The 55,819-nt window shown below is 75.0% G+C and carries 53 protein-coding genes and 2 tRNA genes (2 of these 55 cut by a window edge); 30 read left to right on the top strand and 25 right to left on the bottom strand.

What is annotated here, in order from left to right:
* A protein-coding gene (locus BXA05_RS14510) for an HAD family hydrolase (protein ID WP_076405688.1) crosses the window boundary here: on the top strand, positions 1-353 show its end. 436 nt of this gene lie to the left of the window's left edge; only the last 353 of its 789 coding nucleotides appear in the window; the start codon falls outside the window, past its left edge; it ends in the stop codon at positions 351-353.
* A 208-nt stretch (positions 354-561) separates the two neighbouring features.
* Here the strand turns inward: BXA05_RS14510 and BXA05_RS14505 are convergent, their stop codons facing one another.
* On the bottom strand, positions 562-1,812 hold the full coding sequence (locus tag BXA05_RS14505; protein ID WP_083711905.1) for a YeiH family protein: 1,251 nt from the start codon (positions 1,810-1,812) through the stop codon (positions 562-564).
* Between the two features lie 69 nt (positions 1,813-1,881).
* On the opposite strand from BXA05_RS14505, the gene BXA05_RS14500 reads away from it, so the two are divergent.
* Positions 1,882-2,805, top strand: coding sequence for a LysR family transcriptional regulator (locus BXA05_RS14500; protein ID WP_061266830.1), 924 nt, complete (start codon positions 1,882-1,884; stop codon positions 2,803-2,805).
* A 9-nt stretch (positions 2,806-2,814) separates the two neighbouring features.
* Here the strand turns inward: BXA05_RS14500 and BXA05_RS14495 are convergent, their stop codons facing one another.
* The gene (locus BXA05_RS14495) at positions 2,815-3,462 is read right to left on the bottom strand and encodes a hypothetical protein (RefSeq protein WP_076405825.1); all 648 of its coding nucleotides are present in this window, start codon (positions 3,460-3,462) and stop codon (positions 2,815-2,817) included.
* Positions 3,459-4,238, bottom strand: coding sequence for a class I SAM-dependent methyltransferase (locus BXA05_RS14490; RefSeq protein ID WP_076405683.1), 780 nt, complete (start codon positions 4,236-4,238; stop codon positions 3,459-3,461). The genes BXA05_RS14495 and BXA05_RS14490 overlap by 4 nt, the downstream gene beginning before the upstream one ends.
* A 202-nt stretch (positions 4,239-4,440) precedes the next feature.
* Between BXA05_RS14490 and BXA05_RS14485 the strand changes: the two genes are divergently transcribed.
* Both BXA05_RS14485 and BXA05_RS14480 read left to right on the top strand, forming a co-directional pair.
* Positions 4,441-4,512, top strand: a tRNA-Gln gene (locus BXA05_RS14485).
* A 100-nt stretch (positions 4,513-4,612) separates the two neighbouring features.
* Positions 4,613-4,685: transfer RNA gene (locus BXA05_RS14480), tRNA-Glu, on the top strand.
* Between the two features lie 187 nt (positions 4,686-4,872).
* On the opposite strand, the gene BXA05_RS20575 is transcribed toward BXA05_RS14480, so the two are convergent.
* The 3 genes from BXA05_RS20575 to BXA05_RS14470 all read right to left on the bottom strand — a co-directional run bounded on the left by BXA05_RS20575 (position 4,873) and on the right by BXA05_RS14470 (position 6,901).
* Positions 4,873-5,835, bottom strand: coding sequence for a PH domain-containing protein (locus BXA05_RS20575; RefSeq protein WP_076405681.1), 963 nt, complete (start codon positions 5,833-5,835; stop codon positions 4,873-4,875).
* Between the two features lie 2 nt (positions 5,836-5,837).
* Complete coding sequence (locus BXA05_RS20100; protein WP_163187158.1) at positions 5,838-6,005, bottom strand: hypothetical protein; 168 nt, start codon at positions 6,003-6,005, stop codon at positions 5,838-5,840.
* 176 nt (positions 6,006-6,181) lie between these two features.
* Complete coding sequence (locus BXA05_RS14470) at positions 6,182-6,901, bottom strand: IclR family transcriptional regulator (protein WP_034654517.1); 720 nt, start codon at positions 6,899-6,901, stop codon at positions 6,182-6,184.
* 161 nt (positions 6,902-7,062) lie between these two features.
* Here BXA05_RS14470 and leuC point away from each other — a divergent pair, with 161 nt between their 5' ends.
* Entirely contained in the window at positions 7,063-8,544 is a 1,482-nt protein-coding gene (gene leuC / locus BXA05_RS14465; protein WP_074809932.1) for a 3-isopropylmalate dehydratase large subunit, read from the top strand.
* Between the two features lie 57 nt (positions 8,545-8,601).
* Complete coding sequence (leuD, locus tag BXA05_RS14460) at positions 8,602-9,237, top strand: 3-isopropylmalate dehydratase small subunit (protein WP_076405679.1); 636 nt, start codon at positions 8,602-8,604, stop codon at positions 9,235-9,237.
* Positions 9,238-9,430: 193 nt separating this feature from the next.
* Here leuD and BXA05_RS14455 read toward each other — a convergent pair whose 3' ends face one another.
* The 4 genes from BXA05_RS14455 to BXA05_RS14440 form a co-directional block, all read right to left on the bottom strand.
* Positions 9,431-10,342 carry an LLM class flavin-dependent oxidoreductase gene (locus tag BXA05_RS14455; protein ID WP_244550477.1) on the bottom strand — a complete coding sequence of 304 codons (912 nt, stop codon included), beginning with the start codon at positions 10,340-10,342 and terminating at the stop codon, positions 9,431-9,433.
* A gap of 108 nt (positions 10,343-10,450) precedes the next feature.
* Positions 10,451-11,758 carry a hemolysin family protein gene (locus BXA05_RS14450; protein ID WP_076405677.1) on the bottom strand — a complete coding sequence of 436 codons (1,308 nt, stop codon included), beginning with the start codon at positions 11,756-11,758 and terminating at the stop codon, positions 10,451-10,453.
* 36 nt (positions 11,759-11,794) lie between these two features.
* Complete coding sequence (locus BXA05_RS14445) at positions 11,795-12,781, bottom strand: DUF808 domain-containing protein (RefSeq protein ID WP_076405820.1); 987 nt, start codon at positions 12,779-12,781, stop codon at positions 11,795-11,797.
* A gap of 195 nt (positions 12,782-12,976) precedes the next feature.
* The gene (locus BXA05_RS14440; RefSeq protein WP_076405675.1) at positions 12,977-15,481 is read right to left on the bottom strand and encodes a leucine--tRNA ligase; all 2,505 of its coding nucleotides are present in this window, start codon (positions 15,479-15,481) and stop codon (positions 12,977-12,979) included.
* A 379-nt stretch (positions 15,482-15,860) separates the two neighbouring features.
* Between BXA05_RS14440 and lpdA the strand changes: the two genes are divergently transcribed.
* Positions 15,861-17,267, top strand: coding sequence for a dihydrolipoyl dehydrogenase (gene lpdA / locus BXA05_RS14435; protein WP_034654525.1), 1,407 nt, complete (start codon positions 15,861-15,863; stop codon positions 17,265-17,267).
* 171 nt (positions 17,268-17,438) lie between these two features.
* On the opposite strand, the gene BXA05_RS14430 is transcribed toward lpdA, so the two are convergent.
* Together BXA05_RS14430 and BXA05_RS14425 are read right to left on the bottom strand one after the other, a co-directional pair.
* Entirely contained in the window at positions 17,439-17,882 is a 444-nt protein-coding gene (locus BXA05_RS14430; RefSeq protein ID WP_076405674.1) for a MarR family winged helix-turn-helix transcriptional regulator, read from the bottom strand.
* The gene (locus BXA05_RS14425; RefSeq protein WP_076405672.1) at positions 17,879-18,823 is read right to left on the bottom strand and encodes an alpha/beta hydrolase family protein; all 945 of its coding nucleotides are present in this window, start codon (positions 18,821-18,823) and stop codon (positions 17,879-17,881) included. The genes BXA05_RS14430 and BXA05_RS14425 overlap by 4 nt, the downstream gene beginning before the upstream one ends.
* 237 nt (positions 18,824-19,060) lie before the next feature.
* On the opposite strand from BXA05_RS14425, the gene BXA05_RS14420 reads away from it, so the two are divergent.
* From BXA05_RS14420 to BXA05_RS14390, 7 genes are all read left to right on the top strand, one after another.
* Positions 19,061-19,951: an SDR family oxidoreductase gene (locus BXA05_RS14420; RefSeq protein WP_061266821.1), complete on the top strand. Its 891-nt coding sequence runs from the start codon at positions 19,061-19,063 to the stop codon at positions 19,949-19,951.
* A 115-nt stretch (positions 19,952-20,066) separates the two neighbouring features.
* Entirely contained in the window at positions 20,067-21,107 is a 1,041-nt protein-coding gene (locus BXA05_RS14415) for an adenosine deaminase (protein WP_076405669.1), read from the top strand.
* Between the two features lie 351 nt (positions 21,108-21,458).
* Entirely contained in the window at positions 21,459-22,775 is a 1,317-nt protein-coding gene (murA, locus tag BXA05_RS14410; protein ID WP_061266819.1) for a UDP-N-acetylglucosamine 1-carboxyvinyltransferase, read from the top strand.
* An 81-nt stretch (positions 22,776-22,856) separates the two neighbouring features.
* Positions 22,857-24,137: a sensor histidine kinase gene (locus BXA05_RS14405; protein WP_083711904.1), complete on the top strand. Its 1,281-nt coding sequence runs from the start codon at positions 22,857-22,859 to the stop codon at positions 24,135-24,137.
* Complete coding sequence (locus BXA05_RS14400) at positions 24,134-24,739, top strand: response regulator transcription factor (RefSeq protein WP_061266816.1); 606 nt, start codon at positions 24,134-24,136, stop codon at positions 24,737-24,739. Before BXA05_RS14405 ends, BXA05_RS14400 begins: the two co-directional genes overlap by 4 nt.
* Before the next feature lie 31 nt (positions 24,740-24,770).
* Positions 24,771-25,496 (top strand): lysophospholipid acyltransferase family protein, encoded by a 726-nt coding sequence (locus BXA05_RS14395; protein WP_076405815.1) that lies wholly within the window; start codon positions 24,771-24,773, stop codon positions 25,494-25,496.
* Positions 25,493-26,518 carry an NAD(P)H-dependent glycerol-3-phosphate dehydrogenase gene (locus BXA05_RS14390; protein WP_244550475.1) on the top strand — a complete coding sequence of 342 codons (1,026 nt, stop codon included), beginning with the start codon at positions 25,493-25,495 and terminating at the stop codon, positions 26,516-26,518. The genes BXA05_RS14395 and BXA05_RS14390 overlap by 4 nt, the downstream gene beginning before the upstream one ends.
* Positions 26,519-26,544: 26 nt before the next feature.
* Here BXA05_RS14390 and BXA05_RS14385 read toward each other — a convergent pair whose 3' ends face one another.
* The gene (locus tag BXA05_RS14385; protein ID WP_206153646.1) at positions 26,545-27,264 is read right to left on the bottom strand and encodes an AMIN-like domain-containing (lipo)protein; all 720 of its coding nucleotides are present in this window, start codon (positions 27,262-27,264) and stop codon (positions 26,545-26,547) included.
* A gap of 133 nt (positions 27,265-27,397) precedes the next feature.
* On the opposite strand from BXA05_RS14385, the gene BXA05_RS14380 reads away from it, so the two are divergent.
* Positions 27,398-27,733 carry a DUF6191 domain-containing protein gene (locus BXA05_RS14380; RefSeq protein ID WP_061266815.1) on the top strand — a complete coding sequence of 112 codons (336 nt, stop codon included), beginning with the start codon at positions 27,398-27,400 and terminating at the stop codon, positions 27,731-27,733.
* A gap of 64 nt (positions 27,734-27,797) precedes the next feature.
* A complete protein-coding gene (locus tag BXA05_RS14375) occupies positions 27,798-28,268 on the top strand; it encodes a hypothetical protein (RefSeq protein ID WP_143311166.1) in 471 nt (156 codons plus the stop codon).
* A gap of 80 nt (positions 28,269-28,348) precedes the next feature.
* Here the strand turns inward: BXA05_RS14375 and BXA05_RS14370 are convergent, their stop codons facing one another.
* The 4 genes from BXA05_RS14370 to BXA05_RS14355 all read right to left on the bottom strand — a co-directional run bounded on the left by BXA05_RS14370 (position 28,349) and on the right by BXA05_RS14355 (position 33,403).
* Positions 28,349-29,500, bottom strand: coding sequence for a trans-sulfuration enzyme family protein (locus BXA05_RS14370; RefSeq protein ID WP_076405665.1), 1,152 nt, complete (start codon positions 29,498-29,500; stop codon positions 28,349-28,351).
* Between the two features lie 153 nt (positions 29,501-29,653).
* Entirely contained in the window at positions 29,654-30,838 is a 1,185-nt protein-coding gene (locus BXA05_RS14365; RefSeq protein WP_076405663.1) for an acyl-CoA dehydrogenase family protein, read from the bottom strand.
* A gap of 106 nt (positions 30,839-30,944) precedes the next feature.
* A complete protein-coding gene (locus tag BXA05_RS14360) occupies positions 30,945-31,976 on the bottom strand; it encodes a hemolysin family protein (protein WP_076405661.1) in 1,032 nt (343 codons plus the stop codon).
* Positions 31,973-33,403: a hemolysin family protein gene (locus BXA05_RS14355; RefSeq protein WP_082774222.1), complete on the bottom strand. Its 1,431-nt coding sequence runs from the start codon at positions 33,401-33,403 to the stop codon at positions 31,973-31,975. The genes BXA05_RS14360 and BXA05_RS14355 overlap by 4 nt, the downstream gene beginning before the upstream one ends.
* 230 nt (positions 33,404-33,633) lie before the next feature.
* Between BXA05_RS14355 and BXA05_RS14350 the strand changes: the two genes are divergently transcribed.
* A complete protein-coding gene (locus BXA05_RS14350) occupies positions 33,634-34,803 on the top strand; it encodes a D-alanine--D-alanine ligase family protein (protein WP_061266811.1) in 1,170 nt (389 codons plus the stop codon).
* Positions 34,804-34,848: 45 nt separating this feature from the next.
* On the opposite strand, the gene BXA05_RS14345 is transcribed toward BXA05_RS14350, so the two are convergent.
* Complete coding sequence (locus BXA05_RS14345; RefSeq protein WP_232322537.1) at positions 34,849-35,400, bottom strand: DUF3515 family protein; 552 nt, start codon at positions 35,398-35,400, stop codon at positions 34,849-34,851.
* Positions 35,401-35,464: 64 nt separating this feature from the next.
* On the opposite strand from BXA05_RS14345, the gene BXA05_RS14340 reads away from it, so the two are divergent.
* A complete protein-coding gene (locus BXA05_RS14340) occupies positions 35,465-36,457 on the top strand; it encodes a thiamine-phosphate kinase (protein WP_076405659.1) in 993 nt (330 codons plus the stop codon).
* Positions 36,458-36,466: 9 nt separating this feature from the next.
* Here the strand turns inward: BXA05_RS14340 and BXA05_RS14335 are convergent, their stop codons facing one another.
* Together BXA05_RS14335 and rpmB are read right to left on the bottom strand one after the other, a co-directional pair.
* Entirely contained in the window at positions 36,467-36,982 is a 516-nt protein-coding gene (locus BXA05_RS14335; protein ID WP_021483587.1) for a GNAT family N-acetyltransferase, read from the bottom strand.
* Between the two features lie 147 nt (positions 36,983-37,129).
* A complete protein-coding gene (gene rpmB, locus BXA05_RS14330) occupies positions 37,130-37,321 on the bottom strand; it encodes a 50S ribosomal protein L28 (protein WP_024840757.1) in 192 nt (63 codons plus the stop codon).
* Between the two features lie 319 nt (positions 37,322-37,640).
* On the opposite strand from rpmB, the gene BXA05_RS14325 reads away from it, so the two are divergent.
* The 3 genes from BXA05_RS14325 to rsmD are packed head-to-tail and all read left to right on the top strand — an operon-like array spanning position 37,641 to position 42,412.
* Entirely contained in the window at positions 37,641-39,476 is a 1,836-nt protein-coding gene (locus tag BXA05_RS14325) for a DAK2 domain-containing protein (protein WP_076405657.1), read from the top strand.
* Positions 39,473-41,731: an ATP-dependent DNA helicase RecG gene (recG, locus tag BXA05_RS14320; protein ID WP_076405655.1), complete on the top strand. Its 2,259-nt coding sequence runs from the start codon at positions 39,473-39,475 to the stop codon at positions 41,729-41,731. The genes BXA05_RS14325 and recG overlap by 4 nt, the downstream gene beginning before the upstream one ends.
* Before the next feature lie 36 nt (positions 41,732-41,767).
* A complete protein-coding gene (gene rsmD, locus BXA05_RS14315; RefSeq protein ID WP_076405653.1) occupies positions 41,768-42,412 on the top strand; it encodes a 16S rRNA (guanine(966)-N(2))-methyltransferase RsmD in 645 nt (214 codons plus the stop codon).
* A gap of 140 nt (positions 42,413-42,552) precedes the next feature.
* On the opposite strand, the gene BXA05_RS14310 is transcribed toward rsmD, so the two are convergent.
* Positions 42,553-43,290, bottom strand: a complete 738-nt coding sequence (locus BXA05_RS14310; protein WP_170963185.1) for a GNAT family N-acetyltransferase — start codon at positions 43,288-43,290, stop codon at positions 42,553-42,555.
* An 87-nt stretch (positions 43,291-43,377) separates the two neighbouring features.
* Between BXA05_RS14310 and coaD the strand changes: the two genes are divergently transcribed.
* The 6 genes from coaD to mutM all read left to right on the top strand — a co-directional run bounded on the left by coaD (position 43,378) and on the right by mutM (position 47,174).
* Positions 43,378-43,878 (top strand): pantetheine-phosphate adenylyltransferase, encoded by a 501-nt coding sequence (gene coaD, locus BXA05_RS14305; RefSeq protein ID WP_031315746.1) that lies wholly within the window; start codon positions 43,378-43,380, stop codon positions 43,876-43,878.
* A gap of 23 nt (positions 43,879-43,901) precedes the next feature.
* On the top strand, positions 43,902-44,486 hold the full coding sequence (locus BXA05_RS14300; protein ID WP_081600119.1) for an ATP synthase subunit B family protein: 585 nt from the start codon (positions 43,902-43,904) through the stop codon (positions 44,484-44,486).
* Positions 44,487-44,766: 280 nt separating this feature from the next.
* Entirely contained in the window at positions 44,767-45,285 is a 519-nt protein-coding gene (locus BXA05_RS14295) for a YceD family protein (protein WP_163187270.1), read from the top strand.
* Positions 45,286-45,287: 2 nt separating this feature from the next.
* The gene (gene rpmF / locus BXA05_RS14290) at positions 45,288-45,482 is read left to right on the top strand and encodes a 50S ribosomal protein L32 (RefSeq protein WP_021482203.1); all 195 of its coding nucleotides are present in this window, start codon (positions 45,288-45,290) and stop codon (positions 45,480-45,482) included.
* Between the two features lie 5 nt (positions 45,483-45,487).
* Complete coding sequence (gene rnc / locus BXA05_RS14285) at positions 45,488-46,237, top strand: ribonuclease III (RefSeq protein WP_051028283.1); 750 nt, start codon at positions 45,488-45,490, stop codon at positions 46,235-46,237.
* Entirely contained in the window at positions 46,230-47,174 is a 945-nt protein-coding gene (mutM, locus tag BXA05_RS14280) for a bifunctional DNA-formamidopyrimidine glycosylase/DNA-(apurinic or apyrimidinic site) lyase (RefSeq protein WP_076405648.1), read from the top strand. The genes rnc and mutM overlap by 8 nt, the downstream gene beginning before the upstream one ends.
* A 73-nt stretch (positions 47,175-47,247) precedes the next feature.
* Here mutM and BXA05_RS14275 read toward each other — a convergent pair whose 3' ends face one another.
* Positions 47,248-48,189 carry an NAD(P)-dependent oxidoreductase gene (locus BXA05_RS14275; RefSeq protein WP_076405647.1) on the bottom strand — a complete coding sequence of 314 codons (942 nt, stop codon included), beginning with the start codon at positions 48,187-48,189 and terminating at the stop codon, positions 47,248-47,250.
* A 263-nt stretch (positions 48,190-48,452) separates the two neighbouring features.
* Here BXA05_RS14275 and gadC point away from each other — a divergent pair, with 263 nt between their 5' ends.
* From gadC to BXA05_RS14260, 3 genes are read left to right on the top strand one after another with little or no spacing between them, the layout of a single operon-like run.
* Positions 48,453-49,940, top strand: coding sequence for a glutamate/gamma-aminobutyrate antiporter GadC (gene gadC / locus BXA05_RS14270; RefSeq protein WP_082774226.1), 1,488 nt, complete (start codon positions 48,453-48,455; stop codon positions 49,938-49,940).
* On the top strand, positions 49,937-50,470 hold the full coding sequence (locus BXA05_RS14265) for a hypothetical protein (RefSeq protein ID WP_076405645.1): 534 nt from the start codon (positions 49,937-49,939) through the stop codon (positions 50,468-50,470). Before gadC ends, BXA05_RS14265 begins: the two co-directional genes overlap by 4 nt.
* Positions 50,467-51,870 carry a dipeptidase gene (locus BXA05_RS14260; RefSeq protein ID WP_076405643.1) on the top strand — a complete coding sequence of 468 codons (1,404 nt, stop codon included), beginning with the start codon at positions 50,467-50,469 and terminating at the stop codon, positions 51,868-51,870. The genes BXA05_RS14265 and BXA05_RS14260 overlap by 4 nt, the downstream gene beginning before the upstream one ends.
* A 10-nt stretch (positions 51,871-51,880) precedes the next feature.
* Here the strand turns inward: BXA05_RS14260 and cydC are convergent, their stop codons facing one another.
* The 3 genes in view from cydC to cydB are tightly spaced (each overlapping or abutting the next) and all read right to left on the bottom strand, a layout consistent with a single transcriptional unit that may run on beyond the window.
* Positions 51,881-53,695: a thiol reductant ABC exporter subunit CydC gene (cydC, locus tag BXA05_RS14255; protein ID WP_076405641.1), complete on the bottom strand. Its 1,815-nt coding sequence runs from the start codon at positions 53,693-53,695 to the stop codon at positions 51,881-51,883.
* Entirely contained in the window at positions 53,692-55,476 is a 1,785-nt protein-coding gene (gene cydD / locus BXA05_RS14250) for a thiol reductant ABC exporter subunit CydD (protein ID WP_076405639.1), read from the bottom strand. Before cydD ends, cydC begins: the two co-directional genes overlap by 4 nt.
* Positions 55,473-55,819 carry the 3' end of a cytochrome d ubiquinol oxidase subunit II gene (gene cydB / locus BXA05_RS14245; protein ID WP_076405637.1) on the bottom strand. 766 nt of this gene lie beyond the right edge of the window, so 347 of the gene's 1,113 nt are visible here — the last part of the coding sequence; its start codon lies beyond the right edge, outside the window — the gene reads right to left on this strand; the stop codon is at positions 55,473-55,475. Before cydB ends, cydD begins: the two co-directional genes overlap by 4 nt.

Genomic DNA, 55,819 nt, shown 5'->3' with positions numbered 1-55,819 from the left:
AGACCCGCAAGCTCGCGGCCGCGGGCCTGGCCGACGTGCCGCTGCTCGTCGGGGTGGACACGCTCGGCTTCGGCAAGCCAGACCCGCGCGTGTTCGCCGAGGCGTGCCGTCGTCTCGGCACCGACCCGGCCCGCACCGCGTACGTCGGCGACGAGCTCGACGTCGACGCGCGCGGCGCGCTCGCCGCGGGCCTCGTCGGGGTGTGGCTCGACCGCCCCGGCACGCGCCGCGGCGGCCCGCACCCGGAGGATCCGGCGTCGGCCCGCGCGTCGGGCGTGCACGTCGTCCACGGCCTCGACGACCTCCCCGCGACGCTCGGCGTCGCGGCGGCGCAGACCCCCGCGCCGAGGTAACCCCCGGCCCTGCGAGGCGCAGCCCCCCGCCCCGCGAGGTAGAGCCCCGGTCCCGCGAGGTCGAGCCCTGGTTCCGCGAGGTAGAGCCCTGGTTCCGCGAGGTAGAGCCCTGGTCATGACCAGGGCTCTACCTCGGCGTACCGGGCCTCTACTCCGGCCTACCGGGGCGTTCCCTCGGGAGGCCGGGGGGCTCCCGCTCCTGGGGCGATCAGGCGAGGAGCAGGACCCCGACGAGGGCCGTCGCGGTGACGAGCACCGCGGACAGAGCGCCCAGCACGAGCGACCGCCGCCCGGTGCGCACGAGCGTCGGCACGTCCACGCCGAGCCCGAGGGCGAACATCGCCGCGACGAACGCGAGCGTCGAGGCCGTGACGAGGACGGCGAGCACCGGCGCGGGCACGACCCCGAGGCTGCGGAGCACGACCGCCGCCACGAACCCGACGACGAACCACGGCACCGGGGCGACGCGTCGCCTCCTGGCCCCGGCACCTGCGCTGCGAGACTCGCCGTCGTCCGCACCGGACGACGGCGCGGTGCCCGGTGCCCCGAGCGCGCTCGTGGCCGCCAGCGCCGACGCCGCGCGTCGCGCCCCGCGGGCCACGACGACCCCGGCGACGGCGACGAGCGGCGCGAGCAGGGCCACGCGCGCGAGCTTCGCGACCGTCGCGGTGGCGAGCGCCGGCGCGGAGACCGTCCCGGCCGCGGTGACGACCTGCGCGACCTCCTGGACGCTCGCGCCGATCCAGAGCCCGGCCCGGTCGTCGGTGAGCCCGAGCAGCCCTGCGAGCCAGGGCAGCACGACGATCGCGAGGGTGCCGTAGACGGTGACGAGCGCGAGCGCGGTGGCGACGCCGTCGTCGTCCTCGCGCACCTCGTCGGGGGTGCGACCCGGCCGGTCCACGACGCCCTGCATCGCGGAGATCGCGGCCGCCCCGCACACGGAGAAGCCGGTCGCGACGAGCAGTGTCGTCACGCGCGGCACGCGCAGCACGCGGCCGAGCGCGAGCGTGCCCGCGAAGGTGACGGCGAGCGTCGTCGTGACGACGACGAGCCCGCGCCAGCCCAGCCCCAGCACCTCCGGGAGGGAGAGCTGGAAGCCGAGCAGCACGACGCCCACCCGGAGCACGACGCGCGACGTCCACGCGACGCCGGGACGCGTCGCGGCGACCGTCGCTCCGCCCCTCCGGGTCGTCGCGAGCCGGCCGAGCACCGGGGCGACGAGCGCGCCCAGGACGAGCGCGACGACGAGCGGGGACACCGTCGGGACCAGGCGCGCGCCCGCGAGCACGAGGAGCGTGGCCGCGCCGACGAGGACGAGCCCGGGGACGAGCGCGCGCGGTCCGCGCGGTGCGTCGGGGCGCCGGTCGGGTGCTTGCGCCGTGGGAGCGGCCGTGGCCACCGGGGCGCCTCGGGTCGCGAGGGCCTCCGCGCGCGTCGAGGGGGGTGCAGGGTGGTTCATGCTTCCAGCGTGCTGCGGCCGGTGCGGCGGCAGAAGAGCGACTTCCCTCGCGAGGCATAGAGTGGGCCTATGGCCACGACCGCCCGCGACAGGACGTCCCTCTCCGCGCTCGAGCTGCTCGTCGCGACCGACTCGCACGGGTCGATCAGCGCGGCGGCCCGCGCGCTCGGCGTCGCCCAGCCCACGGCGTCGGCGGGCCTGCGCGCGCTCGAGCGCCGCCTCGGCCTCGACCTCCTCGAGCGCACGACGCGCGGGTCCCGGCTCACGGAGACCGGCCGCGCGACGGCGGCGTGGGCGCGCGAGGTGATCGAGGCCTCCGACCGCTTCGAGACCTCCGTCGCGGCGCTGCGCGACGCCCCGGCCGCCCGGGTGCGGGTCGCGGCGAGCCTCACCGTCGCGGAGTACCTGGCGCCGCGCTGGCTCGCGCGGCTCGCGCTCGAGGGGGCGCCGGGCGGCGGGGCTCCCGACGTCGAGCTCGTCGTCCGCAACTCGCGCGAGGTGACCGACCTCGTCCTCGACGGCGGGGTGGAGCTCGGGTTCGTCGAGAGCGCGACGCTGCGGCGCGGGCTGCGCAGCCGCACCGTCGCGCACGACCGGCTCGTCGTCGTCGTCGGCCCGGCGCACCCCTGGGCGCGTCGCAGCGCCGTGCGCGTCGACGAGCTGCTGTCCGGGGGGCTCGTCGTGCGCGAGCGCGGCTCGGGCACGCGCGAGACGCTCGAGCGCGGCCTCGCGACGCTCGGCGAGCGGCTGCCGGACCACCTGCCCTACCTCGGCTCCACCGCGGCGCTGAAGACGGCCGTGCAGCACGGCGGGGCGGTCGCTGTGCTGTCGAGCCTCGCCGTCGCCGACGACGTCGCACGGGGCGCCCTCGTGCGGGTCGCGGTGCCGGGGCTGGAGCTCGACCGCCGGCTGCGGATGGTCTGGAAGGACGGCACGGCGCTCTCCTCGGCCGCGCGCCGCATCGCGGCGGCCGCGGCCGCGTCGTCGGCCTGACGGGCCGGCTCAGCCCGGCGAGTCCGCGCGCACGCTCGCGTCCCAGCGCCAGCGCGTGCGCCGCGGCCGACCCGGGAGCTCGCCCCGGCCGGTCGCCCAGAGGAGCACGGCGTCGGGGTCCTCGTCCGGACCCGTCTCGACGTCGGGGAACAGGCGCGTCAGGGCGCGGGCCGCCAGCCCCGGGGGGAACGGGGTGGGTGCGTGCGTGAGCCCGAGCAGGACGTCGTGGCCGTGCACGAGGACCTCGACGACCCCCATCGCCGCGAAGCCGTCGGCGTCCGAGACCCCGTACGGGTGGAAGGCGCGCGCGTCCGCGGGCCGCGTCTCGGCGAGCGTCGCGAGCAGCTCCCCGCCGCCGACGAGCGCCTCGACGAGTCCCGCCGTCCCGGCCGCGCGGTCGACGTGCGCGATCTCGCCCTCGCCCCGCGGGCCGACGAGCGGCACGTACGCGAGCGTGGGGAGCGCCGCGAGCTGGAGCGCGTAGGCGAGGAGGTCGTCCACGACGTGCTCCGTCGTCGTCCAGCACGACCAGCGGACCGGGCCGGCCTGCGCGTCGAACGCGGACACGGGCTGGCCCACGAGGCGGTCGGCGAGCCATCGGACGGCCACCCGGACGTCGTCGCCGGTCATCGTGCCGCGTGCGTTCCCGCCGCTCATGCTGCGCCCGGTGCGTCGGAACGCACGTCGGCGCGCCAGCACTGGGCGAGGTAGGGGAGGTCCACCTCGGTGCGGCCGGCGAGGTCGGGGTGGGTCGCGACGAGCCGGTCGATCTCGTCCAGCAGCTCCTCGCGCCGCGCGGGTGGGAGGGTCAGGAGGTAGCTGCGCGACGCGGCGAGCGGGCGCAGCGAGGACGTGAGGACCCGGTCGGCCCACGGCACCGTGCGGTGCTCCGGCGTCGTGAAGAGGTGCTCGGAGAGCGCGGGCTCGCGGTAGCTGTGCTCGAGCGTGTCGCCCCGGTGGATGATCTCGGTGAACCTGCCCACCCAGTCCACCGAGCTGTCCCGGACGTTCCACACGATGCCGAGCCGGCCGCCGGGCCGCAGCACGCGCGCGATCTCCGGCTGGGCCGCGGGGGAGAACCAGTGCCACGCCTGGGCGACCAGCACCGCGTCGACGCTCGAGTCCGGCAGCGGGACGGCCTCGGCCGATCCCGGGAGCGCCTCGGCGCCGGGCACGGTCTCGGCGAGGCGGTCGCGCATCGCGTCGGACGGCTCGACGGCGACGACGTCGAGGCCGCGTGCGACGAGCCGCTCCGTGAGCTTCCCGGTGCCGGCGGCGAGGTCGAGGACGCGGTGGGCGCCGTCGGGCACGAGCCAGTCGACGGCCGCGTCCGGGTAGGACGGCCGGGTGGAGGCGTACTGCGCGGCACCGTGCTCGAACGACGCGGCCCGGTCGGCGCGCGAACCGGGGTCGAGGGAGTCTCCAGGGCTCATGCCCTGACGGTGCCAGACGGCGGCCGTGCCCGTCGACCGCAGGACGCGCGCGTCGCCGGGCCGCTCGGGCGCGCGCAGCGCATTTGGTCCGCGTCGGCATGTCCGGTAATGTTCTCGGCCGGTGGGACCTCCACGGGAGGGAGCCAGGGGACGGGTCTATGACTCGTCGTCACGGCTTCCCGACGCGGATCGGTTACCCCCTTGGGGTATGGTGTAATTGGCAGCACGAGTGATTCTGGTTCACTTAGTCTAGGTTCGAGTCCTGGTACCCCAGCGAAGAGCTCCGGCTCTGGATCGAGCGGTCAAGACCGCGAGAAACATGAGGTAGAGTTCTCACCGGAGAAACGGGCCGGAAACGGTACGAAGCTCCACAGGCCCCCATCGTCTAGCGGCCTAGGACGTCGCCCTCTCACGGCGGTAACACGGGTTCAAATCCCGTTGGGGGTACAGAAGAAGGCCCGGTCACCATCACGGTGACCGGGCCTTCGTCGTTTCTTCCGTGCGCCCGTTGGCCGCTCGTCGATCGATGGCGGGCCTGGCCGGTGTTGAGTGTGACGCACGTCGCGTGGCGTGCGAGACCCCGCGGAGGTCGGCCTCGGGGCCTTTGCTACCGGGTGGTGGGTGGTGCGGCCGGTCAGGGAGCGTCGTCGCGCCCGGGGCCGGGCTCGTACGGCTTCGGGATGGGCGTCGACGACGGCCGTGCGGGCGTGACCGGCACGTACGTCGCGCGGTGCTCGTCGGAGACCGTCCAGCCCTGCTCGTCCTCGCCGGGCCCCGCCCGCCGGCCGTCGGGACGCACGGTGTCCCGCGCCGCGTGAGCGTCGCCGGTCACGGGGATCGGCTGGGTGGGCCCGCTCGACGCACCGGCGGACCGGCCGGGCACGACGACGACCCGCGGGTCCGACGGGAGCGGTGCCGGGGGAGGCGGGGTCGTGGCGGCCGGGCTGCGTCCGTCCCACGCGGGCGCGGGCTCGACCGGAAGCGGCTCGGCAGGCTGCGGCGGGCGCGGCGCGGGCGGCGGCACGGTCGCGGGCAGCGCACCCCCCGTCGTCGCGGCGGCCCCGCCCGGGCCGGCCGGCGCTCCGCCCGGGCGGACGCCCGGGATGAACAGCGTGTCGCACAGCAGGCGGTAGGTCCGATCCGGGTGCGCGACCCAGTCGATCTGGCGCAGCGCCTGGTCCTGCCCGGCGGACTCGAGCAGGAACTGGCCGTAGCCCAGCACGCGCCCGACGAGCGAGCGCCCGTAGTTCATGTCCGTCACCTTGGTCAGCGGCATCATCGCCACCTTGTGCGTGATGAGGCCGTAGAGCAGGAGCAGGCGCTTGTCCGTGGCGACGAACCACTCGTTGCGCCACTCGAAGACCTTCCACACCAGGCGGGCGGCGAGGATCAGCCACAGCCACCACAGCACGAGCACGCCGTCGCCGACCGCGGGGCCGGCCTGCACCACGAGCCAGGCGATCGCGACCGCCCCCGCGACGGTGGTCGCGACGGGCTCGAGGAGCATCCCCCAGTGGTGGCGCGTCGCGATGACGACCCGCTCGCCGTTGAGCACGTAGCGGTCCAGGATCCTGCTGCGAGGTCCGCCGCGGGCCACGGTCAGTCCAGGAGCGAGCTGAAGAACTGGCCGATCGAGCGGAACGCCCCGACGATCACGTCCCAGATGCCCTCGACGATGTCGGCCGCGCGGTCCGGGCTCGTGACGATCGCGTACACGGCGAAGATCACGAGGACCCAGATCAGGGCGGCCTTCAGCTTCGGGTGCATCGGAACTCCTCGTGTCTCGGGATCGGACGGTCAGCGGTCGCCCCCGCGACCGCTGCGCTGTCCGGGCGTCGGGCACGCACAGCATGGCAGCAGCCGGGGACATTTTGACAGGGCGCGTCCCGTTTGCGGCCCGCGGCACGCCGACGCCGGCCCGGTGCGGGCCGGCGTCGGCGTCCTCACTCGCCGGCGCGGCGCAGCACCTCGGTGAGGCGGTTCGCGGCGGCGACGACCGAGCCGGAGTGCAGCCGCCCGGGCTGGCGGCTCAGTCGCTCGACCGGGCCCGAGATGGAGACGGCGGCCACGACCCGGCCCGACGGGCCGCGCACGGGCGCGGAGACCGACGCGACGCCGAGCTCGCGCTCGGAGACGGACTGGGCCCACCCGCGGCGTCGGACGCCGGAGAGGATCGTGGCGGTGAAGACGGCCTCGCGCAGCCCGCGGTGCAGCCGGTCTGGCTCCTCCCACGCGAGCAGGACCTGGGCGGCGGAGCCCGCGTTCATGGTGAGCGTCGCGCCGACGGGGATCGAGTCGCGCAGGCCGACGGGGCGCTCGGCGGCCGCGACGCAGATGCGGTGGTCGCCCTGGCGGCGGTAGAGCTGGGCGCTCTCGCCCGTGTGGTCGCGCAGCGCCGTCAGCACGGGGTTCGCGGCGGCGAGCAGGCGGTCCTCGCCGGCCGCCGTCGCGAGCTCGTTGAGCCGGGGGCCGAGGACGAACCGGCCCTGCATGTCGCGCGCGACCATGCGGTGGTGCTCGAGGGCGACGGCGAGGCGGTGCGCCGTCGGGCGGGCCAGGCCCGTGGCCGTGACGAGCTGGGCGAGGGTGGCAGGTCCGGACTCCAGGGCGCCCAGGACGGAGGCCGCCTTGTCCAGCACTCCGACTCCGCTAGTATTGTCCATAGGTCGATATTGACGTCTCACGCACTGAGATGCAAGTCCGGCACGGATGTTCCACCCGCTGGACGTCTTCCCCGGCAGGATGCCGGACGGCGGACCATCGACCCAGGCGGCTCTCCGTACCCCCCAGGAGGACCGTGACAGACGACGAGGAGATGAGCTACATGGCCGGCACGCTGGCGGAGAAGGTCTGGGACGCGCACCTGGTGCGACGAGGCACCGACGGGTCGCCCGACCTCCTCTACATCGACCTCCACCTCGTGCACGAGGTCACCAGCCCCCAGGCGTTCGAGGGGCTGCGCCTCGCGGGCCGCCCGGTCCGCCGCCCCGACCTCACCATCGCGACCGAGGACCACAACACCCCGACGCTCGACATCGACCTGCCGATCGCGGACCTCACGAGCCGCACGCAGATCGACACGCTGCGCAACAACGCGCGCGAGTTCGGCGTCCGCATCCACTCGCTCGGCGACGCCGACCAGGGGATCGTGCACCAGGTCGGGCCGCAGCTCGGCCTCACCATGCCCGGCCTGACGGTCGTGTGCGGCGACTCGCACACCTCGACGCACGGCGCGTTCGGCGCGCTCGCGTTCGGCATCGGCACGTCCGAGGTCGAGCACGTGCTCGCCACGCAGACGCTCCCGCTCGCCCCGTTCAAGACCATGGCGATCAACGTCGACGGCGAGCTGCCGCCCGGCGCCACGAGCAAGGACATCATCCTCGCCATCATCGCCAAGATCGGGACCGGCGGCGGCCAGGGCTACGTCCTGGAGTACCGCGGCGAGGCCATCCGCAAGCTCTCCATGGAGGCGCGGATGACGATCTGCAACATGTCGATCGAGGCGGGCGCGCGCGCCGGCATGATCGCCCCGGACGACACGACGTTCGAGTACCTCAAGGGCCGCCCGCACGCGCCCGAGGGCGCCGACTGGGACGCGGCCGTCGAGTACTGGCGCACGCTGCGCTCCGACGACGACGCCGTGTTCGACACCGAGGTCACGCTCCGCGCGTCCGACCTCGAGCCCTTCGTCACGTGGGGCACCAACCCCGGCCAGGGCCTGCCCATCTCCGCGACCGTGCCCGTCCCCGAGCAGATCGCGGACGAGAACGAGCGCGTCGCCGCCGAGCGTGCGATCGAGTACATGGGCCTCACGCCCGGCCAGCCGCTGCGCGAGATCCCCGTCGACACCGTGTTCATCGGGTCGTGCACCAACGGCCGCATCGAGGACCTGCGCTCGGTCGCGAAGGTCGTGCAGGGCAAGAAGAAGGCCGACGGCGTCCGCGTCCTCGTCGTCCCGGCGTCCGCGCGCGTGCGCCTCCAGGCCGAGGCCGAGGGCCTCGACCAGATCTTCCTCGACTTCGGCGCGGAGTGGCGCAACGCCGGCTGCTCGATGTGCCTCGGCATGAACCCCGACCAGCTCCAGCCGGGCGAGCGCGCCGCCTCGACGTCGAACCGCAACTTCGAGGGCCGCCAGGGCAAGGGCGGCCGCACCCACCTCGTGTCGCCGCTCGTCGCCGCCGCCACCGCGCTGCGCGGGACGCTCTCCTCGCTGAGCGACCTCGACCTGCCCGAGGGCACCGACATCACGTCCTTCGACGGCACGCCGCTCGCGCCGCTCGACCCGCGCGTCCTCGTGCAGGTCTGAGCCACCCGCGCCGCGCTGCCCCACTCGTCGCCCCGAAGACCCGAAGAGGTTCCTGCCATGGAGAAGTTCACGACCCACACCGGCGTCGGCGTCCCGCTGCGCCGCAGCAACGTCGACACCGACCAGATCATCCCCGCCGTCTACCTCAAGCGCGTGACGCGCACCGGGTTCGAGGACGCGCTGTTCGCCGCCTGGCGCGGCGACCCCACGTTCGTCCTCAACCAGGACGCCTACCGTGCGGGCTCCGTGCTCGTCGCCGGACCCGACTTCGGCACCGGCTCGTCGCGCGAGCACGCCGTCTGGGCGCTCAAGGACTACGGCTTCCGCGTCGTCCTCGCGTCGCGCTTCGCCGACATCTTCCGCGGCAACTCCGGCAAGCAGGGCCTCGTCGCAGGCATCGTCGCGCAGGAGGACGTCGAGCTGCTCTGGAAGATCCTCGAGACCAACCCGGGCACCGAGGTGACGGTCGACCTCGTCGCCCGCACCGCGTCGGCGCTCGACGTCACCGTGCCGTTCCAGATCGACGACTACACGCGCTGGCGCCTCATGGAGGGCCTCGACGACATCGGCCTCACGCTCCAGCACGAGGACGAGATCTCCGCGTTCGAGGCGACGCGCGCGTCGTGGCGCCCGAAGACGCTGCCCGCGAAGACGCTGCCCAAGGTCGAGATCGAGGCGGCGCGGCCGGTCTGATTCTTCGGGTTCATGGTCGGGGGGCGGGCGCTGGGGTGGTGACGACGGGTCTACCCTCCGCAGGGCTCGTCCCTCGCCCTGCTCCCGCCAGGCCCGCCACCACCCGTCGTCACCACCCCAGAGCCCGCCCGTGATCGTGTTGCCGACACACGTCGCGCGGCCGAGCCCGTGCGTCGCCTCGCCCCGTCCCTGCTCAGGGACGGGGCGGGCCTGCGTGGATCGCGGCGAGCAGCGACTCCGGGGTCGCGGTCTCGGGGTTCCAGCGGGACTCGACCCACCAGGTCGCTCCGGCGTCGGCGAGGCCGGCGAGCTGGTCGGCCGCCGCGGAGCGGTCCGCCGGGAGCTCGCCCTGGACGACGACGTCGAACGGCCGGTCCGCGTCGAGGCCCAGCTCGGCGCGGCGCGTGGTGAGCCACGCGACGAGGGCGGAGACGTCGTCGGGCGTGGGCACGTCGAAGCCGCGGTCGCCGCGGAGCTGGAGCACGATCCCGTCGGCGCGCAGGGTGCGGTCGAGCGAGCGCGCCGGCGGGCGCTCGGCGTCCCACACGCCGACCGGCCAGACCGGCACGTGGTGGCCGACGACGGCACGCTCGACCGGGCGCGGCAGGAACTGCATCTCCCCGGTCCGCACGTGGGTCCCCTCGAACGTGAACCGCTCGCCGGTCCACGCGCGGTCGAGGTAGGCGAGCGCGTCGTCGAGCAGCTCGGCGCGCTCGCGCAGCGACTGCGGTTGACCCGGCACGGCGGAGAAGCCGCCGTCGTCGAGCACGCCGACGCCGACCGGCAGCACGAGGCGGCCGCCCGACAGGTGGTCGACGGTCAGCGCCTGGCGCACGACCTCCCACGGCTTGCGGCGGGGGAGCGCGAAGACCATCGCGCCCAGCGTGATCCGCTCGGTCCGGACCGCCGCCGCCGCGATCACCGCCCACGGGTCGAACGTGTCGACCGGCATGGACAGCAGGCTCAGCCCGTCCCACGAGAAGAACCCGTCCCAGCCGGCGTCCTCCGCCCCGACCGCCATCTCCAGCACCTGGGCGGCGGAGCCGAAGCTCCCGACCACCCCGACCTTGATCCCCGACCGTGTCTCCGTCGTCGCTGCGCTCATCCACCCGACGCTACGCGGCCCCACCCACACCGCTGAGTGCAGGAAAAAGTCGCGTCCGAGGTGCCGGGACGCGACTGTTTCCCGCACTCAGCGTCGTGCGCTCAGCGGTCAGGGGAGCGGGACGACGTCCACGCGCACGATGCGCCGCCGCGCGACGTCGGTCACCGTGAGCCGGTAGCCGTCCGCGTCGACGTGGTCGCCCACGAGGGCGAGGCGCCCGAGCTGCGCCAGGACGAAGCCGGCGACGGTCTCGTACGGGCCGTCGGGCAGCTCGACGCCCGTGCGGCGCGCGAACTCCTCGATCGTCTGTCCGGCGTCCACGCTCGTCGTCGCGCCGTGCTCGCGAGCGGGCGACGGCTCGTCGGCGTCGTACTCGTCACGGATGTCGCCCACGAGCTCCTCGACGAGGTCCTCGAGCGTGACGATCCCGTCGGTGCCGCCGTACTCGTCGACGACGACGGCGATGTGCACGCCCTCGCGCCGCATCTGCGACATCGCGGGCAGCACGGTGTTCGTCGCGGGCAGCGCGAGGATGGGCCGCACGACGTCGCGCACGGTGAGGGCGCGCCCCGTCGTCGGGTCCGTCGGCGGGTGGTCGGGGCAGTCCCGGCCGAGCAGGTCGCGCACGTGGAGGAAGCCGACGACGTCGTCGAAGTCGTCGCCCGTCACCGGGTAGCGCGAGTACGGGCCCGCCGCGACCGTCTGGGCGGCGTCCGCGAGGGGGGTGTCGGCCGCGAGGAACGCGACCTCGCCGCGCGGCGTCATCGCCTCGGCGAGCGAGCGGTCGCCCGCTGCGAACACGTCGTCGAGGATGCGGCGCTCGTCCTCGGGCAGCGACTCGTGCGCGAGCACGATCTCGCGCAGCTCCTCCTCGCTCATCTCCTCGCTGCGCGCCGAGGGGTCGCCGCCGAGCAGCCGCACGACGCCGTCGGTCGAGCGCGACAGCAGCCAGATGACGGGCCGCATGAGGGTCGCGAAGCGGTCCAGGGGAGGGGCGACGACGAGCGCGACGCCCGCCGAGCGCTGGAGCGCGATGCGCTTGGGCACGAGCTCGCCGAGCACCAGGGAGAGGTAGGCGATGACGAGCGTGAGCCCCACGAGCGCGACGGTGTCCGCGAGACCGCTCGACAGCCCCAGGTCCTCGAGCGCGGGCGCGAGATCCGGCGCGAGCGTCGACGCGCCGTACGCGGCCGAGAAGAAGCCCGCCACGGTGACGCCGATCTGCACCGCGGCGAGGAAGCGGTTGGGGTCGCGCGCGACCGCCGCGACCCGGGCGCCGCGCGCCGACTGCTTCTCGATGCGGGCGACCTGGCTCTCGCGCAGCGAGACGAGCGCGATCTCGGTCCCGGCGAAGACGCCGCCGACGAGGATGAAGAGCAGGACGAGGCCGATGTTGGTCCAGGTGCCGGAGTCCATGCCTCATCCAACCAGGCCACTCGGCCCGGCGTGGGCTCAGCCGGCGGTCGGGGCGGGGCCGTCCGGCGTCGTCGGCTCGGTCGCGGCGGGCTCGCCGTGCTTGCGGCGCGGGATCAGGTGCGCCACGAGGACCACGACGCCGCCGACCACGATCCCGACGACGGCGGAGCACGCCGTGTTGACGAGCCAGCCGAGGAACCCGCCCACGCCCGCGACGCCGGTCACGGCGTGCTCGAGGTGGTGCACGACGTCGTACGGGCCGTGCCAGCCGAGGTCGTACGTGCCCTGCAGCAGGATGTGGCCGCCCACCCAGAGCATCGCGACGATCCCGACGATCGAGATGACGGACATGACCTTCGGCATCGCGCTCACGAGCCCGCGCCCGAACGACTGGACCCAGGGCGTGTCGCGCTTCGCGAGGTGCAGGCCGATGTCGTCCATCTTCACGATGAGCGCCACGACCCCGTAGACGAGGACCGTGATGAGGATCGCGACGATCACGAGGATGATCAGACGCGACCAGAAGTTCTCCGAGGCGACCTCGTTGAGCGCGATGACCATGATCTCCGCGCTGAGGATGAAGTCGGTGCGGACCGCGCTCGACACCACCGAGTCCTCGTCGACCGCCTTCTTCTCGGTCTTCGTCTCGACCTCGGCGTGGTGCCGCCCCGAGACGAGCTCCCACACCTTCTCGGCGCCCTCGAACGCGAGGTACGTGCCGCCGAGCATGAGCAGCGGCGTGAGCAGGTCGGGAAGGAACTGGCTCAGGAGCAGGATCGCCGGGAGGATGAACAGCAGCTTGTTGCGCAGCGACCCGGTCGCGATCCGCTTGACGACGGGCAGCTCGCGCTTGGCGGCCAGGCCCTCGACGTAGCGGGGCGTGACGGCGGTGTCGTCGATGACGACGCCCGTCGCCTTCGCGCTCGCACGCCCGGCGGCCGCGCCGACGTCGTCGATCGAGGCGGCCGCGAGCTTGGCGAACGCGGCGATGTCGTCCAGGAGGGCAGCGAGTCCGAAGGCCATGGGTGGGTGCTCCGTGCGCCGGCCCGTGTCGCCGCGCACGGGCCCGCTGGTCGAGTGGACGCGGCCGCAGCATCGTAGCGACTCCGCCCCCACCACGCGTCGCAGGACCGCACCCGCCGGCACCGGGGCGCCGAGCACGGGACCGGCGACCGGATCGAGGCGATTCCGGCCGCCCACCCCGTGCTCGGCGGCGGCTCACGTGACTGCCGGGTCGTCCGTGGAGGGGCGGGTCACCACGTTCACCAGGTGCGGCGGGCGGACGACGACGCGCACGACGTGCCGCCCGGCCGTCGCCCGGGCGGCACCCGCGGTCGCGAGCGCGAGGTCGTGCAGCGTCCGCTCGTCGACGTCCGCAGCCACCCGCACCCGGTCGCGCACCTTCCCGTCGACCTGGACGGCCGCCACGACCTCGTCGACGACGAGCAGCGCCGGGTCGACGGTCGGCCAGTCGGCCTCGGTCACCGACGGCTCGCGCCCGAGGCGGTGCCACGCCTCCTCCGCCGTGTGCGGCGCGACCAGGCTCAGCAGCACGACGGCGGCCTCGACGGCCTCGCGCACGGCGGCGGCGTGCGCGCCGGCCTTTTCGTCGGACGCCGGCCCGGTGTCGGTGGCGCGCCGCGCGGCGCTCGCGAGCTCCATGACGCGCGCGACGACGACGTTGAACCGGCTCCGGTCGAGCAGGTCCTCCGCCTCGTGCACGGTCCGGTGCGTGGCCCGGCGCAGCGCGTGAGCCCGCGACCCGGGCACGACGGCGCCCAGCAACTCGGGGCCGGTCGCCCGCGGCCCGGCGGCCGGTCCGACGGCGTCCGCGAGCCGCAGCACGCGCGCGCAGAACCGCCGCATCGCGCTCGCGTCGACGTCGGCCCAGTCGACGTCGTCCTCGGGCGGCCCCGCGAACACCAGGGCGAGGCGGACCGCGTCGGCACCGTGCCGGTCGAGCTGCTCGCCGAGGTCGACGCCGTTCCCGAGCGACTTGCTCATGGCCCGCCCGCCGTTGCGCACCTGACCCTGGTTGAGCAGGGTCGCGAAGGGCTCGACGACGTCCACCCAGCCCTCGTCGTGCAGGAACTTCGTGACGAACCGGCTGTACAGCAGGTGCAGGATCGCGTGCTCGACGCCGCCCACGTACTGCGCCGCGGGCATCCACCGACGCGCGTCCTCGGGGCGGAACGGGACGTCGTCGGGCGGGCTGTCGTCGCCCGGCGAGCAGTACCGCAGGAAGTACCACGACGAGTCGACGAACGTGTCGAGCGTGTCCGGGTCGCGCTCGGCGTCGGCGCCGCACCGGGGGCACGGCACGCGCCGCCACGCCTCGGCGGCGGGGGCGGCCAGCGGCGAGCGGCCCCGAGGGAGGAGGTCGTCGCCGGCCAGGTCGGGGAGCCGGACGGGCAGGTCGTCGTCCGGGACGGGCACGACGCCGCACCCCGGGCAGTGCACGACCGGGACGGGTGCGCCCCAGTAGCGCTGCCGCGAGACCAGCCAGTCGCGCAGCCGGTACGACGTCGCACGCTCGCCCGTGCCGTCGTCCTCCAGGCGGGCGATCGCCTCCTCCACGCCCGGCCACGTCTCGCCCGACCCCGTCGGCAGGCCGTGGGCGGCGGCGAAGCGCGCGTCGCGGTCGTCGTGCGCGGGCACGCCCATGACCGCTCCCGTCCCGTAGTGGGGCAGCACGTGGTCGGCGGCCCAGACCGGCAGCCGCTCGTCGCTGCCGGGGCGGCGGACCCAGGCGCCCAGGAACGTCCCGGCGCTCGGGCGCTGCGCGCTCGTCCGCTCGATCTCCCCGGACGCCAGCGCGGTCTCCCGGTGCCGGGCGAGCGCCTCCGCGCGCTCCGGTGCGCACAGTGCCGCAGCGAGCGGCCCGTCCGGCGCGACCGCGACGAACGTCGCGCCGGGCAGGGTGTCGGGACGCGTCGTGAAGACCTCGACGTGCTCGGGCCGCGAGGCGGCCCCGGGCGCGGCGCTCGCGGGGGCGTGGGGGGCGTCGTCGGGCACGACGGGGAAGCGCACGCGCGCCCCGGCGCTGCGCCCGATCCAGTTCCGCTGCATCGTCAGCACGCGTGCGGGCCACGCGTCCTCGAGCGCCTCCATGTCGTCGAGCAGGCGGTCCGCGTACGCGGTGACGCGCACGAACCACTGCGTGAGCTCGCGGTGCACGACGGCGGCCCCGCACCGCTCGCACCGACCGCCCACGACCTGCTCGTTCGCGAGCACGGTCCGGTCGACCGGGCACCAGTTCACCGACGCCGTCGCGCGGTAGGCGAGGCCGCGCTCCAGCAGCCGCAGGAACAGCCACTGCGTCCATCGGTAGTACTCCGGTCGGTGGGTCTCCAGGCGGCGCGACCAGTCGAACGACACCCCGTACCGGCGCGCGGTGGCGGCCTGCGTCGCGATGTTCGTCTCGGTGAAGACGGCGGGGTTCTCGCCGCGGCGGATCGCCGCGTTCTCGGCGGGCAGCCCGAACGAGTCCCAGCCGATCGGGTTGAGGACGTCGTACCCGCGCAGGCGCCAGTACCGCGCGACGACGTCCTCCAGCGCGAACACCTCGGCATGACCCATGTGCAGGTCGCCCGAAGGGTAGGGAAACATCGTCAGCAGGTACCTGCGGGGGCGCGAGCCGTCGTCGCGCGCGCGGAACGTGCCGTGCTCGGCCCAGTACTGCTGCCAGCGGTCCTCGATCTCTCGCGACGACGCGCCGAGCATGCGGCTGTCGCCCGAGCTCGGCTCGACATGGTCGACACCCGCATGGTCGGCGGGGACGATCGGGACAGTGGGGACAGAAGGGTGGGGTGGGGGTGCGGCGTGCATCGGGAGGGCTCCTCGAGAGGTGGGCTCGTCGTCGGGCACTCGCCGTGCGGCCCCTCGGGGACGCGCAGGCACCGCCGCGCTGAGCGTGCCCGCCCGGCGGGCTCAGCGCGGCCGACGAAGGAGGAGCCGCAGGTGTCGCATCCCGGCCATCGTCGCCCGGGCGCCGACGCGCGGTCAACACCGGGACGGCCCAGGACCGGGGCGGGGCCGGGTGTGGCGGACGTCGCGCACGCGGGCGCGCCACGGCCGATGCTGCGCCAGTAGGCTTGAGGCCATGGCATCCCACTACGACGTCGTCGTCCTCGGTGCAGGTCCCGGTGGTTACGTGGCCGCGATCCGTGCAGCCCAGCTGGGTCTGTCGGTCGCGGTCGTGGAGGAGAAGTACTGGGGTGGGGTGTGCCTCAACGTGGGCTGCATCCCGTCCAAGGCGCTCCTGCGCAACGCCGAGCTCGCGCACATCTTCCAGCACGACGCGAAGACCTTCGGCATCTCCGGAGAGGTCAGCTTCGACTTCGGCGCGGCGTTCGACCGCTCGCGCACCGTCGCGGAGGGGCGCGTCAAGGGCGTGCACTTCCTCATGAAGAAGAACAAGATCACCGAGTACGACGGCCGCGGCACGTTCCGCGACGCGCACACGCTCGACGTGAAGCTCGCCGACGGCTCGACCGACCAGGTGACGTTCGACAACGTCATCATCGCGACCGGCTCGAAGGTGCGCCTGCTCCCGGGCGTCGAGCTGTCCGAGAACGTCGTCACGTACGAGAAGCAGATCCTCACGCGCGACCTGCCCCGCTCCATCGCCATCGTCGGCGCGGGCGCGATCGGCATGGAGTTCGCCTACGTCCTCAAGAACTACGGCGTGGACGTGACGATCATCGAGTTCCTCGACCGCGCGCTGCCCAACGAGGACGCCGACGTGTCGAAGGAGATCGCCAAGCAGTACAAGAAGCTCGGCGTCAACCTGCTCACCTCGACCGCCGTCCAGACGGTCAAGGACAACGGCGCCGACGGCGTCACCGTCAGCTACAAGGGCGTCAAGGACGACAAGCCGGGCGAGCTCGTCGTCGACAAGGTCCTCATGGCCGTCGGCTTCGCGCCCAACGTCGAGGGCTTCGGCCTGGAGAACACCGGCGTCCAGCTCACCGAGCGCGGTGCCATCGCGATCGACGACGTCATGCGCACCAACGTCGAGCACATCTACGCGATCGGCGACGTCACCGCGAAGCTCATGCTCGCGCACGTCGCGGAGGCGCAGGGTGTCGTCGCGGCGGAGACCATCGGCGGCGCCGAGACGCTCACGCTCGGCGACTACCGCATGATGCCGCGCGCGACGTTCTGCCAGCCGCAGGTCGCGAGCTTCGGCCTCACCGAGCAGCAGGCGCGCGACGAGGGCTACCAGGTCAAGGTCGCGACCTTCCCGTTCATGGCGAACGGCAAGGCGCACGGCCTCGGCGACCCGGTCGGCTTCGTCAAGCTCATCTCCGACGAGACCTACGGCGAGCTCCTCGGCGGCCACCTCATCGGCCCCGACGTCTCCGAGATGCTGCCCGAGCTCACGCTCGCGCAGAAGTGGGACCTCACGGTCAACGAGGTGGCGCGCAACGTGCACACCCACCCGACGCTGTCCGAGGCCGTCCAGGAGTCGATCCACGGCCTCGCGGGGCACATGATCAACTTCTGACCCGTCAGACGCGGTCCCCCGCGCGGGCGACCACCCGAGCCGAGGCCCGGACCTGCTTGTCTCAGGTCCGGGCCTCGTGCTGTCTGGTGCCCACGTGCGCCTGGGGACGAACGTGCCCCGCGCGCCCTCGCCGGGGAGGCGGACGGTCCGCCGGGCGACCCGCCGGTGCCGCTAGGCGAGCGTCCGCGTCACGTGCTCGAGCCAGCGGGCGACGGTGACCAGCTCGTCGGGGGTGAAGCCCTCGGTGAGGCGGTCGTTCAGCTCGGCGAGCGCGGCGCGGACGTCGTCGAGCGCCGCGGTGCCGGTGGGCGTGAGGTCCAGGCGGACGGTGCGGCGGTCGTCGGGGTCGGGGCGACGGCGCACGAGGTCCGCGCGCTCCATGCGGGCGAGCAGTCCGCTGGTGCCGGCGGGGGAGGCCCGCAGCGCGGCCGTCACCTCGCCGATCGTCGCGCCGGGGTGGGTGGCGAGGTGCAGCAGCACACCGGCGGCGGCGGCCCCGAGTCCCGGGCCGCCGTCCCCGGTCGTGCGCGCGCTGCCGCGGCGCGCGATCCAGCGCCGCATCTGGCGCTCCGCCGCGGTGGTGAGGAACACCAGCCGCGGCGGGCGGCCCGTCATCGTCGCGGCTTCCTGGCGGGGAAGTGGACGTTCCCGTCCTGCTGCGACGGGGCGGCCGCGGCGCGCGCGTCGAGCCAGGCGAGGAGCTCGGGCCAGAGCGTGTCGCGCAGGCCGCGGCGGAAGAAGCCCATGTGGCCGATCGCCTCCACGCCGCCGTCGGCGGGGCTCCAGGTGCGGCGCTCGACGTGGGCGGCCGTGAGGCGGTCGGTGATCGCGTCGATCTGCGCGGGGGTGGCCCACGGGTCGTCGGTGAACCCGACGGCGAGGACGTCGCCCGTGACGCGTGCCGCGTCCGCGGCGGCGCGCATGGTCGGGTCGTCGAAGAAGTAGCCCGGCATGGTCGACCAGCGACTCCACTCGAGCATCGCGGCGGCGGGCATGTCCTCCCCGAGGCTCAGACGACGGCCGGGGACGTGGCCGAGCACCCGGGCCGTCGCGGGGCCGAGCGCCCGCAGGATCAGTCGGACGCGCGCTCGCTCGGCGCGGTCGGGGATCGCGGACGTCGCGGCGACGTGGGACGCGACCGTGACGAACCCGGCCAGGCCCCGTGAGCCCTTGCCGAGCGCGAGCGCGTGCCCGCCGATGCTGTGCCCGACGGCGAGCTGGGGCACGTCGCCGAACCGCGGGCGGGCCCACGCGGCGACCGCGGGGACGTCGTCGGCCATCCAGTCGCGCATGCGCAGGCCGCGGTGGTCGCGGGGGCTGCCGGACCGGCCCGTGCCGCGGTAGTCGTAGGTGACGGCGACATACCCATGGGTGGCGAGGAACTCCGCGAACCCCGTGTACAGGCGCTCGGGGACCGCCGTCGCGGGGTGGATCACGACGACACCGCGGGGGGACTCCTCGGCGGGCTTGCGCACCGTGCCGACGACCCAGCCGCCCGCCGGGATCTGGATCCGCAGCTCGTCGGAGCCCACCGTCGCCGGGCCGTCGTTTCGCATGCGAAGTACCTTAGCGGGCTCCGTGGGTGAGGTCGTGCGTGCGCTGACGCGGCGCGAGCGAGAGGTGCACGAGCAGCTCGCGGCCGGGCTCTGCAGGCCGTCGGGCTCGCGTACCGCGTGGGTCCGGTCTCGGCGGACCAGGGCGCTCGTCGTCGGCGCACGGGGCGGGCGCGCTGCGAGCGCGCGCGGACGCCCCCATGCTGGACGTTCCGCCGAACGACGACAGGGGAGTTGCTCATGTCCGACCAGACCACGCCGCAGGACCCCACGACGCAGCAGCCGCAGCCGGAGCAGCCCGCGGACCAGCTCCAGCCGCCGGGACGCACGGGCGACATGTCGCAGGAGCCGGACCACGGGGAGACCACCTACCGGGGGTCGGGCCGGCTCGACGGGAAGCGGGCGCTGATCACCGGCGGCGACTCGGGCATCGGCCGGGCGGTCGCGATCGCGTTCGCGCGCGAGGGCGCGGACGTCGCGATCTCGTACCTCCCGGAAGAGGAGGAGGACGCCCGCACGACGGCCCGGTGGATCGAGGACGCGGGCCGCACGGCCGTGCTGCTGCCGGGCGACATCCGCGACGAGGCGTTCTGCCGGCAGCTCGTCGCGGACGCCGTCGCGGGCCTCGGCGGGCTCGACGTGCTGGTGAACAACGCCGCGTACCAGATGGCGCAGGACGAGGGACTGCGGGGGATCACGACCGAGCAGCTCGACCGGGTCCTCAAGACGAACGTCTACGCGCTGTTCTGGATCACGCAGGCGGCGCTCGACCACCTGCCCAGCGGCGGCGCGATCATCAACACGACCTCCGTCCAGGCGTTCGACCCGAGCCCTCCGCTGCTCGACTACGCCAGCACCAAGGCGGCGATCCTCAACTTCACCAAGGGGCTGGCGCAGCAGCTCGCGCCCGAGGGCATCCGCGTCAACGCCGTGGCGCCCGGGCCGATCTGGACGCCGCTCATCCCGGCCACGATGCCGGAGGAGAAGGTCGAGCAGTTCGGTGCCGACACGCCGCTCGGCCGCGCCGGGCAGCCGGCCGAGCTCGCGCCGGCGTACGTGTTCTTCGCCTCGCAGGAGTCGAGCTACATCACCGGTGACCGCATCGGCGTGACCGGAGGTCGGCTGCTCTGACGGGTTCTCCCGTCCCCCCGGCGCGCACGAGGCGGCGGCCACCCACCCGGGTGCGCCGCCGTCGTCGTGCACGGGAGAAGATGGTCCCGGGGGACACCGACCGAGAAGGAGACCCATGCCCGCGCCCACGACGCCCACCCGCGAGTTCGTCACCGGCCTGCCGAAGGCCGAGCTGCACCTGCACCTGGAGGGCACGCTCGAGCCCGACCTCAAGCTGCGCCTCGCGCAGCGCAACGGCATCGACATCGGCCAGTCGACGGTCGAGGAGGTGCGCGCGACGTACGCGTTCGACTCCCTGACGAGCTTCCTCGCCGTGTACTACCCGGCGATGGAGGTGCTGCAGACCGCGGACGACTTCTACGAGCTCGCCGACGCCTACCTCGCTCGCGCGGCGGCGGACGGCGTGAAGCACGCCGAGATGTTCTTCGACCCGCAGGCGCACACGTCGCGCGGCGTGCCGTTCGAGGCGGTCGTGACCGGGTACCACCGCGCCGCGGCCGAGGCGCCGAGCAAGCACGGCATCGACGCGCACCTCATCCTGTGCTTCCTGCGCGACCACTCCGCGCAGAGCGCGGCCGAGACGCTCGAGGCGTCGGTGCCGTTCCGCGACAAGATCCTGGGCGTCGGGCTCGACTCCGACGAGCGCGACAACCCGCCGCAGAAGTTCGCGGACGTGTTCGCGCGCGCCCGCGAGCTCGGGTACCGGCTGACGATGCACTGCGACATCGACCAGGTCGGCAGCATCGACAACATCCGGACCGTGCTCGACGAGATCGGCGTGGACCGGGTGGACCACGGCACGAACGTCGTGGAGGACCCGGCGCTCGTCGACGTCGTGCGCGAGCGCGGGCTGGGCCTCACGACGTGCCCGATCTCGAACTCGTTCGTCACCGACGACATGAAGGCGACCGAGATCGCCGGCCTGCTGCGCTCGGGCGTGCGCGTCACCGTGAACTCCGACGACCCGGCGTACTTCGGCGGCTACGTCGCGGAGAACTACGTCGCGCTCGCGGAGGCGGCGGGCCTCACGACGCAGGAGGTCGTGCAGCTCGCGAGGAACTCGTTCGAGGCGTCGTGGCTCGGCGACTCGCAGCGCGTGGCCTACCTCGCCGAGATCGACCGGTACGTCGCGGCGTTCGACGCGACCGCCGTCTGACCCGGCCACCCACCCCGCCGAGGTAGAGCCCCGGTCCGCCGAGGTAGAGGCGTGGTCGTGACCACGGCTCTACCTCGCGGGACCGGGGCTCTACCTCGCGCGATCGAGGCTCTGTCTCGCGGTTCTGGGCGCTCGTCCCGCGCGGACGTACCGGGGAGTAACGTGTCGGGGACGGCCGCCGCCGTCCGTTCGGCGGCGAGCACCCCCGCAGGGGGTGAATAATCTCCGGGTGCCGCACGTTGGCACGCACGGGACCCGCGCGCGCGGAACGGCCGTCCGCGGCCCCGCACGCGGGCCCCTGCCCGCAGGGGCACCACGACCACCGGCTTGGCGAGAGGGCGACCAGAGCTCATGAAGGATGTGCTGTACGTCGACGGCGGGACCCCGCTGGACGGGACGATCACCGTGCGCGGCGCGAAGAACTTCGTGTCGAAGGCGATGGTGGCGTCGTTGCTGGGGGAGTCGCCGAGCGTGCTGCGCAACGTGCCGCAGATCCGCGACGTCGGCGTCGTGACGGGGCTGCTGGAGCTGCACGGCGTCACCGTGAAGTCCGACCCGGACGCAGGGATCCTCGACCTGGACCCGTCGAACGTCGAGTCGGCGCACGTCGCGGACATCGACGCGCACGCGGGCTCGAGCCGCATCCCCATCCTGTTCTGCGGCCCGCTGCTGCACCGTCTCGGTGAGGCGTTCATCCCGGACCTGGGCGGCTGCCGGATCGGCGACCGGCCGATCAACTACCACCTGGACATCCTGCGCCAGTTCGGCGCGGTGGTGGACAAGCGGGAGAACGGCATCCACATCCGTGCCCCGCGTCGCCTCCAGGGCACGAAGATCGCGCTGCCGTACCCGTCGGTGGGCGCGACCGAGCAGCTCCTGCTGACGGCCGTGCGCGCCGAGGGCATCACGGAGCTCGCGAACGCCGCGATCGAGCCCGAGATCATGGACCTCATCGCGGTGCTCCAGAAGATGGGCGCGATCATCTCGGTCGACACCGACCGCGTGATCCGCATCGAGGGCGTCGACCGCCTCGACGGCTACACGCACACCGCGCTCGGCGACCGCATCGAGGCGGCCTCGTGGGCGTCGGCCGCGCTGGCGACGGGCGGCGACATCACCGTCAAGGGCGCGACGCAGCCCGAGATGATGATGTTCCTCAACACGTTCCGGAAGGTCGGCGGCCGGTTCGACGTCCAGGACGACGGCATCCGGTTCTGGCACCCGGGCGGCGACCTGTCGCCGATCGTGCTCGAGACGGACGTGCACCCGGGCTTCATGACGGACTGGCAGCAGCCGCTCGTCGTGGCGCTCACCCAGGCCAAGGGGCTGTCGATCGTGCACGAGACGGTCTACGAGAACCGCTTCGGCTTCACGGACGCGCTGCGCGGCATGGGCGCGACCATCCAGGTCTACAAGGAGTGCCTGGGCGGGCGCGACTGCCGGTTCGGGCAGCGCAACTTCCACCACTCCGCGGTCATCTCGGGCCCGACGCCGCTCGCCGCTGCCGACATCGAGGTGCCCGACCTGCGCGGCGGCTTCTCCCACCTCATCGCCGCGCTCGCCGCGAAGGGCACGTCGACCGTGCGCGGCATCAGCCTCATCGACCGCGGCTACGAGAACTTCCAGGACAAGCTGGTCGCGCTCGGCGCGGACGTCCGCCGGGACTGAGCCGTCCACGGGTGCCCGGGGCACCCACCTCATGACGACTGTCACGGCCTCGCACGCGGTCCGCGTGCGAGGCTGGTCGTCGTGATCACCCGACCGCGCACGTTCCTCGACGTGTGGAGCCGGCGGACCGGCCCCGAACGGTTCGACTCCTACACCCGATGGTCGCTCTACTTCCTCTCGGGGACCGAGCCCCTCATCGCGCTCGCCCTCATCGGGAGCGACCCGACGTTCGACCCGTCGGTGACGCGGTTCTGGCTGGCGCTCGTCCTCGTGCACACGGTCGTCTGCATCCTCGCGCTGCGCGCCGGGATCGGGCACTTCCTCGGCGGACGCCGCGTCCACCCGGTGCTGCTCGTCCTCCTCGGGGTCCTCTCGCTCGCGGTCGCCGCGCTCGCCGTCGGCACCTTCCCCGTGGACGGGGTCGACGACGTCGCCGCGAGCAGTCGCTACTACGGGCTGCTCCTGGGCCTCGGCTACGGGGTGCTGGCGCTCGTCCCCCTGCTCACGTTCCGGCGGGTCGCCCTCGTCGCGCTGGTCCTCGCCGTCGTCACCGGGTGCTCCGTGTGGATGGGCACCGGGCCCGTGACGGCGCGGACGGCGGGCATCGCGGTGGGCCTCGGCCTCTCGGTCCTGGTCATGCTGCTCGGCGTCTTCGGCTCGTACCGCGCCTCGGTCTGGATGCTCGGCGTCGTGTGGGAGCAGGAGCGCACGCGCGTGCTCCACGCCCGCCTCGCCGTCGCCGAGGAGCGGCTGCGGTTCTCGCGCGACCTGCACGACGTCTTCGGCCGCACGCTGTCCGTGGTCGCCGTGAAGAGCGAGCTCGCGGCGGAGCTCGCGGCCCGCGGCCGCCCCGGCGCCGAGGAGCAGATGCTCGAGGTCCGCCGCATCGCGCAGGACGCGCTGCGCGAGGTGCGCGCCGTCGTCGCGGGCTACCGCACGGCCGACCTCGGTGCCGAGCTGGCCGGGGCGCGGTCCGTCCTGCGGTCCGCCGGGATCGAGACGACCGTGCACGGCGACGAGACCCCCGTGGGCGAGGACGCGCAGGAGGCGCTCGCGTGGGCGGTCCGGGAGGCCGTGACGAACGTCGTGCGGCACTCGACCGCGCGCACGTGCACCATCACGGTCCACCGCGACGGGGCGTCGAGCGTCGTGGAGGTCGTCAACGACGGCGTCCCGACGACGCCGCGCACCGGCGGCGGGTCGGGCCTCGTCGGGCTCCGCGAACGCCTGGAGGGCGCCGGCGGTCGCCTCGAGACGTGGGTCGACGACGGCCGCTTCGGGCTCGTGGCCCGCGTGCCCGACGCCGCCCGTCCCCACCGCGCGTCCCCGTCCCCGCTCCCCGAGAGGACCACCCCGGCGTGATCCGCATCCTGCTCGCCGACGACGAGAACCTCATCCGCGACGCCGTCGCGTCGCTCCTCGCGCTCGAGGACGACCTCGAGGTCGTGGCGCAGGCGGCGTCCGGCCCCGAGGCCGTCGCGGCCGCGCTCAAGCTCCGGCCCGACGTCGCCGTGCTCGACCTCCAGATGCCGGGCCTCGACGGCGTCGAGGTCGCGCAGCGGCTCGCCGGCGAGCTGCCGTCGTGCGGCGTCGTCATCGTCACGAGCCACGGTCGCCCGGGCTACCTCAAGCGCGCGCTCGAGGCGGGCGCGCGGGGCTTCCTGCCGAAGACCGTCTCGGCGCGCGTCCTCGCGGACGTCGTGCGCCAGGTGCGCGACGGCGGCCGGTACGTGGACCCGGAGCTCGCCGCGGAGGCGATCGCCGCGGGCGCGAGCCCGCTCACGCCGCGCGAGGCCGACGTGCTCGAGCTCGCGGCCGACGGCGCCCCCGTCGAGGAGATCGCGACGCGCGCCCACCTCGCGCCCGGCACGGTGCGCAACTACCTCTCGTCCGCAGCGGCCAAGCTGGGCGCCGCGAACCGGCACGAGGCCGCGCACGCCGCGCGACGGCACGGCTGGATCTGAGGGCGGGCTCCGCCCGGTAGGCTCGGTGACCGTGCCGAGCCAGCCCCAGACACCGCGCGCGTACAGGACTTTGGCGTTCGTGCTGCGCCCGATCCTGTTCGCGATCACCCGACGCGACTGGCGGGGTGCCGAGAACCTGCCCGACGGCGGGTTCATCGCCGCGGCGAACCACGTCACCGAGGTCGACCCGGTGACGCTCGCCCACTTCCTCTACGACCAGGGCCGTGCCCCCAAGATCACGGCGAAGGCGTCGCTCTGGAAGGTGCCCGTGCTCGGCGGTCTCCTCACCCGCACCGGGATGATCCCCGTGCACCGCGGCACCGCGGGCGCCGCGCAGTCGCTCGTGGACTCCACCGCGCGGCTCCACGAGGGCGAGTGCGTCGTGTTCTTCCCCGAGGGCACGCTCACGCGCGACCCGGACGGCTGGCCCATGGTGGGCAAGACCGGCGTCGCGCGCCTCGCGCTCGCGAGCCGGGCGCCCGTCGTCCCCATCGCCCAGTGGGGCGCGCACCGGCTCCTCGCGCCGTACGGCAAGGTGTTCAAGCCGATCCCGCCCAAGCAGGTCGCGGTGCACGCGGGCCCGCCCGTCGACCTCTCCGACCTCTACGACCGCCCGCAGGACACCGCGACGCTGCGCGAGGCGACCGAGCGCATCATGGCCGCGATCACGAGCCAGCTCGAGGAGATCCGCGGCGAGAAGGCTCCCGCCGAGCGGTTCGACCTGCGCCGTCGGCCCGGGACGGAGGACCGCGCGTGAGCGCCGAGCGGATCGTCGCCGCCGTCCTCGGGTCGGGCAGCTGGGGCACCACGTTCGCCGCCGTCCTGGCCGACGCCGGGTGCGCGGTGCGTCTCTGGGGCCGCGACGCCGAGGTCGCCGAGCAGGTGAACGCCTCGCGCCGCAACGAGAAGCGGCTGCCGGGCATCGACCTCCCCGACGGGATCCGCGCCACGACCGACGCGGCCGAGGCGCTCGCGGGCGCCGGGCTCGTCGTCGTCGCGGTGCCCTCCCAGGTCGCGCGCGAGACGCTCACCGAGCTCCGCCCGCACGTGGCGCCCGGCGCCGTCGCGGTGTCCCTCATGAAGGGCGTCGAGCTGAGCACCGACCGGCGCATGAGCGAGGTCGTCGCGGAGTCGCTCGGCCTGGCTCCCGAGCGCGTCGCCGTCGTCTCGGGGCCGAACCTCGCGCGCGAGATCGCGCACCGGCAGCCGACGGCGACCGTCGTGTCGTGCGCCGACGACGACGTGGCACGCTACGTGGCGCGCGCGTGCTCGTCGTCGTACTTCCGCCCGTACACCAATCGGGACGTGGTCGGCGTCGAGCTGTGCGGCGCGGTGAAGAACGTCATCGCGCTCGCCGTGGGCATCGCCCAGGGCCGCGGGTTCGGCTACAACACGACCGCCACCGTCATCACGCGCGGCCTGGTCGAGATCACGCGCCTCGGGCTCGCGCTCGGGGCGGACGCGGAGACGTTCCCCGGGCTCGCGGGGATGGGCGACCTCGTCGCGACGTGCTCGTCGCCGCTCTCGCGCAACCACACGCTCGGCAAGCACATCGGCCAGGGCCTGAGCCTCGACGACGCGATCGCCGCGACCGGCGGCACGGCGGAGGGCGTGAAGTCGTGCCGCTCGGTGCTCGAGCTCGCGCGCAAGGTCGGTGTCGACATGCCCATCACGGCCGGGGTCGTCGCGGTGCTCCACGAGGGCATGCCCGTCGACGAGATGGCGCGCGGCCTGCTGTCGCGGCCGCAGAAGGCCGAGGGCGTCTCGGCGGAGCGCTGAGGCCCTCGGCCTGACGAGTGGGGCCGTCAGCCGTCGTCGCGGACGTCGACGACGACGCGGGTCGGGTCCTCGAGCGAGAACACCCGGAACGGGCGCCGCTCGTCGTCGACCCCGACGAACGCCTGCGTGTACCCCTCGAACACGCCGCGCAGCAGCACCTCCTCGACCTCGCCGTCGTCCCCGGCCCGGACGGGGTTGGGGCCCGCGTACTCCTCGACCCCGGTGTCCATGGGGTACCCCGAGCCGGAGATCATGACCTGCAGGTAGGCGTCGCCGTCGACCGCGACGACGTCACCCTTGCCGTCGTCCGTCGGCTGGTCCACGTACTCGACCCGCCACCCGGGCGTCCCCGTGCCGCCGAGCTCGAAGACGACCCGGTCGAACCCGTCGTGGTGCCCGACCCGGACGTCCGTCACCGTGAGCGCGGCGTCCGCGGACGGGTCCTGCGTGTCCGGCTCGGTGTTCGCGGGGAACGGCAGCGGTGCCTCCGTCGCGTCGTCCGACGGCGTGGACGCGCCGTCGGACGGCTCGGCGCCGGGCTCCGGGGTGGTGCTCGGGGAGTCGGTGGGGCTGGGCGACGCGCTCGTCGCGGTGCTCGACGGCGAGGGCGACTCGTCCGACCCGCCCGGGCTGCACGCCGCGAGGGCGAGGACGAGGACCGCGCCGGCGACGGCGGCCGGTCCTCCGGGCACCGCGCGGCCCGTCGGTCGTGCCTGCCGCGTCCGCACCGCTCGTCGTGTCGTCATGCCGTCGATCCTAGAAAGCCCAGGTCACGCGCGCGCGGCGGGTGGGCCACGGTCCGGCGACGGTCGTGTCACAGCCCGGTCTCGGGGACCGCGCACCCTGTCCTGACGAGGTGGCTGCCGCTACCCTCGGGGGATGCTGCAGGGGATCGGTGGTGCGTCCTTCGCGGTCGCGCTCACGGGAATGGTGGTCGTGGGAATCGTCCGCTTCGCGTCCGGGGCGGAGGCGCGTGCCCGGCGCTCCGAGGGCGCGGGCGAGAGCGCGTCGTCCGGCATGTTCGGCGAGATCGTCGAGATCTTCCAGCCCAGCCGGACGCACCTCACCGAGGAGAAAGAACGTCAGCGGCTCGACATCGTCCAGCGTCCGGCGGAGGGCCGGCCGTTCGACGTCGACCTGGACGGCGGGGTCTTCTACGTCCCTCGGGAGCAGTCCCGCCGCGGCTCCCCGGCACCCGAGCCCGACGCGGGCTAGGGTGCGGTGACCCACAGGTGGTGGTGCGCGGGCCGTGGCGGCCTGCGCGGAGAGGATCCAGGGCGTGCGTGACGAGCATCTGTTCGGTATCCGCCTGCACCCGGTGGCAGCGAGGGCCGACCTCGACCCCGGGGCCCGCGAGATCGGCGTCGTCCACGACGGAGAGCTTCTGGTCGTGGAGCACGAGGACGGGTCGACCTGGGTGCGGGACGTCTCGACGGGCGACTCGTCCCCCCTCAACCGCCACCGGGCGGCGACCGAGGGGTTCCTGGAGGCGTTCGCGGAGTACCTGAGCTCCGGACGGCCCGCCCCCGGGCCGACGACGATGACGGCCGAGCAGGCCGCGGAGCGCCTGCGTGCCTTCCGGGCGGGGGAGATCCGTCCGCCCTCCCGTCCGTCCGGGCGCAGGGCTCCCTCGCACCGGGCGCGGCTGCGGACGCTCCGCACGAGGCTGCGCGCCATCGACAGCGCCGCGACCGGGCCGGACTCCTGGTGGAGCGGTCCCCTCGAGGAGGCGGAGAACGACCTGCTCTGACGGGGTCGGAGCGTGGCGGTGCGGAGCCGGACCGACGCACCCGCCGCCGCGGCGCCGCGCGGCCGGGGCCGTGGCGCGCGTCAGTCGACCGCGCTGCGCAGCGCCCGGTCCAGGTCGCGCCAGAGGTCCTCGACGTCCTCGACGCCCACCGAGAGCCGCAGCAGGTCCTCCGGGACCGTGCGCGACTCGGTCGCGAACCGGCGTCGGCGTTCGAGGCTCGACTCGACGCCGCCGAGGCTCGTCGCGGGTACCCACAGCCGGACCGCCGCGACGACGGCGTCCGCGCCCGCCGCACCACCCCGCGGGCGCATCCCGAGGATCGAGCCGTACCCGGTCATGAGGCGCGTCGCGCGCTCGTGCCCCGGGTCGTCGGGCAGACTCGGGTGCCGCACCTCGACGACGTCGGGGTGCTCGGCGAGCCGGCGCGCGAGCTCCGCCGCGTTCTGCTGGGAGCGCTCGACGCGCAGGGCGAGCGTGCGCAGGCCGCGCAGCGCGAGCCACACCTCGAACGGCCCGGGGATCGAGCCGTGGAGCGTGCGGTAGGCACGCAGCGCGGCTGTGAGCTCCGGCGTGCGCGCGACGGCCGCCCCCAGCACGACGTCGGAGTGCCCGGCGAGGTACTTCGTCACCGAGTGCACGACGACGTCCGCGCCGTGCGCGAGGGGCTGCTGGCCGAGCGGGGTCGCGAACGTGTTGTCGACCGCGGACAGGACCCCGCGCTCGCGCGCCGCCGCGAGCAGGGCGGGCAGGTCGGCGACCTCGAGCATGGGGTTCGTCGGGGACTCGACGAGGAGGAGCGATGCGCCGTCGAGGGCCGCGACGACCTGGTCGGTGTCGGCGACGTCGACGCGCACGACCTCGACGCCGGCCCGTGCCGCGAGGTCGTCCGCGAAGCCGAGCGACACCTGATAGGCGTGGCGGGGCAGCACGACCTTCCCGCCCGCGGGCACGGCCGAGAACACCGCGGCGATCGCCGCCATCCCGGAGCCGAACACCACGCCGGGGTGCTCCGCGCCCTCGAGCGCGGCGAGCGCCTCCTCGAACGGGTGCCACGTCTCGGTGTCCATCCGCGTGTACAGGAGCTCGCCCGGCTGCTGGACGCCCTGCGACACGTACGTCGAGGACAGCACGATCGGGGGGTTCACGGGCGCGCCCTGCGACCGCTCGGGGCGTCCCGCGGCGACGGCGACGGTCGCGGGGGACAGGGCGTCGGAGGCGTGCGGGTCGGTCATGGCGGCAGCGTACGCCCGGCCGCCCGACGAGTGCCCCGGGCGACCACCCCCTGACCGAGCGACCAGGCGATCACGGTCGGCCGAGCAGGTCGTGCTGGTGCGTCGTGCGGCCGGGACGTGCCAGGACCACCTGCTCGGCGCCGGCGGTCCGCGTCAGGGGAGGGGGCCCAGGAGCGACTGCGCGACGGTCGAGTGGGCGGACTCGTCGTCGGACGGGTGGAAGATCCCGGCGAGGACGTCGCGGTAGAGGCGGCCGAGCTCGTTGCCGGCGAAGTAGCTGGAGCCGCCCGCGACCCGCACCATCTGGTCGACGACGGTCTTCGCCGTCTCCGTCGCGCGCACCTTGAGCCCTGCGGTCGCGCGGAACCAGCCCGCGCCGCGGTCGACGAGGGCGTCGAGCTCGGCCGCGACGGTGTCGATCTGCGGCCAGACGGCGTCGAGCGCGAGCGCGGCGTCGGCGAGGCGCCAGCGGACGTCCGGGTCCTCGGAGAGCGGCGCGCCGTCGTTCTTCATCGACGTCCGACGGCGGGCCGCGGCGACGCCGAGCTCGAGCGCACGGTCCGCGATGCCCGTGTACACCGACGCGAGCAGCGTCTCGAACGTCGTGAAGATCCCGACGACGAGGGGGTCCAGCGTCGGGCCTGGCGGCAGCCGCCGGACGACGCGCTCGACGGGGGCGAACGCGCCGTCGAGCACCGTGGAGCGCGACTGCGACGCGCGCATGCCCATCGTGTCCCAGTCGTCGAGCACCTGGACCCCGGCGTCGCGCGACACGAACGCGTGCACGAGGCGCGGGGCGTCGCGCGACTGCGTGTCGAGCCCCAGCACGCCGAGCCGCGTCCACGCGGGCGAGTTCGACGTGAAGATCTTGCGGCCGTGGAACGTGTACCCGCCCCGCTCGTCCGGGCGGGCCTCGGTGCGCGAGCCGAGCAGCACGAGGTCGTTGCCGCCCTCGGAGTACCCGAACCCGAAGACGCCCCCGCGGACGGCGTCCTCGAGCAGCCAGTCGAGCGACGCGTCGCCGCGCAGGTGGAGGTAGCGCGCGACGCCCGTCCACACGTGGTGCATGTTCACGGCGAGCGCCGTCGCGGGGGCGGCACCCGCGAGCCGCGCCTGCTCGTGCGCGACCTCGCGCAGGGTGAGGCCCGCGCCGCCGAACGACTCGGGCACGAGCGCGCGCAGGTACCCGGCCTCGGTGAGCGCCGCGAGGTCCTCGGTGAAGAACGCGTTGTCGCGGTCGTAGCCCGCGGCCCGGCCGCGGACCTGCTCCAGCAGCTCGTCGGAGAGCAGCGTGCGCGGCGTGGGGAACGGGGCGGGGGACGGGACGGGCGTGGGCATGGCCTGCCTTCGGTCTCGGGACGGACGGTGGAGGGGCGGACGGGGAAGGGCCCCGGCGACGAGCGTCGCCGGGGCCCCTCCACCGTACGGCGGCCGGTGGCCGCCGTCAGCCCACGAGGACGGGCACCGGATCCTCCGGGTGGGGGAGGATGCGGCGCAGGACGTCTGCGAGCGTCACGACGCCGACGAACCGCTCGCCGTCCATGACGACCGCGAGCTGCTCGCTCGACTCGCGCATGCGCGCGAGCGCGGCGTGCACCGTGGTGCCGGACTCCAGGACGAACCCGGGGCGCGCGAGCTCCTTGGCGAGCCGGTTGTCCGGCTCGAGGAGCGTGTCGCGCACGTGCACGACCTTCGGGACCACGCTCCCGTTCTGGACGAGGATGCGCAGGTGGCCCGAGCGGGCCGACGCGCGTCGCACGTCGGCCGCGGTCGCGTCGGCGGGGACCGACGTGGGCCGGCTCCCGGCCGGCACGAGCGCGTCGACCGTGAGGGTCTCGAGCTCGATCACGCCCGAGATCTGCGCCCGGTACGACGCCTCGAGCGCGCCGACGTTCGCCGAGTGCTCGACCAGGTGCCGCAGGGTCGCGGCGTCCTGCCCGCCACCCTCGACGTTCTCCACCGGCTCGACGCCCACGGCCCGCACGCAGCGGTTCGCGAGCTCGTTGAGCCAGCGCAGGAGCGGGCGGAACGCCCACATGAACCCGCGCATCGGCAGCGCGAGGAGCGTGGCAGACCGCTCGGGGTGGGCGATGGCCCACGACTTCGGTGCCATCTCGCCGACGACGAGGTGCAGGAACGTCACGACGATCAGCGCGAGCACGAAGCCCGCGACGTCGGCGGCCCACAGGGGCGCGCCCCACGTCTCGAAGACGGGCGTGAGCCAGTGGTGGACGGCGGGCTTGGTGATGGCACCGAGCGCGAGCGTGCACGCGGTGATGCCGAGCTGGGCGCCGGCCATGAGGAGCGTGAGCTCGTTCGAGCTGCGCAGCGCGGCGCGCGCGGCGCGGCTCGTGGGCGCGGCGTCCTCGAGGCGGTGCCTCTTGGCACCGAGGAGCGCGAACTCCACGGCGACGAAGAACGCGCTGAGCGCGATGATCGCGACGGTCGCCGTGACGACGACCCAGGGGTTGCTCATCGGGTCTCCTCCGCGGCGTCGGTCGGGTGCGCTGCCTCGCGCGCGGTCGGGTGCCCGACGACGTCGACGGGGACGTCGCCACGCCGCTCGACGAGCCGGACGCGCACGAGACGCGGCACGTGCCGCTCGACCGACAGGACGTCGACGAGGAGGGCGCGGTGCACCGGCTCGTCGTGCACGAGGTCGGCCGGGTCGTCCGGGAGCGGCACCTCTATCTGGTCGCCCGCGCGCGGCAGGGCACCGTGCTGGGCGATGAGGAGCCCCGAGACGGTCTCGTGGTCGCCGCGGGGCAGGTCGTGCCCGAGGGCGCGCTCCGCCTCGTCGACGTGGACGTCGCCGCCCATGACCCACACGCCGTCCTCCTCGGCCGTGACCGTGGCGGGCTGCTCGGGGTCGTGCTCGTCGGTGATCTCGCCGACGAGCTCCTCGGCGAGGTCCTCGACGGTCAGCACGCCGGTGAAGCCGCCGTACTCGTCGATGACGCACGCGAGCTGGTTGCGCGTGGAGTTGAGCTGCGCGAGGGCGTCCGGGAGCGTCATGGCCGTCGGCAGCACCACGGCCTGGCGCATGAGCGCCGTGACGGGGGCGTCCGCGGGCAGGTCGGTCGCGAGGACGTCGGCGAGCTGGACGACGCCGAGCGGCTGGTCCGTGTCGTCGACCACCGGGTAGCGCGTGTGGGCGCGGGCCATGAGCTCGCGCACCTCGGCGACGGTCGCCTCGGGCCGGACGGTCCCCACGCGCGAGCGCGGGATCATCGCGTGCTCGACGTCGCGCTGCGGGAAGTCCAGCACGCGGTCGAGGAGCACGGACAGCTCGTCGGTCAGGTTCCCGCTCTCGCGCGAGTCGGCCACGATGTGCTCGAGGTCGCGCGCGGTCGCGGTGTTGTCGACGTCGTGGACGGGCTCGATCCTGAGCATCCGCAGCAGCGCGTTGGACGCCTTGTCGAACACCGCGATGAGCCAGCCGAACACCGTGAGGTACGCCGACGTCGAGCGCGCCAGACCCTTCGCGAGCGGCTCGGGCCGCGCGATGGCGAGGTTCTTGGGGAACAGCTCGCCGAAGAGCATCTGGATGATCGTCGACAGCACGAGCGCCAGGACGGTGCCCACCGCGACCCCGACACCCGTCGGGACGCCGACGCCGCCGAGCATGGTGCCGAGCGACTGCCCGATGAGGGGCTCGGCCACGTAGCCGACGAGCAGGCCCGTCACCGTGATGCCGAGCTGCGCGCCGGACAGGACGAAGGAGGTGCGCCGGGTCACGGCGAGCGCGCGCCGGGCCGACTCGTCGCCGGCCTCCGCCTTGGCCCCCAGCCGGGAGCGGTCGACGGTCATGTAGGCGAACTCCTGCGCGACGAAGTAGGCCGTCGCCGCCGTGATCGCGAGGACCACGAGGAGCCCGAGGAGGAGGGAGAGGAAGGTCGTCATCGTGCCCGCACCGCCCTGCGGTCGACGGGGACGCGTGGGTGCGTCCGCTCGCTGCCGGGGCCGGTGCGGCCGGGACTATGGTCGGGGTCGTCGGCCGCGGGGGCCTCGAGAGTCGTGTCTTCCACGGCACTCCCAACGCCGGAGACTCCCGGATCGTTCCCGGGATCTCGCCGAGATCTCGCACCGGCGCGCGTCCGCGCGCGAGCAGGCGTCCGGTAGGGTCGTCGGCGATGTCCAGCCAGAGCCCCGACCGGTCCGTGCCGTCCACCGACGAGCACCCCACCGGCGCCCCCCGCAAGCCCCGCGTCCTCGTGCTGTTCGGCGGGCGCTCGGGCGAGCACGCCATCTCCGCCGCGACCGCCGCGGGCGTCCTGCGCGCCATCGACCGGTCGCGCTACGACGTCGTCCCCGTCGGGATCACGCCGTCGGGCGAGTGGGTCCTCGCGGCCGACGAGCCGTCGCGCTGGGAGATCACGGCAGGCCGGCTGCCGCAGGTCGAGCCGACGGGCGAGGAGGTCATCCTCCCGCTGTCGACCGGGCGCCGGGACCTGCGCGTGCTCACACCCGGCGAGGTGCCGCGCGTGCTCGGCGAGGTGGACGTCGTCTTCCCGCTCCTGCACGGCCCCTACGGCGAGGACGGCACCCTCCAGGGCATGCTCGAGCTCTCCGACGTGCGCTACGTGGGCGCGGGCGTCCTCGCCTCGGCGGTCGGCATGGACAAGCACTTCATGAAGCTCGTGCTCGCGGGCGAGGGCCTGCCGATCGCGCCGTACACCGTCGTCAAGCCGGGAGCGTTCGAGCGCGACCCGGAGACGGTGACGCAGGCGGTGGCCGCGCTCGGCCTGCCCGTCTTCGTCAAGCCCGCGCGCGCCGGGTCGAGCCTCGGCATCTCCAAGGTCGACGACCTCGCGGACCTGCCCGCGGCGATCGCGGCAGCGCAGGAGCACGACCCGAAGGTCGTCGTCGAGGCGGGCGTCGTCGGTCGCGAGATCGAGTGCGCCGTCCTCGGCGGGCGCGGGGGAGCGCGGCCGCGCGCGTCCCTGCCGGGGGAGATCGTCGTCACGGGCGAGCAGCACGACTTCTACGACTTCGAGGCCAAGTACCTCGACGAGGCCGGGGTCGAGCTGTCGTGCCCGGCGGACCTCCCGGAGCACCTCGTCGAGCGCGTGCGCGAGATCGCCGTGCGCACGTTCGAGGCGGTCGGCGCGGAGGGCCTCTCGCGCGTCGACGTGTTCGTCACGCCCGACGAGCGGGTCGTCGTCAACGAGATCAACACCATGCCGGGCTTCACGCCGTTCTCGATGTACCCGCGCATGTGGGAGAAGTCGGGGCTCAGCTACCCCGACCTCATCGACGAGCTCGTCGCGCTCGCGCTCGAGCGGCCCACCGGCCTGCGCTGACCGCGCGGGCGGCGGGCCGGAGGCAGGCCCGGGACGGGCAGCGGCTCAGCCGACGTCGCCCACCCCGACGCACGCGCGCGTCTGCGGGACCTCCATGACGGCGCGGCCCAGGTCCGCGATGAACGACGTCGAGTGCCCCTCCGTCACGGCGGGCGGGACGACGACCTGCACCGCGGGGTCGCGCCCGTAGGTGGTGAACGTCCACGTGCCCTCGTCCTCGACGACGAGCCAGTCGACGCTGCCCCCCTCGGACACGACGCTCTGGCACGCCGTCGTCGTGGGCCCGGGCACCTCGACGCCGCACCGCAGCGTCACCGCGGCGCCCGGCTCGCCCCAGGCGGCCGTGGCCTGGCTCGTCGTGCCGACCTTCGGCAGGTCCTCGCCCAGCGAGTCGGGCAGCGCGAGCACGACGTCCGCGCACAGCGGGTTCTGGGCGTCGTCCGCCACGGGGACGCCGATGCGCGGCGCGCACGCGGCGGTCGCGGCCACGACGCCCAGGAGCGCGGGGACGGCCAGGGCGCGGACGAGCCGGCGGCGGGACGGCCGGGACGACCCGGGGCGGGCGGAGGGGGAGCGGGGAGGGACGACGTCGAGCACGCGACCACCGTAGCGGCCCGCGACGGGTGCCCGTGACCGCCCGGGCGGCGACTAGGGTGGCCGCGTGAGCGAGACGCCCCTGCTGGTCCGCGACGTGCCCGAGGAGGCGCTCCTCGCCCGGATCTTCCCCCTGCTGCCCACGGCCCCCTCGACGCTCGTCGGGCCTGGGGACGACTGCGCGGTCGTCGCCGCGCCCGACGGCCGCTACGTCGTGTCCACCGACGTCCTCGTCGAGGACCGGCACTTCCGCCGGCGCTGGTCGACGGGCTACGACGTCGGCCGGCGCGCCGCCGTGCAGAACCTCGCCGACGTCGTGTCCATGGGCGCGCGCCCCGCGGCGCTCGTTGTGTCGCTCGTCATGCCGGGCGACCTGCCGGTCGACTGGGTCACCGGGTTCGCGCGCGGGCTGGCCGACGCGTGCGCCCCGCTCGGTGCCGCGGTCGTGGGCGGCGACCTGTCCGGAGGGGACCAGGTCGTGGTCGCCGTGACCGTCCACGGGGACCTGGAGGGACGCGAGCCGGTGCTGCGGGGCGGGGCCCGGGCGGGCGACGTCGTCGCGCTCGCGGGGACGCTCGGTCGGTCCGCCGCGGGTCTGGCGCTGCTCGACGCCGGTCTTGCGGACGTCGACGACGCGCTCGTCGCCGCCTACCTGCGTCCCGACCCGCCGCTCGCCGCGGGCCCGGTCGCGGCCGACGCCGGGGCCACGGCGATGATGGACGTCTCGGACGGTCTGCTGCGGGACGCGGGGCGGGTCGCGCGGGCGAGCGGCGTCGTCGTGGACCTGGACCCGGGCGCGCTCGACGCCGACCGCGCCCGGCTGCGGGACGCGGGCGCCGCGCTCGCACGCGAGGACGACGGGGCGGAGCTCGTCGACGGGTGGGTCCTGTCCGGGGGAGAGGACCACGGTCTGCTCGCCACGTTCCCCGCGACGGCGCCGCTCCCGGCCGGGTTCCGGCGGCTCGGCACGGTGCGTCCCGCGGGCGACGACGGCCCGGGCGTGCGCCTGGACGGCGCGGTGCCGCGCCGGTCGTCGGGGTGGGACCACTTCCGCGCCTGAGCGCGGGGGTCAGCTCCGGCGGTAGCGGACGGCGGTGAGGTCCTTGCCGCCGATGTCGTCGCGGCGCTCGACCCCGTCCGGGCTGAACCCGTGCCGACGGTAGAACCGGCGCGCACGCTCGGCGTCCTCCAGGACCCAGAGCGTGACGGTGGTGCCGGGGCCCACCTCGCCGAGCATGGTGCGCATGAGGTCGCGCGCGACACCGCGGCCCCAGGACTCGGGGTCGAGGTAGATGGCGTAGATCTCGAGGTCCCCGGGCTCGGCGTCCTCGTCGCGACCCGGGCCGAGGGTGGCGAAGCCGATGGTGCGGCCGTCGGCGTCGGCGAGCCACGTGCGCGCCCCGGCGGTGCCGAGGCTCTGGACCCAGTGCTTCTCACGCTGGTCGTGGTCGAGGGAGGCGAGGTACTCGTCCGGCACGATGCCGGCGTACGCGCCGCGCCACGACGCGATGTGCACGGCCGCGATGGCGCGCGCGTCCGCGGGGCCGGCCGGGCGGATCGTTACCTCGCTCAGTTCCGTCACCATGAACAAAGACTGCCACCCGGGCGGGGATACACCAAGCCCGTTTGTCCGGATCCTCAGGAGGTCTTCGGAGCTCGGGCGTCCGGGGCCGCAGACGACGAGAGCGCCCGCCGGGGACCGGCGGGCGCTCTCGTGGAGGAGTCGCGCGACTCAGGCGGGGCGGGTGACCTTGCCGGCCTTGAGGCACGAGGTGCACACGTTGAGGCGCTTGGGCGTCCCCGCGACCACGGCGCGCACGCGCTGGATGTTCGGGTTCCAGCGGCGCTTCGTGCGGATGTGGGAGTGCGAGATGCTGTGCCCGAAGCCCGGGCCCTTGCCGCAGACGTCGCAGTTGGCAGCCACGGTTTCTCCTGATCGTCGTGCACGTCGCGCACGCAGCGGCGACGTCCTGAATGGTCTGTAGGGTGTCCGGCCCGGTGTCCCTCGGCGGCTCCTCGACGACGTCGAGGGCGCGCGAAGCACCCGGGCAACCTCGTCAGGGTAGCCGATCCGAGGCCCTCAGCTCAAACCGGGTCCGCGTCGCACGGATCACGTCGGACCCGGGGCGGCTCGCCACACGACCGGGGGCCGGGTTGACTACCGTGGTCCCGACGACCGCCGGGTCGTCCGACCCGCCGCGCGCGGCCGGGCCGTCCCCCAGCGTACGAGGAGCCGTCCCGACGTGAGCCCCGGAGCCGACGTGGTCGACGCCGCCGTCGTCGTCGCGTGGGGTCGTGGTGGTGTCCACGCCCTCGCCCAGGCGCGCGCGTCGCTCGACCGCGTGAACGTCTTCCCCGTGGCCGACGCGGACACCGGCACGAACATGTACCTCACGCTGCTCGACGCCGTGCGAGCGCTGCCCGCGGGCACGGCGGACACCGCGGGCTCAGCGGGCGGGGCGGGCGACGTCCTCGTGCGTCTCGCGCGCGGGGCGCTCGTCGGCGCGCGCGGCAACTCCGGCGTCATCCTCAGCGAGTACCTGCGCGGGCTCGCGCTCGAGCTCGCCGAGCACCGGACGGTCTCGGGGGCGGCGCTCGCCGTCGGCCTGGACCGCGCCGCGCGCACGGCCCGGGGCGCCGTCGCACGCCCGGCGCCGGGCACGATCCTCACCGCGGCGGACGCGGCGGCCCGCGCGGCCGCGGACGTGGTCACGGACGGTGACCCCTCGCCCGGTGCCGTCGCCGCGGCGGCGCGGGACGGCGCCCGCGCGGCGGCGCTGCGCAGCACCGACGAGCTCGACGCGCTGGCACGGGCACAGGTGCTCGACGCCGGGGCCCTCGGCCTCGTGCTCGTGCTCGGCGCGCTCGTCGCGGCGCTCGACGAGCGGACCGGCGGATCGGGCCGCACGCAGATCGACGAGCCGGGCCGCGGGCTCGTCGACGCGCGCCTCGACGAGCCCGGCGCGGTACCGGGGACCCCCGCGCCGGTCGTGTCGGAGGTGCTGGGCATGATGTCCGGCATGACGCCGGTCACCGGGTCGTCCCCGGGGGCGGCGTCGGGGACCGAGGCCGCGCACGAGGGGGGCGAGTTCGAGGTGATGTACGTGGTCGACCTGCCGGGCGGTGCCCTCCGCGACGCCGCGGGCGCGTCGACGGGACCGGGGGAGCGGCTGCGGTCCGACCTGTCCCGGATCGGGGACTCCGTCGTGGTCGTCGGCGGCGCGGGCGAGGACGGGTCGGGGCTCTGGCAGGCGCACGTCCACACCGACGACCCGATGGCCGCGGTCGTCGCCGGGCGGGCGGTGCTCGCCGACGCCCAGGGCCGCGCCTCGCGGGAGGGAGCAGGAGCGCTCGTCGCGCTGCGGCAGGTCCGCGTGCGCCACCTGCCGGGCGCGCACGGGCACGGTCACCGAGCGCAAGCGGGCGGCACCACGGCGGACCGTGCCCCGTCCGACGAGCCGGGGCTCGTCGCGGTGACCAGCGCACCAGGGCTCGTCGCGGACCTCGCGCGCGCGGGCGCCGTCGTGCTCCTGCGCGACGAGCCCGGTGCGCCCGACCTCGCGGCGCTGCACCGCGTCGCCGTCGACGCGCGCGCGGCGCACGTCGTGGTGCTGCCCGGCGGCGACCTCCCCGAGCAGGACGTCGCGACGCTCCGCGCAGCCCTGCGCGAGGACGGCGTCGAGTCGCTCGAGGTGCTCCCGGCCCCGACGGACCTGCACGTGACGGTCGCGCTCGCCGCCGCCCAGCTGGTCGACGGCCCCGGACGCGTGGACGCCGTGCGGTCCGCGCTCGCCACGGTGCGCACCTCCCGGGCGTCGGCGGCCGGGACGGACGGCCCCGAGGCCGCGCGCCGGCTCGTCGGGCTGCTGGAGAGCCTGCTCGAGCGTCCCGCCGAGGTCGTCACGGTCCTCGCGGACGACGACGTCCCCCTCCCGGCGCTCGACGCGCTCGCCCCCGCGGCCGCCCGGTCCGGGGCCGAGCTCGTGCTCCTGCGCTCGGGCCGGGACGGCGGCACCGTCGCGCTCGCCGTGGAGGGCGCCGTCGTCCACCACGGCACGGACGAGGTGGTGGGCGCATGACGGACCGGCTGGCCGAGCCGCTGACCCGCGCCGTCGGGACGCGCAGCGCGGGGCCGCTCGCGAAGCTCGGCCTCGAGACCGTGGGCGACCTGCTGCGCCACTACCCGCGCCGCTACGGTGATCCCGGCCGGCTCACGGACCTCGGTGGGCTCGCCCTCGGCGAGCACGTGACGATCGTCGCCCAGGTCCGCAGCGCGACCGTCCGGCGCATGCGCAACCGCGCGGGCGCCATCCTCGAGGCGATCGTGACGGACGGCCCGCAGCAGCTCTCCCTCACGTTCTTCGCCAAGAGCCCCAACGTGCTGCGCTACCACGAGCAGCGGCTCGCGCCGGGGCGGCACGGCCTGTTCACGGGCGTCGTCGGCCTCTACCGGGGCACGCGCCAGCTCACGCACCCCGACTACAAGATCATCGGCATGGACGACGACGCCGAGGACGCCGAGAGCGCCGTCCTCGAGGCGAGCAGGCCCATCCCCATCTACCCCGCGAGCGGGAGCATCCCGAGCTGGAAGATCCAGCCCGCCGTGCGGACCGTCCTCGACCCGCTGCGCGAGGAGGACGTCCCCGACCCGCTGCCCGACGCCGTCCGCGAGAGGCGCGGGCTCGGTACCCGGCTCGAGGCGCTGCGCGACGTCCACGAGCCGTACGACGAGAAGCAGTGGCGGCGCGGTCGCGACCGGCTGCGGTACGAGGAGGCGTTCGTCCTCCAGGCCGCGCTCGCGCAGCGGCGCGCGCGGGCCGCCGCCGAGCCCGCGACCGCCCGCCCGCCCCGGCCGGAGGGCGAGCCGGGCATCCTCGCGGACTTCGACGCGGCGCTGCCGTTCACGCTCACGCAGGGACAGCGCGAGGTGGGCCGGGAGATCGCCGCCGACCTCGCGCTCGCGCGCCCCATGCAGCGGCTCCTCCAGGGCGAGGTCGGCTCCGGCAAGACCGTCGTCGCGCTGCGCGCGATGCTCCAGGTGATCGACGCCGGCGGCCAGGCGGCGCTCCTCGCGCCCACCGAGGTGCTCGCCGCGCAGCACACGCGGACCCTGCGGGCGCTCCTCGGGCCGCTCGCCGAGGGCGGGTTCCTCGGGGGCGGCGAGCACGGGACGCGCGTCGCGCTCCTCACCGGGTCGCTCGGTGCCGCCGCGCGCAAGGAGGCCCTGCTCGACGCCGCGAGCGGCGCGGCGGGGATCGTCGTGGGCACGCACGCGCTGCTCTCCGAGAACGTGCAGTTCGCCGACCTCGGGCTCGTGGTCGTCGATGAGCAGCACCGGTTCGGCGTCGAGCAGCGCGACGCGCTGCGAGCGAAGGCGCGCACCTCCCCGCACCTGCTGGTCATGACGGCGACGCCGATCCCGCGCACTGTCGCGATGACCGTGTTCGGTGACCTCGAGACGTCGTCGCTCACGGAGATCCCCGCCGGGCGGTCGGGCATCACGACGCACGTCGTGCCCGCCGGGAACCCCACCTGGATGGAGCGGACGTGGGCACGCGTGCGCGAGGAGGTCGACGCCGGGCACCGCGCGTACGTGGTGTGCGCCCGCATCCACCCGGACGAGCCGGACGCCGACGCGGGCGGGACGGGGGACGACGACTTCGACGACGTCCCGGACTTCCTGCTCGACCCCGAGGCGCCCGACGCCGTCGAGCGGCCGCCGCTGCGCGCCGTGCTGGAGGTCGCGGAGGAGCTGCGCGCCCACCCGCGGCTCGCCGGGCTGACGGTCGGCGTGCTGCACGGCCAGATGCCGCCTGCCGAGAAGGATGCCGTGATGGCCGACTTCGCGTCGGGAGCCGTCCAGGTGCTCGTCTCCACGACGGTCGTCGAGGTCGGCGTCGACGTCCCGGAGGCCACGGCGATGGTCGTGCTCGACGCGGACCGGTTCGGCATCTCCCAGCTCCACCAGCTCCGCGGACGCGTCGGCCGCGGGTCGGCCGCCGGGCTGTGCCTGCTCGTGTCGACCGCGCAGCCGGGCACGCCCGCCGCGACGCGCGTCGAGACGCTCGCGCGCACGACGGACGGGTTCGAGCTCGCCACCGTCGACCTCGAGCTGCGCAGCGAGGGCGACGTCCTGGGTGCCGCCCAGTCGGGGCGTGCGAGCTCCCTGCGGCTCCTGCGCGTCGTCAAGGACGCGGACGTCATCGAGACCGCGCGGGCGGACGCGGCAGAGGTCGTCGCGCAGGACCCGGACCTCGCGGACCACCCGGCGCTCGCCGCCGCGATCCGCGAGCAGCTCGACCCCGAGCGCGAGGAGTTCCTCGAGCGTGCGTGACGGCGGGGCGCCGCGGCGTCTGCGTAGGGTGGGCACGTGACGAGGATCGTGGCGGGAACAGTCGGTGGGCGCACGCTGCAGGTCCCGCCCCGCGGCACGCGACCGACGAGCGAGCGCGTGCGGGAGGCGATCTTCTCCCGGCTCGAGCACCTCGGCGTGGTCGACGACGCGCGCGTCCTCGACCTCTACGCGGGCTCCGGCGCGCTCGGCCTCGAGGCGGCGAGCCGCGGCGCGGCCGACGTCACGCTCGTCGACTCCGCGCGGGTCGCGGCCGACGTCGCACGACGCAACGTCGCCGCCCTCGGCCTGTCGAACGTGCACGTCGTCGCGCAGCCGGCCGAGGCGTTCGTCGCGGGCGTGGCGGCGGCCGCGGCGCAGCGGTCGGCGGCCGGGGACGCGGCCGGAGCGGCCGGGGCGCCGTCCCGGGGGCGTGCGGGCCACGGCCCCTTCCACCTCGTGCTCGTGGACCCGCCCTACGACGTGACGGCCGAGGCGCTCGAGCGCGTCCTCGCGCACCTCGCCGTGCCCGGCGTGCTGGACCCGGCCGCCGTCGTCGTCGTCGAGCGCTCGACGCGCACGCCCGAGCCGACGTGGCCCGCCGGCTGGGAGCTCGTCGCGCACAAGGACTACGGCGAGACCGCGGTGTTCTTCGTCGGCCCGGAGCTCCCCGACGACGCATAGCCCGCCGCCCAGCCGTATCCGGCCCTACGTCCCCGTCGACCAGGTGGTTCTGGCTCGTCCGGGTCGGTTGACGCACCCGTACCGCCTGCTCGGCCTGCCGGGACCGCCTGGTCGGTGGGGGCGTCCGCGGGACCGGGGGGTCAGGCAGTCGGGGCTCGGGTCTCGGCCGGGGAGAGGGTGCCGACGGGCACGGTCGCGAGGGCGGCGGGGTCGTCCGGGTCGACGAGGCGCACGCGGTCCCCGCCCGCGGCGTCGAGCAGGCGGCGGGTCGCGGTGTCGTCGGCGAGCGTGCCCTCGCTCTCGCGGAGGTTCTCCGCGAGGAACGCGCGCAGCGGCGCGGCCGGGACGTCGTCGCCGGCGGCGTGCGGACCGAGGGGGAACGACACGAGGAGGAGCGCGGGCACGCGCTCGCCGCCCGGGCCGTCGCCGGGCTGGAAGTAGGGGAGCGCCAGGACGCGCGCCCCGAGGCGCGCGTAGAACCGGAGCCGCGCGACCGGGTCGCCGTGGGCCTCGCTGCCCGTGTGGTGCGCGGGGTGCTCGACCTCGCCCACGACGACGAGCGGGTCGAGCGCGCGCCAGTCGTCGAGCGCGGTGGTGACGAGACGACGGCCCACGCCGCCGCCGCGGCGTCCGGGGGCGATCGCGAGGTAGAGCACGAGGAGGACGCGCGCGTCGGCGAACCACTCGCCGACGACGCCGGCGACGACGCGGCCCTCCTCGACGACGCCGAGGCTGCGCAGCCGCCCGCTCGCGTGGGCGTCGAGCAGCTCCTGCTCGTCGACGAGCTCGGCCGGCGGGAACGACGGCACGAGGACGTCGCGGTGCAGCGAGCGCAGCAGCGCGGGGTCGGTGAGCGGGACGACGGCGGGGGTGGTCACGTCGACCATCGTCGCGCCCGACGCCGGTCGGCGCGCGCCCGGCCGCGCCGCCCGGGTCCAGCGGCCCCCGTGTACTACCGTGACGAGGTGACCACAGCCGTCTGTCCCGGGTCGTTCGACCCGATCACCCTGGGCCACCTCGACATCGTCCGCCGTGCGCGCGCCCTCTTCGACGAGGTCGTCGTCGGCGTCGCGCGGAACGCGTCGAAGTCGGCGCTCCTGAGCGTCGACGAGCGCGTGGACCTCGCGCGGTCCGCGGTGCGGGACGCGGGGCTGGACGGCGTCCGGGTCGAGGTCGTGCCGGGGCTGCTCGTCGACTTCTGCCGCGACGTCGGTGCGACGGCGGTGGTCAAGGGCTTGCGCGGCGGCGCCGACTTCGACGCGGAGCTGCCGATGGCGCTCATGAACCGGCACCTCGCGGGGGTCGAGACGGTGTTCGTCGCGGGCGACGCGGCGCTCCTGCACGTCGCGTCGTCGCTCGTGAAGGACATCGCGCGGTACGGGGGACCGGTGGACGACCTCGTCCCGCCGGGGGTGGGCGACGCCGTCCGGGCGGCGCTGGCACGGACGCAGGGGACCAGCAGGTGAGCACGACGGGAAGGACCGGGTACGTGAGCGAGCAGCAGGGCCGACGGCCGACGCACGAGGACCGCGCGGGCGAGGAGGCGCAGGTCGGGTTGAACGCGATCCTCGACGACCTCACGCACCTCGTCGAGTCGGCGCGCACGATGCCGATGTCCGCGTCGGTGCTGGTGCACAAGGGCGACGCCCTCGCGCTCCTGGACGAGCTGCGGGGCGCGCTGCCCGAGCAGCTCGCGCACGCGGACGAGGTGCTCGCGCAGGCGGACGCCGTGCTCGAGGACGCGCACCGGCAGGCGGAGGAGATCCTCACGACGGCGCGCGCCCGGGCGATCGAGCTCGTGCAGACGGAGCAGGTGGTGGTCCAGGCGGAGGCGCGCGCCCGCGACATCGTCGACGAGGCGCAGGAGGCGGCTGCCGTGCTGCAGCGCGACGCCGACGACTACTGCGACCGGCGGCTCGCGGACTTCGAGGTGGACCTCGGCAAGCTCCTCGCGCAGGTCCAGGCCGGCCGGGCGAAGCTCGCGGACCGGCTCGGCGACCGCTTCGGCGACGCCGACGAGTCGCCGTTCCCGGCGACGATGCGCGAGCGCGGCGGGGAGCGCGCGGCCCGCTGACGGGCGTGCCGGTCGCCGGGCCCGACCACCGTCGTGGTCGGCGCCGCGAAGGTGGCGACCACGGCGTCCGGTGACGTAAGATCGATGTTTGGCTCGTCGCGTCACGCGTCGACCCGTGCCTGGCAGCCGCCGTCGAGCGGTCGCCGGCCCCCGACCATCGTTGACCACCGTCCGCGGGCGCCCACGCCTGCGGGCTCCGATCCTGGAGCGCACCATCACCGCCGAGAAGACGTCGCCGCTCGTGCTCGACACGCACGAGCTCGGTCGGCGACCCGGGAGCATGCTGACGGTCCGCCGGACCGTCCCCGCGCCGGCCGACCTCGGGACCGCCGTCATCGGCATCCCCGAGGGCAGCGAGCTTGAGCTCGACCTGCGTCTCGAGGCCGTCATGGAGGGCGTGCTCGTCTCCGGGACGGTGACGGGGCGCGCGGTCGGGGAGTGCGTGCGCTGCCTCGACACGGTGCACGAGGACGTCTCGGTCGAGCTCGGCGAGCTGTTCGCCTACCCGGAGCGCGCGAAGGCCGCCGAGGAGTCGGGCGACGACCTGGAGGACGCCGAGGACGTCTACGAGCTGGACGGCGACCTCGCGGACATCGAGCCCGCGCTACGGGATTCGGTCGTCACTGCACTACCATTCAGTCCGGTGTGCCGAGCGGACTGCCCGGGGCTGTGCTCCGAGTGCGGTGCGCGCCTGGCGGACGACCCGGGCCACACCCACGAACTTGTCGACCCTCGCTGGTCGGCGCTGGAGAGCATGTTCGACACCTCGAACGTGTCCGACGAGACGAAAGAGAGCTAGCCGTGGCTGTTCCGAAGCGCAAGATGTCGCGCAGCAACACCCGTGCGCGTCGTTCGCAGTGGAAGACGACCGCCGCGAACCTCACCACCTGCCCGCAGTGCAAGGGCGACAAGCTGTCGCACGCGGCGTGCCCGACGTGCGGTACCTACAAGGGCCGCCAGTACGCCGAGGCGCTGCGCACCGAGCACGCAGGCTGAGGCGCGTGGCACCGGCTGCACCGGCATCCGGTCTTCTCGAGAAGCTCGGGGTCCATCTGGACCCCGAGCTTCTCGTGCTTGCGCTCACGCACCGGTCGTTCGCGCACGAGAACGGCGGCATCCCCACGAACGAGCGTCTCGAGTTCCTCGGTGACACCGTCCTGGGCCTCGTCGTCACGGAGACCCTCTACCGCCGCCACCCCGACCTGTCCGAGGGCGAGCTCGCCAAGATGCGGGCCGCGACCGTCTCGCAGAAGTCGCTCGCCGCGATCGCGCGCCGGCTCGGCCTGGGGCAGTACGTGCTGCTCGGCAAGGGCGAGATCCGCACGCGCGGCAACGACAAGGACTCGATCCTCTCCGACACGGTCGAGGCGATCATCGGCGCGGTCTACCTGAGCCACGGCCTGGAGCCTGCCCGCGGGCTCGTGCTCGGGCTCGTCGAGCCGACGCTGTCGGCGGCGGCCGGTCTGGGCGCCGGGCTCGACTGGAAGACGTCGCTCCAGGAGGCCGCGGCCGCGGCCGGGCTGAGCGCGCCGTCGTACTCGAGCGACGCCGTCGGGCCGGACCACGCGCGGGTCTTCACGTCGTACGTGCACCTCGACGGCCGCCTCTACGGCACGGGCAGCGGGACGGCGAAGAAGTACGCCGAGCAGGAGGCCGCGGAGCGTGCGTACCGCGCGCTCGCGGCGGAGCAGGCCGAGCGCGAGGCGGCGTCCGCGGCCTCGCCGGTCGCGGCCGAGGACGCCGGTGCCTGAGCTGCCCGAGGTCGAGACCGTCCGTGACGGTCTCGCCCGCCACGTCGTGGGCGCCCGCGTCGTCGACGTGGAGGTGCTGCGCGACTACAGCGTGCGGCGCCACGAGGGCGGGCCGGCGGGCTTCCGCGACGAGCTGCTCGGCCAGCGGCTCGGCGCCGCGGTGCGCCGCGGCAAGTTCCTCTGGCTCCCGCTCGAGCCCGCCGCCGGGTCCGACGACGGCCCCGCCGCCGCCCTGCTGGCCCACCTCGGGATGTCGGGCCAGCTCCTCGTCCGCTCCGGCGTCGCGCTCGCCGACCGCTCGCCGCACCTGCGGGTGCGCGTCGTGCTGGAGCACGACGACCGCACCGCCTACGGCGCGCAGGCGCTCGACTTCGTCGACCAGCGCACGTTCGGGCACCTGTCCGTCCAGGACCTCGTCCCGACGCCCGACGGCGCTCCCGGCGGCCTCGGCTCCGACCTCGCCGCGGTCCCGGCGCCGGTCGCGCACATCGGCCGGGACCTGCTCGACCCGTCGCTGCGGCGCGCCGATGTCGTGGACGCGATCCGGCGTCGTCGGACGGGCGTCAAGCGCGCGCTGCTCGACCAGACCGTCGTGTCCGGGGTCGGCAACATCTACGCGGACGAGGCGCTGTGGCGCGCCCGGCTGCACTACGCCCGCGCGACGGACACGCTGCGCCGTCCCGAGGCGCACCGCCTGCTCGACGCGGCGGCCGAGGTCATGACCGAGGCCCTCGCGCAGGGCGGCACGAGCTTCGACGCGCTGTACGTCAACGTGAACGGGCAGTCCGGCTACTTCTCGCGGTCGCTCGCCGTGTACGGGCAGGAGGGCGAGCCGTGCCCCCGGTGCGGCACGCCCGTCCGGCGCGACGAGTTCATGAACCGCTCGTCGTACACGTGCCCGCGGTGCCAGCCGCGGCCCCGCAACGGCCGCTGGTAGACCCCGGAAGCGTCCCCGCTGAGTGCAGGAAAAAGTCGCGTCCGGGCCCACCCGACGCGACGATGCCATGCACTCAGCGGGGGACGACGTTGCGGAGCTCGCGGCCCGCGCGGAGCGCGTCGAGGTTGGCGTTGACGAGCTCGGACGCGCGCTGGGGCCGGTTGCCCGCGACGTGCGGCGTGAGGACCAGGCGCGGCGCGTCCCACAGGGGCGACTCCGTGGGCAGGGGCTCGGACCCGGTGACGTCGAGCGCGGCGCCGCCGAGGCGCCCGTCGTGCAGCGCGGCGACGAGCGCGTCCTCGTCGACCGTGGCGCCGCGGCCGACGTTGACGAAGACCGCGTGGTCGGGGAGCTGGTCGATCCGCGCGGCGTCGAACGCGTGCCGCGTCGTGTCGAGGGCGGGCAGGAGCGAGACGAGCACGTCGGTCGAGGCGAGCACGTCGGGGAGGTCGTCGTCGGTCACGACGGGGAAGCCGTGCCGCTCGCCGCGGCGGCTCGCGACGCCCGTCACGTCGGCGCCGAGCGCCGCGAGCAGCGGCGCGAGCCGGGCGGCGATCGAGCCGAAGCCCCACACGGTCACGCGTGCGCCGTCGAGCGTGTAGCGCGCGGCCGTCGCCGGGTCCGCCTGCGCCTGGTTCACCGCGGTGTCCCACCGGTGCTCGCGCTGCGCCGCCCCGAGCACGTCGAGCCGGCGCACGACGGCGAGGACCAGCGCGAGCGCGTGCTCCGCGACGGGGCCGTCGTGCAGGGACCGGCCGGAGGTGATCGTCACGTCCGGCCCGAACCCGGCGGCGAGCACGGCGTCGGGGCCCGCGGCGAGCGTCTGGACCCAGCGCAGGCGCGGGAGCCGCGCCGCGGCGTCGGCGAGGTTCTCCGCGGAGCCGCCCCACACCACGAGCACCTCGGCGTCGGCGTCCTCGGGGCGGAACGGGGCCGCGGCGTCGTACACGACGACCTCGTCGTCCGGGCCCGCGTCCACGTCGAGGGCGATGGTGCCGGGCACGAGGATCTTCACCGCTGCTCCTTGAGGTCGTCCGTGTCGTCGTCACGGCCCTCGCGCTGCGCGGGACGGGCCGCCTCGCGAACGTATCACCGCGCCCGCGCCGCCCCGAGACGGTTCGGCGCTGGTGCGGCGCCCGGTCCACGACCCGGCCGCGCCCCGGACGACTCCCCAGGCGCGACCTGCGTCGCGGCGATATGTTCGCGGTGTTCCGACGACGCGCCGTCCGCGCGCCGTCCCGGTCGGCCCCGGCGGGGTCACGGCTTCGGGGGTGGGGGATGGGCTCGTCCACGGGCGCGCCGACGCACGCTGAGGTGCGCGCGGCGATCACGGCACGGACACCGAAGAACTACATCACGTGGCTCACGCTCGCGTTCATGATCACGTCGTCGGTCGCGAGCCTGCGCGCCGCGCCGACCATGGCGGTCTACGGCCTCGCGGCCGTGTTCCTCTACGTGGTCCCGGCGCTCGTGTTCCTGCTCCCGACGTCGCTCGTGTCGGCCGAGCTGGCGTCGGGGTGGTCGGGCGGCGTGTACCGCTGGGTCGCGGACGGCGTGTCGAAGCCGCTCGGGTTCCTCGCGATCTGGTGCCAGTTCGCGATGACGATCTTCTACTACCCGAGCCTGCTCGGGTACGTCGCGAGCACGTTCGCCTACGTCATCAACCCGAGCCTCGCGAGCAACGGGCTCTACGTGGCGATCGTCATCGTCGTGCTCTTCTGGACGGGCGTGTGGCTCTCCTCCCAGGGCACCAAGACGGTCGCGGGGCTGTCGAGCTGGGGCCTCGTCATCGGGACGCTCGTCCCGGCCGCGATCCTCGTCGTGCTCGGAGTCGTCTTCCTGGCCCAGGGCAACCCGTCGGCCGCGCCGATGGACGCGCAGCACCTGCTGCCGGCCTGGACCGGGCTCGCGTCGCTGGTGCTCATCGTCAACAACTTCCTGTCGTACGCGGGCATGGAGATGAACGCGGTGCACGTGACGAGCCTGCGCAGGCCGGCGACGGAGTTCCCGCGGTCGATGTTCCTGGCGATCGGGCTCGTCCTCGTGATCTTCATCCTCCCGGCCGTCGCGATCAGCTGGGTGATCCCCGCCGACCAGCTCAGCCTGACCGCCGGGGTGATGCAGGCGTTCGACGCGTTCTTCGCCAACTTCGGCGTGAGCTGGCTGACGCCGATCCTCGGCCTCATGCTCATCGCGGCGTCGCTCGGCGGCATGCTCACCTGGCTCGCCGGGCCGTCGAAGGGCCTGCTCACGGTCGCGCGCGAGGAGGGCTACCTGCCGCCGTTCCTGCAGCGGCTCAACAAGCACGGCGTGCAGCAGAACATCCTCGTCACGCAGGGTGTCATCACGACCGGCATCGCGCTCCTGTACGCCTTCATCCCCGACGTCTCGAGCGCCTACTGGATCCTGTCCGTCATCACGACGCAGGTGTATCTCGTCATGTACCTGCTGCTGTTCGTCGCGGCGGTGCGGCTGCGCCGTCGGGCACCCGACCACCCGCGCGGCTACCGCGCGCCCGCGCTGACGCTCCTGTGCGTCGTCGGGTTCTGCGCCTCGGTGGCCGCGATGATCATCGGGTTCGTGCCGCCCGCGCAGTTCTCCAGCGGGAACGTGGGCGTCTACGTGCTGATCGTCGGTGGCGGCCTCGGGATCATCGGCATCCTCGTCCCGGCGCTCTTCTACCTGCTGCGCAAGCCGTCCTGGAAGGACCCCGAGGCCGCGGCGCTCGCGGCGGCGGACGAGGCGGGGGAGGGGGACGCGGCATGACCACGTCCCGCCCCTCCCACGTCCCCGAGCACGAGCCCGAGCCGGTCTCGTCGAAACGGTGGGTCACGTACACCGCCGCCGCGCTGCTCCTCGTCGCCCTCGGCGCCGTCATGCTGATCATGTTCGACAACGTGCGGTCGAACCGCGACGCGCGCGAGGCCGAGCAGAAGGCGGCCGAGCTGCACGAGCAGTTCGCCGCGATCGGGATCACCGCCTTCAGCGAGGAGACGATCGCCGACGTCCTCGGCGACGACGCCGGCGGCTTCTGCGCCGACCCGGCCGCCCTCGTCGAGGCGACCGCCAACCTCGGCGCGGCGAACGGGGCCGCCGGCCCCGGCCTGCGGCCCTCCGTGCTCGACGAGCGCCGGCTCGCCGGCGACCGGCTCGTCATCGAGGTCTACTGCCCCGACCAGCTCGCCGCGTTCGACGCGTACGTGGACTCGCTCGACCTCGACCCCGGCCGCACCACCGAGCAGGGCGGCGAGGGCACCGACGCCACCACCGGAACCACGACCGAGGAGGACGCGTGAGCCAGCCGAGCACCGGAGCACGACCCGACGCCACCGGGCACGTCGAGGAGGTGCGCGCCGCCGTGCAGGGCCTCCTGCCGCGCGCGCTCGACGACCTGCGCACGCTCGTCGCCATCCCGTCCGTCGCCGACGAGCGCCTCTACCCCCGCGCCGAGTGCGAGCGCGCCGCGCGGTGGGTGGCCGACGCGTTCCGCGCGGAGGGGATCGACACGCGCCTGGAGGTCACGCCCGACGGGTCGCAGGTCGTCCTGGGCCACCGTCCCGGGCCCCACGGCGCGCCGACCGTCCTGCTCTACGCGCACTACGACGTCCAGCCGCCCCTCGACGACGCGGCGTGGACCAGCCCGCCCTTCGAGCTCACCGAGCGCGACGGTCGCCTCTACGGGCGCGGCGCCGCGGACTGCAAGGGGAACGTCGTCACGCACCTCACCGCGCTGCGGGCCCTGCGCGCGCTCGGCGGCGACGACCTCCCCGTCGGGGTCCGGCTCGTCGTCGAGGGCTCCGAGGAGCAGGGCACGGGCGGCCTCGACCGGTGGGTCGAGGCGAACCCCGGGGCGCTCGCGGCCGACGCGATGCTCGTCCAGGACACCGGCAACGCCGAGCTCGGCCTCCCGACGCTGACCGTCACCCTGCGCGGTGCGGCGAACGTCGTCGTGCACGTCGAGGCGCTCGAGGGCGAGATCCACTCCGGCATGTTCGGAGGCGCCGCGCCCGACGCGCTCGCGGCTCTCGTCGCGATCCTCGCGAGCCTGCGCGACGAGCACGGCGACACGACCATCGACGGCGTGCCGCCCGCCGTCGCGCACGGCACGTGGGACGGCGTCGCGTACGACGAGGACCAGTTCCGCCGCGACGCGGGCGTGCTCGACGGCGTCGTGCTCGTCGGGACCGGCAGCGTCGCCGACCGGCTGTGGGCGCGGCCCGTCGTGACGATCCTCGGGATCGACGCGCCGAGCGTCGTCGGCTCGGCGGCCGCGATCCAACCGCGCGCGTCCGCCCGGCTCAACCTGCGGGTGCCGCCCGGCGCGGACGCCCAGGACCTGCAGGACAAGCTCGTCGCACACCTCGAGGCCCACGCGCCCTGGGGGGTGCGCGTACGGGTCGAGCGCGACGCCGTCGGGCAGCCGTTCGCGGCCCGCACGAGCGGGCACGTGTTCGACACGCTCACGGGGGCGCTCGCGGACGCCTACGGGCGCGAGACGGTCACCGCGGGCCAGGGCGGCTCGATCCCGCTGTGCAACGTGCTCGCGGGCCAGTACCCGGACGCGGAGATCGTGCTCCTCGGGGTCGAGGAGCCGGCGTGCCTCATCCACGCGCCGAACGAGTCGGTCGCGCCCAGCGAGATCGAGAACCTCGCGGTCGGCGAGGCGCTGTTCCTCGCGCGCCTCGGCGAGGGCTGACCCTGCGGGCTCACCGCACCGCGGGGGCCTCCTGATCGAGCGCCCAGCGGTAGGCGGGGAGCGCGAGCAGCTCGGCGTGCGTCCCGCGCGCGACGACGCGTGCGGGGGCGCCGTCCGGCGCGTCGTCGGGGACGCCGAGCAGCAGCACCTCGTCGACCGCCTCGAGCGCGCTCAGCCGGTGCGTCGCGAGGACGACGCCGCGCCGGTCCTGCGCGGCGCGCGTCGTCGCGACGAGGTGCCGCACGAGCGCGTCGGCGCCGGCGGCGTCGAGGTGCTCCGCGGGCTCGTCGAGCAGCAGCAGCGGCGCGGGGGACAGGAGCGCGCGCGCCACGAGCAGACGGCGGCGCTCGCCGCCCGAGACCGTGGTGGCGTCGGGGCCGAGCAGCGTCTCCAGGCCGTCGGGCAGCGCGGCGAGCCACGGGTCGAGGCCGACGGCACGCAGAGCGGCCTCGGCCTCCTCGGTCGTGACGTCGCCGCGCGCGACGCGCAGGTTCTCCAGCACGGTCGTGTCGAACACGTGCCCGTCCTCCGCGACGAGCACGACGTGGTGCGCCACGTCCTCGCGCGCGAGGTCGGCCGTCGGGACGCCGTCGAGGAGCACCCGCCCCGCGACCTCCGGGACGAGCCCGGCGGCGGTCGCGAGCAGCGTCGTCTTGCCGACGCCCGACGGCCCGACGACGGCGACCGCACGGCCCGGAGCGAGCGCGAGATCCACGCCCTCGACGACGGTGCGTCCGGCGCCCGGCCAGCCGGCCGCGACGTCGTCGAGCACGAGGGACGCGCGCGGGTCGGGGGCGCGGCCCGCCTCGCCGGGGGCGGGGGTCGGCGCGCGGCCGGCCGCGGGCGCCGGCCCGTCGAGGAGCCCGACCACGCGCGCGGCGGCCTGCCGCGAGCGGTGGAGCTGGACGGCGGCGGCGGGCAGCGTGTTCGCCGCCTCGAACACCGCGAGGGGCGTGAGGACGATGACGGACAGCTCGACGGGCGCGAGCGTGCCGGCGGTGACGGCCGGGATGCCGAGCAGGAGCGACGCGAGCACCGCGAGGCCGACGGCGAGCGCGGCGATCCCGGCCGCGACCCCGGCGGGGCGGGCGCCGTCGTCGGTCACGCGGGCCAGCGCCCGGTCGGTCGCGCGCAGGTCGTCGAGGCGCGTGCCGAGGCGCCCGGACACGGCGAGCGGCCCGGACTCCTCGAGGATCTCCAGCGTCGTGGCGGTCATCGCCGCGCGCGTCGTGGCGCCGCGCGCCTCGACCTCGCGCGCCGACCGGGCGGAGAGCCACGGTGCGACGACGGCAGCGAGCAGCAGGCACAGCGCGAGCGCGACCCCGGCCGCGGGCAGGAAGGCGCCCACGAGCACGACGGACCCCACCGACACGGCGAGCGCGACCCCGGCGGGCACGAACGCGCGCACGACCACGTCACCGACCGCGTCGACGTCCGCGCCGACGCGCGCGAGCAGGTCGCCGCGCCGCAGCCCGACGAGCGCGGCGGGCGAGCCCTGCGCGAGCGCGGTGTAGAGGTTGGCGCGCAGGGACGCCATGCCGCGCAGCGCGACGTCGTGCGACGCGAGCCGCTCCAGGTACCGGAAGACGCCGCGGGAGATGCCGAACGCGCGCACGCCGACGACCGCGACGGACAGCGTGAGGACCGGCGGCATCTGCGAGGCGCGCGCGATGAGCCACGCCGCGGCGGCCGCGAGGCCGACGGCGCTCCCGAGCGAGAGCGTGCCGAGCACGACCGCCCACACGACGCGGCGCCAGCGCACGTCGAGCAGCCCGACCGCCCGCCACAGCGGGTCGGCGGCGAGGCGGGCACGAGGTCCGGTCACGGGACGCTCCCCTCGGGGGTCGTGGAGGTGGCGGCGCCGACCGCCACGGCGGTGCCCCGGGGGTCGGCCGGGTCGACGCCCGGGCTCGCCGGGGACGGCTCGAGCCGTGCGGAGCGGACCTCGACGACGTCGTCCGCCGCGCGCACGAGCGAGGCACGGTGCGCGACCACGACGACGGTGCGCCCCTGGTCGCGGAACGCCCGCACGGCGTCGAGCACCACCTGCTCGCCGCGCGCGTCCAGGTGCGCCGTCGGCTCGTCGAGCACGACGAGCGGGACGCGCGCCGGGTCGCCGAGCAGCGCCGCGGCGAGCGCGACGCGCTGGCGCTGGCCGACGCTCAGCCCGACGCCGCCGCGCCCGACCTCGGTGTCCCAGCCCGCGGGCAGCGTGGCGAGCACCGTGTCGAGGCCGGCGGTGCGCGCCGCGCGGTCGAGGTCGGCGTCGGTGACGTCCAGGCCGCCGGCGACGACGTCGCGCAGCCGCCCCGGCGCGAGCACGGGGCGCTGGGGGAGCCACGCGACCTGGGGCCAGTACGTCTGGGGGTCGACGTCGGCCAGGTCGAGCCGGGCGCCGTCGGGCGCGGTGAGGGTCGCGGTGCCGCGGTCGGGCCGCACGAGGCCGAGCAGGACCATCGCCGCCGTCGTCTTTCCCGCGCCGCTCGGCCCGGTGAGGGCCACGACGCGGCCGCTCGAGGTCCCGAGCCGGAGCTCGAGGTCGAGGTCGGCGGGCGCGAGCACGTCGCGCTCCCCGGCCCGCACGCTCACGCCGCGCAGGGCGAGCGTCGTCCCGGCGAGCGCGGGCGCGGGCGCGGTGCCCGGCGCGGGCGCGTCCTCGTCGAGGACGGCGAACGCCTGCTCGGCCGCGGCGATGCCGTCGGTCGAGGCGTGGAAGTGCAGGCCGACCTGGCGCAGCGGGAGGTAGACCTCGGGCGCGAGCACGAGCACGGCGAGCGCCGGCTCGAGCTCCATGCCGCCGTGCACGAGGCGCAGGCCGACGCCCACGGCCACGACCGCGACGGACAGCGTCGTGAGGAGCTCGAGCACCATGCCGGAGAGGAACGCGACGCGCAGCGTGCCCATCGTGGCGCGGCGGTTGGCCTCGCCGAGCGCGCGCACGCGCCGCTCGGGGCCGCGCGCGCGACCGAACGCGAGGAGCGTCGGCAGGCCGGCGAGCAGGTCGAGCACCTGCGCGCCGAGCCGCTGCATGACGATGAGGCGCCGCTCCGACGTCCCCGCGGTGAGGCGCCCGACGAGCGTCATGAAGATCGGGACGAGGGGGATGGTCACGGCGATGATCACGGCCGAGACCCAGTCCAGGCCCAGCACGACGGCGAGCGTCGCGGGCGTGACGGTGGCGGCGAGCAGGAGCTGGGGCAGGTACCGCACCATGTAGGGCTCGAGCTGGTCGAGCCCGCGCGTCGCGAGCGTCGCGACCTCGGGGCCGCGCCCCGAGGCCAGCCACCGCGGGCCGAGCGCCACGGCGTGCGTGACGACCTGCTCGCGCAGCTCGGCGACGGTGCGCGTCGCGGCACGCAGCGCGAAGCGCTCCTGCGCCCACGAGGTGCCGGCGCGCGCGGCGACGACGGCGGCGAGCAGCCCGACCCGCGGCCCCAGGTCGGCCAGGTCGGCCGTCCCCTGGACGGCCGGTGCGAGGACCGACGCGAGGACGAGGGCCTGGGCGACGACCAGGGCCGCCGTGGCGAACCCGAGCACCGCCGTCAGGACGACGTACCCTCGCGCGGCCCGCGCGTGGCGCAGGAGCCGCGGGTCGAGCGGCTTCACGAGCCGGTGCCCCCGCCGTCGGTCAGGCCGCGGCCGGTCGAGCCGCCCGAGGACGCCCCGCCGAACGCCGCCTCGCGGACCTTCTTGAGCGACAGGCCGGCGGGCGCGGGGATGTCCTTCGTCGACAGGCGGCGGCGGAACACCCAGTAGGTCCACGACTGGTAGGCGATGACGAGCGGCGTGAGGATCACGGCGACCCACGTCATCACGGTGAGCGTGTAGTCGGTCGACGACGCGTTGTGCACCGTCAGCGAGTTCGCCGGGTCGACGGCGGGCATCACGTCGGGGTACATCGAGCCGAAGATCAGCACGACGGCGGCGACGATCGTGAGGGCCGACGCCG

This window comes from Cellulosimicrobium funkei, from assembly GCF_900155925.1.
Lineage (GTDB): Bacteria > Actinomycetota > Actinomycetes > Actinomycetales > Cellulomonadaceae > Cellulosimicrobium > Cellulosimicrobium funkei.
The sequence above is the reverse complement of the archived record's forward strand: the minus strand, read 5'-3'. Positions and strand labels throughout refer to the sequence as shown.

Bases quoted from the DNA above. Each gene is read 5' to 3' on its own strand.
- BXA05_RS14355 (WP_082774222.1), bottom strand. From the start codon at position 33,403: ATGACGACCTTCCTCTCCCTCCTCCTCGGGCTCCTCGTGGTCCTCGCG.
- BXA05_RS14430 (WP_076405674.1), bottom strand. From the start codon at position 17,882: ATGACGGGCCGCCCGCCGCGGCTGGTGTTCCTCACCACCGCGGCGGAG.
- BXA05_RS14385 (WP_206153646.1), bottom strand. From the start codon at position 27,264: ATGACGACACGACGAGCGGTGCGGACGCGGCAGGCACGACCGACGGGC.
- BXA05_RS14420 (WP_061266821.1), top strand. From the start codon at position 19,061: ATGTCCGACCAGACCACGCCGCAGGACCCCACGACGCAGCAGCCGCAG.
- BXA05_RS14455 (WP_244550477.1), bottom strand. From the start codon at position 10,342: ATGAGCGCAGCGACGACGGAGACACGGTCGGGGATCAAGGTCGGGGTG.
- BXA05_RS14365 (WP_076405663.1), bottom strand. From the start codon at position 30,838: ATGCCCACGCCCGTCCCGTCCCCCGCCCCGTTCCCCACGCCGCGCACG.
- BXA05_RS14450 (WP_076405677.1), bottom strand. From the start codon at position 11,758: ATGGACTCCGGCACCTGGACCAACATCGGCCTCGTCCTGCTCTTCATC.
- recG (WP_076405655.1), top strand. From the start codon at position 39,473: ATGACGGACCGGCTGGCCGAGCCGCTGACCCGCGCCGTCGGGACGCGC.
- BXA05_RS20100 (WP_163187158.1), bottom strand. From the start codon at position 6,005: ATGCACCCGAAGCTGAAGGCCGCCCTGATCTGGGTCCTCGTGATCTTC.
- BXA05_RS14495 (WP_076405825.1), bottom strand. From the start codon at position 3,462: ATGAGCGGCGGGAACGCACGCGGCACGATGACCGGCGACGACGTCCGG.
- BXA05_RS14505 (WP_083711905.1), bottom strand. From the start codon at position 1,812: ATGAACCACCCTGCACCCCCCTCGACGCGCGCGGAGGCCCTCGCGACC.
- BXA05_RS14490 (WP_076405683.1), bottom strand. From the start codon at position 4,238: ATGAGCCCTGGAGACTCCCTCGACCCCGGTTCGCGCGCCGACCGGGCC.
- leuC (WP_074809932.1), top strand. From the start codon at position 7,063: ATGGCCGGCACGCTGGCGGAGAAGGTCTGGGACGCGCACCTGGTGCGA.
- lpdA (WP_034654525.1), top strand. From the start codon at position 15,861: ATGGCATCCCACTACGACGTCGTCGTCCTCGGTGCAGGTCCCGGTGGT.
- BXA05_RS14380 (WP_061266815.1), top strand. From the start codon at position 27,398: ATGCTGCAGGGGATCGGTGGTGCGTCCTTCGCGGTCGCGCTCACGGGA.
- BXA05_RS14265 (WP_076405645.1), top strand. From the start codon at position 49,937: ATGACCACGTCCCGCCCCTCCCACGTCCCCGAGCACGAGCCCGAGCCG.
- BXA05_RS14350 (WP_061266811.1), top strand. From the start codon at position 33,634: ATGTCCAGCCAGAGCCCCGACCGGTCCGTGCCGTCCACCGACGAGCAC.
- BXA05_RS14370 (WP_076405665.1), bottom strand. From the start codon at position 29,500: ATGACCGACCCGCACGCCTCCGACGCCCTGTCCCCCGCGACCGTCGCC.
- BXA05_RS14470 (WP_034654517.1), bottom strand. From the start codon at position 6,901: ATGGACAATACTAGCGGAGTCGGAGTGCTGGACAAGGCGGCCTCCGTC.
- murA (WP_061266819.1), top strand. From the start codon at position 21,459: ATGAAGGATGTGCTGTACGTCGACGGCGGGACCCCGCTGGACGGGACG.
- gadC (WP_082774226.1), top strand. From the start codon at position 48,453: ATGGGCTCGTCCACGGGCGCGCCGACGCACGCTGAGGTGCGCGCGGCG.
- leuD (WP_076405679.1), top strand. From the start codon at position 8,602: ATGGAGAAGTTCACGACCCACACCGGCGTCGGCGTCCCGCTGCGCCGC.
- BXA05_RS14295 (WP_163187270.1), top strand. From the start codon at position 44,767: ATGCTGACGGTCCGCCGGACCGTCCCCGCGCCGGCCGACCTCGGGACC.
- BXA05_RS14335 (WP_021483587.1), bottom strand. From the start codon at position 36,982: ATGGTGACGGAACTGAGCGAGGTAACGATCCGCCCGGCCGGCCCCGCG.
- BXA05_RS14425 (WP_076405672.1), bottom strand. From the start codon at position 18,823: ATGCGAAACGACGGCCCGGCGACGGTGGGCTCCGACGAGCTGCGGATC.
- BXA05_RS14445 (WP_076405820.1), bottom strand. From the start codon at position 12,781: ATGGCCTTCGGACTCGCTGCCCTCCTGGACGACATCGCCGCGTTCGCC.
- BXA05_RS14500 (WP_061266830.1), top strand. From the start codon at position 1,882: ATGGCCACGACCGCCCGCGACAGGACGTCCCTCTCCGCGCTCGAGCTG.
- BXA05_RS14440 (WP_076405675.1), bottom strand. From the start codon at position 15,481: ATGCTCGGCGCGTCGTCGCGAGAGATCGAGGACCGCTGGCAGCAGTAC.
- BXA05_RS14415 (WP_076405669.1), top strand. From the start codon at position 20,067: ATGCCCGCGCCCACGACGCCCACCCGCGAGTTCGTCACCGGCCTGCCG.
- BXA05_RS14360 (WP_076405661.1), bottom strand. From the start codon at position 31,976: ATGAGCAACCCCTGGGTCGTCGTCACGGCGACCGTCGCGATCATCGCG.